This window comes from Vibrio sp. 1S139 (assembly GCF_041439475.1).
Taxonomy (GTDB): domain Bacteria; phylum Pseudomonadota; class Gammaproteobacteria; order Enterobacterales; family Vibrionaceae; genus Vibrio; species Vibrio crassostreae_C.
Window position 1 is genome coordinate 1 of record NZ_JBGOOD010000040.1, and the last position, 47226, is coordinate 47226.

Below are 47226 nucleotides of genomic sequence, written 5' to 3' on the forward strand. Positions count from 1 at the left end.
ATTTCACAATAATTCATCAATCTTAATTAGATCACATTTTTACTTTAATTGGTATGAGAGGCAATAGCTCTGCTACTTAATATGAGCTGAGCCAGTCATGTTCAATTGGAATAGGGAGTTAAACCTCTGCCGCGACAACTCGCCCACTGAAGTAGTCATTCGAGACAATGTATTCGGTTGTTCTGGTCAGCTCGTCTTGCAGCTGCGCCCAGTGACATCGGTTGAGCTTGCCATCGGAGTTATGAACGGCGGGAACAACGCCACCGACTCGAATGCCAAAGGGAGTCAGCTCTTTCGCCCAACTATGGGTAAAGCCAGTGATCATTGAGTTTGCGCTCTCTAAGCCAGACACATCGTGAAAGTCATCATGAGATATCACATTCACAATCACGCCTTCCTTATCTTCCTCTCGCAATCTCTCAGCATTGATTTGCCCAAATGCGAACAGGGTCGATGCCATCGATGAGAGATCATTAATAAAGCTGCTCACAGGCTGATCGCCAATTAGGCTAGGCATTGGGGAGCTTATCCAGTTATTGACCAGCACATCGGGTGTCGTGTTGAAGGTGGTTTGAATAAAATCATATACGCTGAGAATCGCTTGGCTGTCATTGCCTTTGAGCGTGTAGTGGTAAACAGAGTCAGAAAACCGGGCACACTGTAGATACGTCGCTTTAAGTGCTTCCGTGTCTTTATCACAAAGGATGACGGTGGCTCCAAGGTTAACAAAGTGGTTCGCAATCGCCCCCCCCAGTCGCGAGCCGGCAGATGTCACCAATATGATTGAGCTTTTTATTTCCATCCCAGTACCTAAACAAATCGTCCATGTCGGATAAGGATGGGTTAAAATTTATACAATGGGTGTGAATTGGTTCAAACTAAGGTGTGCCAATTAATAAGTTTTTATGAACTTAGTGGCACGTCACATTTTGTAGTAACTTCAAGCGGTAACCGACATCAGGTGTTTTTAGGTTGCCTAAGGCTAGTGGTTCATATCATTCGTGTGAATACTTTGAAGTGTGCGAGTTAGTCGAAGAAGAGCTATGGATAGACAGCGAAAAAGGGAAAGGTAGGTGATCGCTATACTTGAGCTTGAATTTGATACCGACGTTGCGCGGTGGTTAGCTCATTGTAGAGCGTGGCATGTGGCAAATCAGGTAAATGCTTGTTTGCGAGTTTGCGTCGGTCATGACCAGAAAGGTTTTGGTAAACCTCTTCGGGTAAGTCGGCTGTATCTTCAGGCATGAAGGCAAGCGCTTCAGGTTTCAAGTAATGGCTGAGTTTGGCGCTGGCAAGGCTAGCTTGATGAAAATGATTAGATTGCTGAGCTGAAATCTCATATGAAGACTGGTTTGAACGCAGTTGTTGAGGTTCTGCTACGCCAAATTGTTTGCGCAGGCGATCTTCATTTGTCTCTGTGATTTCAATGGTGTCAATTGGCGTGCAATCACGGACATCATTAGAAAACATAGATAATAGCAACGCGAAATCTGCACGGCGACCTTGCTCAACCGCTTGGCTGATCCCGATGCCGAACTTCAGTTCGTTGATGATTCCTGCTTTGTCTAAAGTATGTATTTGCATGTCGCCTCTCATTGGATACACCTTTAACGGCATGGAGTCGGCAAACTTTAGTGTTTAATTACAGGCAAATAGAGAATTTATGTAGGGTTGGGAAGAAGGCTATCAATAGTTCGAGAAGTAAGCGCTATTGGCGGGTTTATTACGAAATGTTTAGATTTTGTGGAACACGACAGATACAAAAAAGCTCACGCCGAGGCATGAGCTTTCAATAGATAACTCGCTATAAATAGCGCAGCGTAAGCAATAATTACTTAGCTAGGTTCTCTTCTACGAAAGACCAGTTTACTAGGTTCCAGAATGCAGCCATGTAGTCAGGGCGAACATTGCGGAAATCGATGTAGTAAGCGTGTTCCCATAGGTCAACAGTTAGAAGTGGAGTAACACCTTCTTCTGTTAGAGGAGTAGCAGCGTTAGAAGTGTTAACGATGTCTAGAGAACCGTCAGCTTTCTTAACTAACCAAGTCCAAGAAGAACCGAAGTTGTTGATTGCTGAATCAGTGAATTTCGCTTTGAATTCTTCGAAAGAACCGAATGCAGCGTTGATAGCTTCTGCAACAGCGCCAGTTGGTTCGCCGCCCGCTTTAGGAGCAAGACAGTGCCAGTAGAACGTGTGGTTCCAGATTTGAGCAGCGTTATTGAAAACACCACCAGTAGAAGTCTTAACGATCTCTTCTAGTGTTTTGCCTTCAAACTCAGTACCTGGGATAAGGCCGTTTAGCTTAACAACGTAAGTGTTGTGGTGCTTGCCGTGGTGGAAATCTAGCGTTTCTGCTGAGATGTGTGGTTCTAGCGCGTCTTTCGCGTAAGGAAGAGCCGGTAGTTCAAATGCCATTGCTCAATTCTCCATTGATATGAAAGAGTTAACTCTTTCGATTGCTTCCAGTGATATTATTATTCATGGCTCGCTATACTGCCAACCATGGTCAATTTGCTGACTTGCGATATAGTTTAGCAAGTTTTTACTTTATTAAAAGCTTATTTCATTACTTTTGTGTGAATTGTTAGCTTAGCTTGTTAACCGCTTTTTTTATATGGTTTTTATTCTTTTAGTTTGGGGTAGAATAAAGGCAATAAAAGCCGTAATCCATTAACGAGGAAGCAATGGAAACTATCGATAAAATCAAACAGCAAATTGAAGAAAACACTATTCTACTGTACATGAAAGGTTCTCCTAAGCTACCTAGCTGTGGTTTCTCTTCTCAAGCGTCTCAAGCTCTAATGGCATGTGGCGAAAAATTTGCTTACGTAGATATCCTACAAAACCCTGATATCCGTGCAGAGCTTCCTGCTTACGCACAGTGGCCAACTTTCCCACAACTTTGGGTTGAAGGTGAGCTAATCGGTGGTTGTGACATCATTCTTGAGATGTTCCAAAAAGGCGAACTTCAGCCAATCATCAAAGAAGCAGCGGCTAAAGTTGCTGGCGATGACGCTGAATAAGTTCTAGCCTTTGCGCTGAATAGTTAAAATGAGGGGCCTTAATCAGGCTCCTTTTTTGTTTGAATTGATCGAATCATTGACTCGATAAGGAATGAACAATGAACGTAAAACTTCATTATGTGCATGATCCAATGTGCAGCTGGTGTTGGGGTTACAAGCCAACACTTGAGTTATTGAAACAACAATTGCCTGCGAGCATTGAGTTTAACTATGTAGTGGGTGGTTTGGCCCCGGATTCTGATGAGCCAATGTCAGAAGAGATGAAAGGCAAGCTGCAAGCGATTTGGAAGCAGATCGAAGCTAAGTTGGGTACTGAGTTTAACCATGATTTTTGGACAGAGTGCCAACCTGTTCGCAGTACTTACCCTGCGTGCCGTGCCGTGATTGCTGCAGGTTTTCAAGACCACTACGAAGCGATGCTTGAAGCGATTCAACATGCTTACTACCTTCGTGCGATGTTGCCACATAGCCAAGACACACATTTGCAGTTGGCTGAAGAGCTAGGTATGAATGTTCAACAGTTTGAAAATGACCTTTCTAGCAAGTTATTGGAAAGTGAGTTAGATGACCAGCTAGGCTTTAAAGAAGCGATGGGTGTATTTTCTTACCCGACCTTAATGCTTGAAGTGAACGGCATCTTTAGTGAAGTTGAATTGGATTATCATTCAACGGAAGCGACGCTTAAGTCTATTCGCGAAATTTTAGTGAGTAATGCTCCCGCTGCGTAATTCAGCGAGAGTCATCTGTATTCGCAATGATTTCTAAGGCTTACTCATCAGAGTAAGCCTTTTTTGTTTGGTGTCGCTAGTTCAATGAGAGTGAGCGGAAGGAAGAGTAGAATGAATCTCAGAGACAAAAAAGACCGCACGAGGCGGTCTTTATAAAAGTGAGTGTAGGGCTCTTTAACTACAAACCTAATTACAGAACCATGGCTGCAATCCAACCGAATACGATCAGTGGGATGTTGTAGTGCAGGAATGTTGGAACTACGGTTTCCCATACGTGCTCGTGTTGACCATCAGCATTTAGACCAGACGTTGGACCTAATGTTGAGTCAGAAGCCGGAGAGCCCGCATCACCAAGTGCAGCAGCTGTACCTACTAGAGCGATTGTTGCCATTGTCGAGAAGCCAAATGCTGCTGCTAGTGGAACGTAGATAGTTGCAAGGATTGGAATCGTAGAGAACGAAGAACCAATGCCCATAGTAACCAATAGACCAACAATTAGCATAAGTAGTGCTGCTAGAGGCTTGTTGTCGCCGATGCTTGTTGAAAGTGCTTCAACCAAAGATTCAACGCCACCTGTTTGCTTCATAACTGCCGCGAAACCTGCTGCTGCAATCATGATGAAACCGATCATTGCCATCATGTGAACGCCCTTGGTGAAGACATCTTGTGTCTCTTTCCAAGCAATAACGCCACCGAAGGTAAATACCATGAAACCCGCTAGAGCACCGATGATCATAGAGCCAGTCGATAGTTGAACTGTTAGCGCTGCTACGATACCAGCTGCTGCTACTAGGATGTGCTTCTTGTTGATCTCTTTCACTTCTGTTGAAACAACAGTGTGAGAGGTTTCTTTGTATTGGCGAGGCTTACGGTAAGTAAAGAATACTGCAGTAAGAAGACCGAAGATCATGCCCGCAGCGGGTAACAACATCGCCATTGGCACTTGGCTTGCTACTACGTTTTCAAGACCATTGTCGTGAAGGTTTTTAAGCAGAATGTTGTTTAGGAAGATGCCACCAAAACCAATCGGTAGCACCATGTAAGGTGTAATCAGACCAAAAGTAAGTACACACGCAACTAGACGGCGGTCTAGGTTCATTTTTGCGAATACGCCTAGTAGAGGTGGGATTAAGATTGGGATGAAGGCGATATGTACTGGAATCACGTTTTGCGAAGACATGGTCACTAAGATCAACGACGCAAGCATGCCGTATTTAAGACCAGTCGATGCCGCACTGTTCTCTTTGCCGTGAATGCGTTTGATAACACTTTGAGCAAGGAGATCTGTGATACCAGAACGTGAGATAGCAACAGCGAATGTACCAAGCATAGCGTAGCTAAGTGCAATCGTTGCACCGCCGCCTAATCCACTTTCGAAAGCCGCGACTGCGTCGTTCAAGCTCATACCAGAGGCTACGCCACCGATAATTGCACTGAACGTCAGAGCAACGACTACGTTTACGCGCATCAAAGCTAAAACAAGCATGATGCAAACTGAAATTACAACAGGATTCATATTATTCTCGGGATGTTGTGTTTTTTATGAAGGCAATACGAAAAAACGTTTACCGACTCTATTTTTTATTCTTCGTCAACAAGAGGCCAACCACCAAGGGTTTTCCATTTGTTTACAATGCCGCAAAATAACTCTGTGGTTTTTTGCGTATCATACAAAGCAGAGTGTGCTTCTTTGTTGTCAAATTCCATCCCTGCAGTGCGGCAAGCTTTAGCCAAAACGGTTTGACCGTAGGCAAGACCACTAAGAGCTGCAGTGTCAAAAGTAGCAAATGGATGGAAAGGGACGCGTTTAAGCTTACAGCGCTCACTTGCCGCATTAACGAAGTTCAAATCGAATGTAGCGTTGTGAGCAACCATGATTGCGCGACTGCAATCTGAAGCTTTTTGTTCTTTTCTCACTAGCTTGTAGATTTCTTTAAGGGCTTCTTGTTCCGACACAGCACCACGTAATGGGCTAAATGGGTCTTTAATTCCGTTAAAGTCTAATGCTGCCTGCTCTATATTTGCGCCTTCAAAAGGCTCAATGTGAAAATGAAGCGTTGATGCAGGGTGCAGATCTCCGTTCTCATCCATTTTTAATGTAATGGCACAGATTTCTAATAATGCATCGGTTTCAGCGTTAAACCCTGCGGTTTCCACGTCGATGACCACTGGAAAATAGCCGCGAAAGCGTTTTTTTAGGGTCAGAGCTTCGTTTTCTACAGTCATGTTAGCCCAAATAAGTGTGATTAAGGCTGCATTATTGCAGATAATAGCAGTGATAAAAACTAGGGAAGGGCAATAAATCTTAAATTACCCAACCCATTACGGCTTGATAATTGCATATTTAAACGTGAGAGAAAAATGCGGCAATTGGCTGCATTGTTAAACGAATTGCTTAAGAGATACTCCACTTTATGAAGAAACAACTCATAACAGGTTCAATGCTATTTTCGCTACTTGTGTCGTCATCGGTCATGGCACAAGAAAAGCGTTACGGAGCATCTCCTCAACAGTCGACATGGGAGATGGTAGCCAACACGCCACTTGAATGTCGCTTGGTCCACCCAATTCCAAACTTTGGTGATGCTGAGTTCTCATCTCGCGCGAGTAAAAAAATCATTTTGGACTTTGAGCTTAAAATGCGCCGTCCAATGGGTGCGACGCGCAATGTAAGCTTGATCTCTATGCCGCCACCTTGGCGTCCGGGTGAAAGTGCTGATCGTATGACAACCATTAAGTTCTTCCAGCAATTTGACGGCTATGTCGGCGGTCAAACAGCTTGGGGCATCTTGAGTGAGTTGGAGAAAGGGCGTTATCCGACATTCAGCTACCAAGAGTGGCAGAGCCGAGATCAACGTATCGAAGTGTCGTTGTCGTCGGTGTTGTTCCAAGAAAAATACAATGTGTTCAGTGACTGTGTTGCTAACCTGCTGCCTTACAGCTTTGAAGATATCTCTTTCACTATTTTGCATTACGACCGCAACAGCGACCAGCTGAACAAGTCGTCGCGCAAAAGGCTGAGCCAGATTGCCGATTACGTTCGCTATAACCAAGACATCGACCTTGTGCTGGTGGCAACGTACACCGACTCTGTCGACAGCAAAGGGATTAGCCAAAACCTTTCAGAGCGCAGAGCAGAATCGTTAAGAGAGTACTTCAAATCTCTAGGCCTGCCAGAAGATCGTATCCAAGTGCAAGGCTATGGCAAGCGTCGTCCGATTGCGGACAATAACTCGCCAATTGGTAAAGATAAGAACCGACGTGTTGTGATCTCTTTAGGTCGCACACAGGTTTAAGCTAAACAACAGCTTGTTTTGAAATGACAAAGCCCGTCTTGATGACGGGCTTTTTTATGTTTTAAATTTGGAGTCGTTGTTTTAACGGAACTTGTTTAATTCAAGCGGAAGCGGGCGATCATTTCACAGTTGGTCACGGTATCGATCTTTTCCACCATAGAGGCAATTTTAGGGTTTGGGTGGCGTTTCATGAAATCGATCAGCGCTTTCTTACAGCAACCAATAGAATCGATAAAGCTTGAACATTGAGTATTAGGGCACTGAGGGATCAGTGTGAGTACCTTTTCAGAAGCCAGTTGAAGATACTTGAGCTCGTATTCAGTGTCGCCAGCCCAACGCCAGAATTGAGCAAGATTGTGGCAAGAAATCACCGAAATCAGTAACCGCTCATCGGCTTGAATATCGGTGCGTTCTGTAATTTCTTCACTTAAGTTCAAAGCCTGCTGATAATGAAGAATACTTCGTACAGGATCGTCGAGCTGCAATGCAGTATCGGCAAGTAACGTGTGTTTTTCCCATTCGCTAATCATTGTATTACCTCACTAATCAATAGGTGGTTAATTTAAATGATAATCATTATCATGTAAAGTTTCATCAATGAGATTGTTAAGAATAATTGGTGAAGCATATCGATTATGGGGAGAGTGATAAAAAAGAAGCGAGCATAGTGCTCGCTTCTTTTTTATTTCATCAGGCGTTCAAACTCAACTTCTCAAAGAGGTTAAGGAATTAACCTTCTAGACCTGCGCTTGCTTGTTTGTTCTGAATCAGCTCAATCATGTAGCCATCAGGATCTTTAACGAACGCAATGTGTGTAGAGCCGCCTTTAACCGGACCCGCTTCTCGCGTTACGTTGCCGCCAGCTGCTTTAATCGCATCACACGTTGTGTAGATGTCATCAACACCGATAGCAACGTGACCAAAAGCAGAGCCAAGATCGTATTCCGTGGTGCCCCAGTTGTAAGTCAGCTCAATCACTGCGCCTTGAGATTCGTCGCCAAAGCCAACGAAAGCCAGTGTGTATTCGTACTCTTTGTTTTCGTTCTTACGTAATAGCTGCATGCCCATTACATTGGTGTAGAACTCGATAGACTTGTCTAGATCACCCACGCGTAGCATGGTGTGTAAAATACGACCGTTTGACATGATTTGCTCCTAGCTTGTTATTGGTTGTTTCTTTTATAGCACTATATATGAGCAAGCTCATAAGCAACACCAAAGAGATGATGAGTTTGGTCATATTTTCTTATTCTCATCATCTATCTTACTCTCCCCCTCTGCCTTTTTTCTTATTTGTATTACAAGAAATTAAATAGCGACGGCCTTATTAATTTGTCAGTCACTAGCGCTTAATTCGCAGTTTTGCATAAATAGTAAGTTTGAGTGTTGGTCTTTTTTGTAATGGCCAAGAATGGCCTTGGTTGTTGAATTGTGACTTATATCTCCATCTTGTTGCTGATTTCCTTTCGTTTTTACAATTGGCATCTAACTTTCCATTTTATCAATTTATGATTACGCCAACATCTCCCTGTTTATAGAAAGGTTATTCCGATGTTTTACTTCGTTATTAAGGAGTTTTCGATAAAATACGCTGATAACCAATGGTTTTTACGAAAGTGCAAAGGGTGTCTATTTTTTGTGCTTATCTTTTTTAAACAATAGTTTGGGCTTGTATTGTTTGTTTTATGTTTTATGTTTTATGTTTTATGTTTTATGTTTTATGTTTTATGTTTGATGTTTGATGTTTGATGTTTGATGTTTGATGTTTGATGTTTGATGTGGTTGTGTTTTCAAAGTAGTTGTCAAGTGTGTATCAAGTGTATCTTTTGCGATCTTTGCTAAATAGACAATCCTTACTATATAGTTTTTCAAGCGCACCAAATCGACTAAATATTCACTTTTGATTTGTGCGATTTTTCTATCACATAAGAATAAGTATTATTTTATTACATTAGCCTCGGCGTGAGGCATTGATGTGGAGTACTCAAATGACGAGTAAATGGTTTACACAACAAAGTTCAGATGTTTTAAACGAACTGAACGCAGATCAAACGACAGGTTTATTAACTTCTGAAGCGGATGCACGCTTAGAGAAGCACGGCACTAACGAACTGACTGCACAAGAGTCAGCTTCTGCGTGGGAACTGTATATTCATCAATATAAAAACCCACTGATTTTTATTCTAGCTGTTGGTGCAATCGTTTCTTGGTCTACTGGCCACGCGATTGATGCTATTGCTATTGCAGTGATTATCCTTATCAATACTGGTATCGCGTTCTGGCAAGAATTTAAAGCTCAGAAAGGGATGGAAGCGCTAAAAGAAATGGCAGCTCCAGAAGCCGAAGTGATGCGCGATGGTAAATGGATCAGTGTTCCAGCTAAAACCCTCGTTCCTGGTGACATCATCAAAATTAATACTGGCGATATTCTGCCTGCTGATGTTCGTATTCTTGAGTCAAACCGTCTGACGGTAGATGAGGCTGCACTGACCGGTGAATCTGAGCCAGTGAATAAGCAGTCTGAACGCCTTGAAGATGAGACCCTTGGTCTTGGCGATCAGAAAAACATGGGCTTCATGACAACAATCGTGACTACAGGTACAGGCCTTGCTGTGGTAACAAGCACAGGTATGCAAACTGAAGTTGGTCACATCGCTGATATGATGAACCAAACGGAAGAGACGAAAACACCAATGCAAGAGCGTATGGACACCATCGCACTCGCATTATTGGTTGTTGCTCTTGTGGTTGTTGCTATTGTTTGTGCTATCGGTGTTTACCACGGTATGCCATGGTTAGAAATCCTAACAACAGGTATCTCTTTATCGGTTGCCGCTATTCCTGAAGGTTTACCAACGGTGGTTACTATCGTATTAACGATGGGCTCGACTAAGATGGTTAAGAATAATGCTTTGGCTAAACAGCTAGCAGCAATGAAACGCTTGGTTCTACAACCGTTATCTGTTCAGATAAAACCGGTACGCTAACACAAAACCAAATGCAGGTGATGAAAGCGTACGATGTGTCTGGTCGTTACTGGGATGTGTCAGGTAAAGGTTTTGATCCTAAGGGTGAATTCATTACCAAAGGTCACAATGTCGAAGCGACAAACAGCCCTGCAATGATGAAAGGTCTTGTTGTTGCAACGCTTTGTAACGATGCTGAATATGTAAATGCTGATGGTAAATGGACGGTTCGTGGCAACCCGACAGAAGGTGCACTAATTGTTGCAGCTGCAAAAGCAGGTCTTAAACAAGATGAAATGCTATCAACGGGTGGCTACTCAATCGTTAAGAAGTTCCCGTTCGATTCTGGTCGTAAGATGGCTTCTGTTATCGTTCGTGACCCACAAGGTAAGCACTTCCTAGCATTGAAAGGTGCGCCAGATGTTGTTCTTGGTAAATCAACCAGCTTCATGGTTGACGGTGGTTTCGTACCAACGGTTGGCTGTGAAGTTTCAGGCAACTTGGCTCTCGATACCGCACCGTCTCAAGAGCTTCATTTAAACTTTGAAGCGGCAATCCAAACCTTTGGTGGTGATGCTCTGCGTACACTTGCCGTTGGTTTCCGTGAATTAAAAGAAGAAGAGCTTGAGTTAGATTTCCCTGAGCTTGAAAAAGACGTCAGCATCCTGGGTATCTATGGCATCATGGATCCACCACGCCCAGAAGTACGCGATGCAGTAAATAGCTGTTATAGCGCTGGTGTTCGTACGGTAATGATTACCGGTGACCACGCAGTCACGGCAGCAGCGATTGCTCGTGAAATCGGAATCATCCGTAGCGAAGGCGATCTAGTGGTAACGGGTGCTGAGCTTGACCAAATGGATGACGAGAAGCTGTTGTCTATCTGTTCTCAGGTTGCAGTATTTGCCCGTGTTACTCCAGAGCACAAGCTGCGTATCGTAAAAGCGCAGCAAGAGAACAATGAAGTTGCCTCTATGACCGGTGACGGCGTGAACGATGCGCCAGCACTGCGTCGTGCAGACATTGGTGTTGCGATGGGTATTACAGGTACGTCTGTTGCGAAAGACTCAGGTGACCTTATCCTGTTGGATGACAACTTCAGTACTATCGTGAAGGCGGTACGTCAGGGTCGTCAAATTTTCGATAACCTACGTAAGTTTATCCGCCAAGTACTTACAGCGAACGTGGGTGAGGTTTCGGTAATCCTATTTGCATTCCTACTCATGGGACCAGATGTAGTACTTCCGCTAACTCCACTAATGATTTTATGGGTTAACCTCGTTTCTGATGGTCTACCAGCACTCGCACTCGGTGTTGAGCCAGAAGAGAAAGATCTCATGGAGCGTAAGCCAGGCAAACGTGACCAAGGCTTCTTCTCTAATGGTCTAGGCGCTCGTATCCTAACTCGTGGTCTCGCATTAGGTGGTCTAAGCTTTGTGACATTCTCTTACGCACTCGACGGTGGTTACAGTGCTCAATACGCACAAACCGTTGCGTTTTTAACACTGATCTTTGCTCAACTTTGGAGCTTGTTCGATGCACGTACGTTTACAACGATTTATCGTAAGAATCCGTTCACTAACCACTACCTACTTGGTGCGGTGGCAGTATCGGCTATCTTGTCTTTAAGCGTTGTGTACACAAGCTTCGGTCAGTTGGTATTCAGCACAGAAGCGCTAGAGTTTAATCACTTAATATCGTTAATCTTCATTGCAGCAGTACCAACATTTGTTCTATCTGCTATCAAAGAAGTGACTAAAGTGGAGTTTATCTAAGACAGACTTCTTAGCTAAATAATTGAATCCCGCCATAAAAGGCGGGATTTTTTATGCCTGTTGTCTTGGGAACGCAGAATTAGAAGTGAAAACTTATGTAGAGGCGGATTCTAGAGAGTGGCAATAAAAAAGCAGCGCTTTAAGCGCTGCCGTATTGATTAATCGTTGTGAACGGAAAGACTAATCTTCGCTCTTTTCTTTGAATTTCTTTTATATTCACAGAGGTCTTCAATGATACAGCTGCCACAGCGTGGTTTACGTGCGACACAGGTGTAACGTCCATGAAGAATGAGCCAATGGTGGACATCCAGTTTGAATTCTTTTGGGATAACTTTAAGTAGTTTTGCTTCGACATCGTCGACGGTTTTACCCATCGCTAGCTTAGTGCGGTTTGATACACGATAGATGTGAGTATCAACGGCAATGGTTGGCCAACCGAATGCGGTATTTAACACTACGTTTGCTGTTTTACGACCGACACCTGGAAGGGCTTCTAATGCAGCGCGATCTTCCGGTACTTCACCATTATGTAGGTCAAGCAGCATACGACACGTTTTGATGGTGTTTTCTGCTTTTGAGTTAAATAGGCCGATGGTCTTGATATACTCTTTTAAGCCATCAACACCTAGGTCGAAAATTGCTTGCGGAGTGTTGGCTAAAGGGTACAGCTTATCCGTCGCCTTGTTCACGCTGACATCGGTTGCTTGTGCAGACAATAGAACGGCAATCAGCAGCTCGAATGGGCTGTTCCAGTTAAGCTCAGTCTCTGGCTTTGGATTGTTTTCTCTTAAACGCTCAAGTATTTCTACTCGTTTTACATTGTTCATAGCGACATTACTTTCAAATAGTTAGGGCATGAAGCTTGGATTGCTTCTGCTTTATCATCGGTTACGCGCTCTTATGAGCGTCATTATTATATGTACTGTTTAGATCTGATTTCCCCCGCTGAGTGGTGGAGCTAACTCAGCGAGGTTTAAGCTAATTTAACTTATTAGGCATTGGTAACGCGAGCGCGTTCAATGACTGGTTTTTCTTGTTTTGGTTGTCTAGATTTTGCTTGGTTATCGATGATATTTTTCAAAGCAATTAAGAAACCAACACCAATGAAGGCACCCGGTGGAAGCAGGGCTAACAAGAAGCTGTTATCAAATTGGAATATCTGGATTCGTAACACAGAAGCCCAGTCACCAAGCAGCAGGTCTGCGCCATCAAATAGGGTTCCGTTACCAATAATCTCACGCATCGCACCTAACACGACCAATACTGATGTCATGCCTAGACCCATCCAGAAACCATCTTGAGCCGCAGGTAGCACTTCATTCTTTGAAGCGAAGGCTTCCGCACGACCAATGATGATGCAGTTGGTTACGATCAGCGGGATGAAGATACCCAAAGAGAGGTAAAGCCCATAGGCGTAAGCGTTCATCAGCAATTGAACACAGGTTACTAGCGAGGCAATGATCATTACGAATACTGGGATACGTACTTCTTTTGGCACATGGTTACGAACCAAAGAAACAGAAACGTTTGAGCCGACCAGTACAAGCAAGGTAGCAATACCTAGCCCAAGTGCGTTAGTGACTGTTGACGATACAGCCAGCAGCGGACATAACCCAAGAAGTTGTACTAGGGCAGGGTTATTGGCCCACATGCCATTTTTGATCAGTGTTTTATGGTCACTCATTATTCACCACCACAATTTAGAGGTTGAGCAAGCAATGCTTGGTTGTTTTGGTTAACGTACTGGACCGCTTGTTTGACTGACTTCACGACTGCTCTTGGCGTGATAGTAGCGCCAGTAAACTGGTCAAAATCACCACCGTCTTTACGAACCTTCCAACGGTCTAGATTAGAATCCGTCACTTGCTTACCTGCAAACGAAAGAATCCAATCACTCACACGCAGATCAATCTTATCACCCAAGCCCGGAGTCTCTTGGTGAGAAAGCACGCGAGTACCTAAAATAGTACCGTCAGTTTTCATTCCAACAATGACTTTAATCGCGCCATTGTAGCCGTCTGGTGCAATCGCTTCGATCGCAATCGCGCTTGGCTCACCATTAAGCTTAGCAATGTAAGCCGGCATCGCTTGCTCAGTACCAAGCTCTTCTGCTTGAACCAAAGTACAAGACGAAAACAGCTCGTTGTCGTGCTGATCGTGTGGGATCACTTGGTTAAGAACAGACAGTAACTGAGCCTGTTCTTGTTGTTTGATCTGATCTTTGGTCAGGTAGTGAGTTACCGCGACCAAACCCGTCGAAGCACACGCAAAAATCGCGAGTACAAGGCCGTTTTTCTTAATTGCATTTAGCATGGTATCCGCTCCCTTAGTGACCGTATGTGCGAGGTTTGGTGTAGTAGTCAATCAGTGGAACACACATGTTGGCTAACAATACAGCAAACGCCACGCCATCAGGGAAACCACCCCAACTGCGGATGATAAAGACTAAACCGCCGATCAGAGCGCCAAACACTAAGCGACCTTTGACTGTCGTGGATGCTGAAACTGGGTCGGTTGCAATAAAGAATGCACCAAGCATAGTCGCGCCAGACAGAAGGTGAATGGTTGGAGAAGCGGTTTCACCAGGAGTGAGCACTAAGAACACTAAGCTAAACAGAGTAAGACTGCCGATGAAAGCCACAGGGATATACCATTGAATAACACGTTGCTTAATCAGCACTAAACCGCCGATTAGGTAAGCAAGGTTTACCCACTCCCAGCCTACGCCAGCTAACCAACTAAATTGAGGTTGAGATAGTGCTTCTGAGGCAGTATTGCCTGCCGTTAATGCCGTTTTGAATGCATCAAGCGGCGTCGCCATTGTGGTGCCATCAATGCCAAGGCGTGCTTGTTGCAGAGACAAACCTTCGTTATTGAAGCCAGTAAAGATCATCAAGAATGAGTCAATAAAGCTTGTTGCTTCTGCTATCAGGCTCGCGGGAGCATTCCAACTGGTCATTTGAACTGGGAATGAAATCAGCAAAACAACGTAAGCGACCATCGCAGGGTTAAATGGGTTCTGCCCTAGGCCGCCGTATAAGTGTTTCGCGATAATAATAGCGAAGAACATACCAATGACGAGGATCCACCACGGAGAGTGTGGGGGAATCGCGACACTCAGTAGCCAAGCGGTTACAACAGCACTGTAATCACGCAGTGCCATTACTGGCGGGCGTTTTCTCAATAGCATGACGGCTGCTTCAAAGGTAACAGCAAGTGCAATAGCAAATACTAACTGGATGAGGGTACCCCATCCAAAGAAGTAGGTTTGAGCTAGTAGACCTGGCAATGCACAAATAGCCACCCATTTCATTAGATCTGGGGTGCTTCTACGGCTATGCGCGTGCGGTGAGCTGGCGATAAAGAAGGCCACTACTCTTTCTCCTCATTGTTCTTTTTATCTAGCTCTTGCTGGGCTTTTTTCGCTTTAGCACGAGCGATAGCTGCAGCAACAGCAGCTTTCTTCGGATCGACCTGTTCAGATTGAGTATCAGTTTCTACTTCAACTACTGGTTCAGATGTTTCTGCTTGCTTAGCTTGCTGTGCTTTTTTTGCTTTAGCACGGGCTATAGCGGCAGCAACTGCGTCTTTCTTAGCATCGCCAGAACTTCCAGCTTCAGTTTCAACTGCAGGTTCAGGAGCTTCGGTTGTTTCTTGTGTCGCTTGCTGTGCTTTCTTAGCCTTAGCGCGAGCGATGGCCGCAGCAACAGCAGCTTTCTTAGGGTCGACTTGCTCCGATTGAGTCTCGGTTTCAACTTCAACCACTGGTTCAGATGTTTCTGCTTGCTTCGCTTGCTGGGCTTTTTTGGCTTTAGCACGAGCGATAGCGGCAGTAACAGCATCTTTCTTGGCATCGCCGGATTTTTCAGCAGGAGCTTCAGCAGCAGATTCAGCTTGTTGAGCTTTCTTGGCTTTAGCACGAGCAATGGCCGCAGCGACAGCATCTTTCTTAGCATCGCCAGAGCTTTCAACAGGAGCATCCGAAGCAGATTCCGCTTGCTGTGCTTTCTTCGCTTTAGCGCGAGCAATCGCAGCAGCAACGGCGTCTTTCTTTGTATCGCCTGAGCTTTCAGCTGGAGCGTCGGAAGTAGATTCAGCTTGTTGAACTTTCTTGGCTTTAGCACGTGCAATAGCCGCAGCAACTGCGTCTTTCTTGGCGTCGCCAGAGCTTTCTGCCGGAGCCTCAGAAGCTGATTCAGCTTGTTGAGCTTTCTTCGCTTTAGCGCGAGCAATCGCAGCAGCAACGGCGTCTTTCTTCGTATCGCCTGAGCTTTCTGCAGGAGTATCGGCTGCTGCTTGTTGTGCCTTGCGCTCTCTCGCTTGACGCTTGCGCTCTTCACGCAGTTTAGACATTTCAGAGTTGTCTGGTTCAGCGCCTTCCGCTTTTTGAGCTGCAGCTTGTTTCGCTTTTGCCTTCGCAATAGCGGCAGCAACCGCAGGTTTCACTGCTGGTTCTTCATTCGGAGCCTGATCCGCAGCGGCTTTTTGTGCTTTAACACGAGCAATCGCAGCAGCAATAGCATCATCACCGCCGGATGTTTTCATATCTTTACGGCGGTTATCTGCGGCTTTTTTAAAGCGGTTTTCACGTTCGGCTTTATCACGCTCCATACGAGCGTTCTTCTCTTCAAAACGAATCTTGGCGCGTTCTGCAGCAGCGGCTTCATCTTTTCGAGTTTTGATTTCAGCTTTTGCTTGGCGATAGTACTGAACAAGAGGGATTTCGCTTGGGCAGACAAATGCACATGCACCACATTCAATACAGTCTTTAATATTTAGCTCTTCACACTTATCCAACTCGTTGGCTTTGGCGTGCCATTGCAGTTGTTGAGGAAGTAGAGACGCAGGGCAAGCTTCAGCACATGCGCTGCAACGGATACATTCCATCTCGTAAGTGCTTGGTGAGATCTCACGACGCGTTGGCGCCAAAATACAGTTCGACGTTTTGGTGATTGGCACATTGGCATGCGGCAAGGTAAAGCCCATCATCGGGCCGCCCAAAATTAAACGCGGCAGTTTTTTATCTGCTTTGTAGCCAAACTCTTCAAGTAACTCATGTACTGGTGTGCCTAATAGCGCCCAAACGTTACGAGGTTGCTTAAAGGTTTTACCGGTTAATGTCACAACGCGGTTAACCACAGGTTCGCCGTCAATTACCGCTCGCTTAATCGAGTAAAGAGAGCCGACGTTCTGAACCAAAACACCAATGTCTGCAGGAATGCCGCCAGCTGGAACCTCTTTGTTGGTGAGGATCTTGATAAGTTGCTTCTCACCACCAGAAGGGTATTTGGTTGGGATAACGCGAATGACGATATCTTTGTCTTTCGCTGCAATCTCAAGTGCTTTTATCGCATCTGGTTTGTTGTCTTCAATGCCGATAACCGTCAGCTTTGGTTGAAGAATGTGTTCAACCACTTCGATGCCGTTTAATACTTCGTCGGCATGTTCTTGAAGCAACTTGTCATCAGAGGTGATGTAAGGTTCACATTCCGCAGCGTTGACGATCAAAATGTCGGTACGACCTAAGCCTGATTGAAGCTTCTTAGCCGTAGGGAAACCTGCGCCGCCCATGCCTGAAATACCAGCTTGGCGAATCACATCAAGCAGTTCGTCAGAAGTCTTTGTCGAAAAATCTTCAACTGGATTTTTTTCAATCCAAGTGTCTAGGCCATCAGGTTTAATAACCACGCATATTTCGCTCAAGCCTGAAGGGTGAGCGGTAGTTCGCGGTTCGATAGCGGTAATCACACCCGATGTTGGTGCGTGTACTGGCAAAGTAAAACCTGTGTCTAAGGCCGTAAGTTGCTGACCTTTTAACACAGTGTCGCCAGCAGCAACCAATAGGTTCCCCGGCTTACCGATGTGCTGTTTCACAGGAAGAACGATTTCTTCTGGAAGCCTTGCATGGACGATATCAGTAGTATTCGACTGTTTCTTGTTTTCAGCAGGGTGCACGCCACCAGGGAAGTTCCAAATAGAGCCCGTGCGAATTTGTTCAATTAAAGAGATCATACTAACCCTATGCTTTAGGCTCTGACGCAGTCGCATCAGTCGCTTGGTTAGTGATATCAGTAAAAGGGATGATGTTCATCTGCCATTTCCAATTTTCAGTCGTTGTTGCCACTGGAATCATTTCAATACAGTCAGTAGGGCACGGTGCGACACATAGATCACAACCTGTACATTCATCTTTAATTACTGTGTGCAGTGCCTTGGTGCCACCAACAATGGCGTCAACAGGGCAGGCTTGAATACACTTGGTACAGCCGATACACATATCTTCGTGAATGAAGGCAACGGTTTTTACTTTGTTATCTAAGTCATGAGCGGAGTCTTCAACTTCTACGCCCATTAAATCTGCTAGCTTCTCAATGGTTGCTTGGCCGCCCGGAGGACATTTGTTGATCTTGTCTCCGTTAGCGATCGCCTCTGCGTATGGGCGACAGCCAGGGTAGCCACACTGGCCACATTGAGTTTGCGGTAAAATGGTGTCGATTTGATCGACGATAGGATCAGCTTCAACTTTAAAACGGATAGAAGCAAAGCCCAAAATAGCGCCAAAAACAGCGGCTAAAACGGCTAGCGCAATGATCGCAATTAAAATGGTACTCATGTTTATTTCACCAACCCAGTAAAGCCCATGAATGCCAGAGACATTAGGCCTGCTGTGATCATCGCAATCGATGCGCCTTTGAATGGCATTGGAACATCAGCAACCGCAATACGTTCACGCATTGCAGCAAATAAGATCAATACAAGAGAGAAACCCACCGCTGCGCCGAAACCATAGATGATCGACTGAATGAAGTTGTGGTTTTCATTGATGTTCAGAAGTGCCACACCTAATACCGCACAGTTGGTGGTGATAAGAGGCAGAAAGATACCCAGCAGGCGATAAAGAGTCGGGCTGGTTTTGTGAACGACCATTTCCGTAAATTGAACAACCACCGCGATAACCAAGATGAAACTCATGGTACGCAGGTATTCAATACCCAGAGGGGTAAGGATGTAGGTTTCTACTAGGTATGCAGAGACCGACGCTAACGTTAGAACGAAAGTCGTCGCGAGGCCCATGCCAATCGCAGTCTCCAGTTTCTTGGAGACTCCCATAAATGGACATAGTCCTAAAAACTTCACTAGCACAAAGTTATTGACCAGCACTGTGCCAACCAACAACAAAAGGTATTCGGTCATAATGGATTAATTCTTGAGATTCCGATCCCGATATTATCCTGCTTTGCTCACCTAATAACAACCAAGGATCACTAGGGATTTAGACACTTGGTGAAAAAATCAACGGGTAACCGTTTGATTAAGATGGATCAGGTTAAGTATAGGTGGGTATTTGCGGGGAATGAAAAATAAGATTAACTCAATGATAACTCATCGAATCAATCCTATTTTCTTTGTTGTAAAAAGTGTCGAGGAACGAAATGACTTAGTCTTTATGAACCTGAGCTTTCTCAATTAATGTTTCGAACAGAGGCTCTGCGCACCAAAATTGGCATAAATAGCTTATGTTCCGTGTGTTCTTTTGGCTCGTCACTTGCGAGTTGCAGAGAGAGCTTAACCGCTTGATTAGCCATGACTTGAATTGGGTAACGAATGGTGGTCAATCGAGGGTAGATGAAGCGAGCAATGTGGCCGTCATCAAACCCAATAACTGATATATCTTCTGGAATACGAACGCCATTTTCTTGTAATAACGCCAAACAGCCTGCTGCCATGTAGTCGTTATACGTGGCAATGGCTGTGATATCTGTGTTTTTTGCCATTAAGTTAACCATGGCTTGCTCACCGCCTAGCTCGTCAGGTTCACCATATTCGATGTACTCATCGTTCGATTCAATACCGTGATCTTTCAATGCATCCAAATAGCCACCTAAGCGGTCGTGAGCATCTTCAATATCGTGACTCGAGCAGATGTAGCCAATGTGCTTGTGGCCGTTTTTAATCAAATACTCAGTCGCGATGTAAGAGCCGCGGCGGTTGTCGAGAGCAATACAGCGGTGTTCGATATCGGGAACAATTCGGTTGATGAGAACTAAGCCGGGCACTTCATTGGCTAGCTTAACCAATTCTTCGTCGCTAATGCCTTTGCTATGAACCACGAGTGATTCGCAGCGGCTGTTGATCAGCAAGTTAATCGCATTACGCTCTTTGGTCGCGTCATGGTAGCCGCTGCCAATCAGTAGCTGCTTTTCTTGCTCACTTGCCACGGTATCAATGGCTTTGATCATCGAGCCGAAGAACGGGGCAGAAACATCATTAACCAGTACACCAATCGCGTTTGAAGATTTGCTGACCAATGCACGGGCGTTGGCATTTGGGCGATAGCCGAGTTTTTCCATAGCGGCTTTTACCGCCGCAATTGCGGTTTCACTGGTGTGAGGTGCATTGTTGATTACTCGAGAGGTGGTCGCGATTGATACGCCTGCTTCCTTCGCAACATCTTTAATGGTAGCCATTCCGCTCTCTTATTCTGAATATAATGCTGTGTGCTAGTGGTTGAACATTTAACTACGGATAGTTAGGCAATTCAAATATTAAACATCAAATATGACGAGGTTTGATGGTTTATTTTTGATTGGCTGACTAGTTTGAAAATAATAAGCCAAGCTCTAGATTTGAGCTTGGCTTTTGAGTCACATTGGCGTGTGGACTGCTGTCGTGTGAGCTGTTGTCGCGTGAAGTAAGGTAATCACAGGTAACCCAAAGTAATAGGGGAACCAAGTGGCTTAGAGCAAGCCGCTTGGTCCGAATCTACTTACGATGCGCTTGTTAGCGTAACCTGATAACGATATTGATTGTCGGTGAGTTGAAACTCTTGGTGAACACTTGGACTCCAAGAATCATCACCACCAACACCCATATGTTGGTGATCTACGCGTACATAGATTTTCTCTTCACGAGTCAGGTCATTGGTATGCTTAGCATCCGTTAATTGTTGCTGGCTGTACTGACTCACACTGAATGAAAAATCGCCTTCGATCCCGATATTTCCTACATTCAAGTTTTTGGTTCCGCAACGTAACCCGCTATCGGTTGGGAATATATACGGCGTATGCATCTGATCCAGTGTCTGTTTGTGTAAACCGAATCGAGCAGCAGCCAAACGGTCTGGATAGTTTTCAAAAGGACCTAATCCCAGCCACGATACTGGAGTTTCATTGGCAGTTTCGAGTGGTAAAGGTAGCTCCATCTCAAGACCAATGCGTGGCATCGGTGGTAAGTGATCGGCTAAGTTGACATCAACCGCGATATTCATTTCGCCTAGGTTATTTAAGGTGTATTGCCATTTGGTAATCGCTTGGATTTGGCCATTAAATTGGTAGGCGAATACTGACGCCACTTGTACTGAGTCTGCGAGCGCTTGCACGACACAACTTGTACACTGACGCTCCCATTGACCAATGCCTGCAAGTTCCCAGCGACAAGCCCATGCATTTGGGTCGATGTTGTCTATCTCACTGATACCAATGTCGTTATCAAGTGGCGCGCGATAGAAGTTATCGACAGGTGCCTTGATAACTTGCGGTTGCCCATCAACGATCCAGTGGGTCAACAATCCACTCTCTGTATCCCATTGCCATTGATGTGTTTCATCTAGGCTAGACACGACCACTTTATTGTCTTGCTGATGTAACTGGGGAGCCAAAGCATTTGCCGTGATCGGGAGTTGCAAGCCAGCATGGTTACGTAAAGCAAATTGCTCCGTCGCACAAACATGGCCTTCTTCTGCCCACTTGGTTGAATGAGTCAGAGTAATATCGGTGTTGAGATGATATTCGGCTTGTGCTTTTGGTGTGAAAGCGAGGTCAATTACCAGCTCTTGTTTACTATCTTCAGCAACGGATAAGACTTGTTGCCCTGATTGAATCACGATGCCATTTTCGAGCAATTGCCAGCGTAAGATTTCATTGTCAGTCGCTCGGAACAGGTTTTCATTGGTTACCGTTAGGCGGCATTGATCTTCAGTTTGCTCTGCTAACGTCACATTGATCATTCTCTGGCAGTATTTCGCCTCTTCCAAGGTCGGGTGTATGCTGCGATCTGGGAAGATCAAACCGTTGATGCAGAACTGACGGTCGTTGATGACATCGCCAAAGTCTCCACCGTAGGCCCAGAAGTGTTCACCGTTTTCATCCCATTGGCTTAGTCCTTGGTCAACCCAATCCCAGATGAAACCGCCTTGTAGGCGAGGATATTCTCGGAATGCATCCCAGTAATCATTAAAGCTACCCAAACTGTTACCCATTGCGTGTGCGTATTCACAAAGAATAAGCGGGCGTTGCTCGTTAGGCAGAGAAACCCATTTCTTGATAGACCATTTTGGAACGGCATCGTCTTCGATAGTGCTGTTAACGCGTGCGTACATTGGCGCAATGATATCGGTCGCTGTGGTATTTGAACCACCGCCTTCATACTGTACCGGGCGAGAAGGATCGTACTGTTTCGACCAAGCATACATCGCATTGTGGCTGCTGCCGTGCCCTGACTCGTTGCCCAAAGACCAGATGATGATAGAAGGGTGGTTCTTATCACGCATGACCATTTGCGTATAGCGACTCATATAAGCGTGTGCCCATTGCGGATCCGCAGACAAGCGATTCATAGGCTGCATGCCATGGGTCTCGATGTTCGCTTCATCACACACATATAAACCGTATTCGTCACACAGCTCGTACCATCGTGGGTGGTTAGGGTAGTGAGCGGTGCGCACAGCATTGAAGTTGTACTGCTTCATTAGACAGATATCGCGGATCATGTCTTCTTCTGTCATCACATGCCCCAACTCTGGGTGATGCTCATGACGGTTGACGCCGCGAATCAATAGCGGTTTGCCGTTTAGCTTTAGCTGACCGTCTGTCATTTCGACTTTACGGAATCCAACGTGATAAGCTTCACTTTCTATGTGGTTACCTTGCCTATCAAGCAATGACACGACAATTCGGTAAAGGTTAGGAACTTCTGCGCTCCATTTCTTCGGATCTCGAACATGAAGAGTTTGGAATACCACATCATCGTAGGTGCCACGCTCGTCAATTCGTCGATTATGAGGGCGATCGATAAGCGGTTCAGTCACCGCGTTTTCACCGTCAAACAGTTGAACCTGAACTTGGTAAGTGTCTGGTGCCGTAATTTTGGTGACAATAGACAGTGAACCATCGCGATAGCATGCGTCTAAGTCCGGCGTAACGAACACATCTTCAATGCACTGCTTTGGTTTAGCTAGTAAGGTCACATCACGGAAAATACCGCTTAGCCACCACATATCTTGGTCTTCTAAATAGCTACCATCACACCAACGTATCACCATGACAGAAAGCGTATTGTCGCCAACAGTTAGATACTGAGTTAAGTCGAACTCGGCAGGTAAGCGGCTATCTTGGCTGTAACCAACCCAATTGCCATTACACCAAAGATGAAAAGCGGAATTGACGCCATCAAAGATAATACGTTGGGTGTTCTTTAGGTCATTTTTAGTCAACGTAATTTGAGTGCGGTAACAACCGGTTGGGTTTTCTGCCGGTACAAACGGTGGGTTCACTTCAAATGGGTATTTTACGTTGGCGTAGATAGGTTTATCGTAGCCTTGCATTTGCCAGTTCGATGGTACGGTAATCTCGTCCCATTGTGAGTCATTGAAACTTGTTTCGATAAATTCACCGTCAACTTGTTCAGGTGCATCAAAGTATTTGAACTTCCATTGTCCATTAAGAGATTTACGTTGTGATTCAATGCCGTCTCGAGCGTGCTTAAGGTTGCGGTAGCTTGATAATGGGCTGTGCGCATTAAGGCAGTGGATATTCACAGACTGTGGGTTTTCCCAATCGCGTCTTTGGATGATGTTTGAAAATGCCTTCATGGTATTCCTACTCTTAAAGTGTTCAATATTGGTAATAATTCTATTAAGTCATCGGTCTTTTAAGCCGTGATGACCGTTATCAAATCGTTGGTTATGCGTATTGTTCTGTTGGCTTATTCAGCTATTCAGCGAGCTGTTTTAATAAATAATCTTTTGCTTCGGGTATGCCCTGTTCGGCCGCTTGATTAGCAATAAATGCAGCTTGTTTGATGTCATTGTTGTTTAGGGCTTGGTCAATGTCTTTTTGGATATTCAGCCATTGCGCCTTTTGATTGGTTTCAATTGTCTGATTTGATGGTTGAGAAACTTGCTTTGAACCTAAGGTTTCGGGTTCATTGTCGGATGAAACACCAAGCTCAGCCAATAGAGTCAAAACCGCACTGTTTGTTGATTTGCTCGCCGTAACATCAATGACACCTACGTTGCTCAACGTCGCAGTCAACGGCAGTTGCTTATTGCCAATAATCTGCTGAGATTCTGAATACAGATCTTCAGGATGAATTCGATTGATGGCGCTATCTAACTTAGTGCTATCGGCGCTGACCACAATAAATTGCGCGTTGTCTCGTTGAGGTTCGAGTGCAATTGATGCTTCAATTCTTTCTAACCCTTGCATCGCTGTCGGGTAGTAAGTGAAGTCGTTAGTACTGTATTGACCAAGCAGTCGCCATTGTTTGTCAAAGACATAAATAGACGGTGCGAATAGCGCATCATTTTTAATGTATGAACGAATGAGTAAGGACAGCGATTCTGTCGTGTCACTGATTTGGTACGCGATGGTCGGAAAGCGTTGGCTATCCGCTTGTGTATTGTCATTTAACAATGAAGAGGAAAGGGTCGGTAAATGACCGTCCATAATCACTTGTTGGTGGAATGGAACAGACAAGTGCGTCATTGGCAGCGCACTTAGCTGAGAGCAGCATGCACTCTCATTGAAATCAGTATTAAGTTCCTTTTCAGGTATTCCGCTGCATGCGCTAACTGTGAGTGCCGCGACAATGATCACCAATGATTTTAATTTCATCTGATTGCTACCTTAGTAAAGGGGAAAACATCAGCTTTCCCCGTTAAATTGCTATTCCAGTGTTGAGCGTCAATTCGTTGATTGAACAGACGCTCGGGTGTGGTGGTTTACCACCAAGTCTCTACGTTGAAACCAAAGGTAATCTCGTCAACAGTCTCGGCATTGATGCTTGTTGCCGTTCCATAAGTCTCGTTACCACGATCCCATTCGTTGTTGGATTCAGAGTACGTCGCAAAAATACGAATAGATGGACGAGCCCATACCCCTTTTCCAGCTTGGAACATTTGAGCCACGGTCACTTTATACATATCGTTGGTGCCCGAGCCGTTTTGAGCTTCTACCGTTTCGTAACCCACCTCTAATGATGTCGACATGTAATCTGTCCAAGCATATTGAGGACGAGCTCCGACACTGAACCACTTCTCACCATCGTTGTTATCTAGGTTTTTGTCTTGATAAGCGATGGAGTACATCACTTGAACATCTTCACTGATATTCAAGTCACCGTGGTTAAATAGGCGCCAGCTAGAACCATCGTGTTCCACACCCGTGCTGTATTTTCTGTTTGATCCACCTTCAGCACTCATTAATCCACCTGCCAACGCATCGGTACCATATTGGAAGGCCAAGGTGTTTGAACCGTAGTTCCAAGCTTGACGGTAAAGAGCAGAGAGCATTGCGCCAGAAGTAGTAATGTCTTTATCGTCGTAGCTTGAGTTCTGCGTGGTTACGTAGTTTAGGCCGAGTGTTAGGTCTGCTGTTTCACTTAGCTCAATGCCACTTAAGCGGGCATCGATGTTATGAAGGCTGCGTCCATCGTCACTTGAAGAGTTTGGTGCCATCCAAGCTAAGTGAGCATCAGCAAAGCCGAGATCCCAATCTTCAATACCAAGACCGGTGCTGGATGTATCCCAGTACTTCACATCTATCATGTGGACTTCGTGGCGACGGTAAAAACGTTCACCTGCCCAAATTTTTGCGTTGGGTTGGCCGTCGATAAGCCCATGGCCTGCTGACCAAAGCTGAATCGTACTCACGTCTCCCCAGCTATCTCCACTGCCTAGATAAATCGTGGTGTCAAAATAGGCGTCATTGTCACGCCATACATCGGCTTTCACTCCCGCTTCCCACCAATTTAGTTCATTACCTAAACGGTAGTTACCGTAACCTTGGCCCGCTCGAATAACGTCGTTGCGTTCTCCTTTGCCGTCGTTATGTTGGTCATTATCGGTGTAGATGTTGCCCCATTTTGCATAACCAAAATACGTTACGTTCTCCACTGCAGCGAAGCTGACTAATGGGGCGAGGGACAGAGTGAATCCTAATGCTTTGACTAGCATTTTTTGTTTCATGAAGTGTCTCCATTATTTTTTATTTATGGATATTTTTATGTTTGAGTCCTAACTCGAGCGAGAGTGTAAATAAACTCTGGAAACGTTTTCATGATGAAGTTGGCATTTTTATGCTATTGATGGGTTTGTGATTATTTTGTGTGATTTTGATCTGATTATTGGGCTTGTATAGGTGTTTTTACGCTAGGTTTTGTGATTTTAAAGTGGAATCGTTTTCTTTGCTCAGTGCTATGTGGTGGTTTAGAGGGAGTGATTATGCTGTTGGTTGTCTTGGAATTTGAGGTGAAGCGGGTTTGAGGTACTTTGAGTGTCGGGTTGTTCGAGGGCTTTGAGGAAAAGCAGCCCAGTTAATGATAACTGGGCTCGTGAGACAAGGAAGTAAGTATCAAAGCAAATGCAGCAGCAAGGCTACAAGCATCGTGTTCTGTACCGTCAAGCTGGAATGTAAAAGTTAGGACCCAGAGAGACACTTCATAGATGTACTCGAAGATCTAAGAATACGAGTGTGATGTGATCAGTTCAAGAGGAAATGTATTTTAGCCTATGTGTTAATGGGAACTTTGATTTAATATACTGAATTTAAAAGATTAAATTGCCATTAATTATCGCTTTATATTGCTTTATTTAGAGTGGAAAGTTCAATTCTACCTAGAGGTAGGCAATATGAGATGGAATGGTGGTCAATCTAAATCTTTGAATTAGGAGCTATTTACCAAAGTTATCAGTCTTGAATATTTACTGGAAACGTTTTCATGATTTCGAGTTTGATCACAGAAACTCTGGGCTTAATAATTATGATACGGGGTAATTAAACGCGTTAAGGTTAAAAAAATGACGAATAAATCCCTAATTGATATTACCGGTCAACACTCGCAACTGATTGTAGAACTTGGCGATTTTGCCGAAATTCTTCATTGGGGAGCTCCCGTTCGTGGTGATTTAGCTAGCTTCCGTGTTTCTCTTGAAAGACCGGTTCCATACGGCCGCCTTGATAATGATGTTGCTATGTCTCTGAGCCCAGAGCTCGGGCGCGGTGTTTTCAGCAGTCCGGCATTAGAAGGGCACCGAGACGGATTGGACTGGGCGCCTGTTTTCTCTATTACGGATGTTCAACAAACACCATCTAGCCTAATCATTGAGAGTGAAGATATACGTGCAGGCTTACGTTTAACAACCGAGTTATGCCTCGATAAACATGATGTTGTGAAATCTCGTCACACCTTAACCAACGTTAAAGCCGGCCTTTATCAGGTGAACCGTCTCGCCAATACTTTGCCATTACCAGCAAGAGCTAATGAGTTGATGACGTACTACGGCCGCTGGGTACATGAGTTCCAAACGGTGCGTCAACCCTTACAGCAAGGGGGCTATCAGCAAGAAAATCGTCGCGGAAGAACGTCTCATGAACATTATCCAGCGATGGTTGTCGGTACCGCTAACTTTAATGAAATGGCAGGTGATGTGTGGGGAATTCACTTCGCTTGGAGTGGTAACCACAGACTGCGCGCGGATGTAAAAGCAGACGGTCGTCGCTACGTGCAAGCGGAAGTTATTTATCTACCGGGTGAGATTACATTGGATGAAGGTGAAAGCTTAACGACACCTTGGTTATATGCCAGTTTCAGTTCGGAAGGCTTAAATGGAATGAGCCATCAGTTCCACTCCCATGTGCGTTGTTCCATCTTGCCGGAGTCTTTCGCACAAAAGCCTCGACCTATCCATCTTAATACTTGGGAAGGCATCTATTTTGACCATGATCCTGATTATATTATGTCGATGGCTAGCCAAGCCGCGAATATGGGAGTAGAGCGTTTTATCATTGACGATGGCTGGTTCAAAGGGCGCTGCGGAGACAAGGCTGCGCTAGGGGATTGGTTCTTAGATGAAGAAAAATACCCAAATGGTTTAGATCCGATAGTTGAGCACGTTAATCAGTTGGGTATGGAGTTTGGATTGTGGTTCGAACCTGAGATGATCAATAAGGATTCTGACTTATACCGAGCCCATCCAGACTGGTTGCTTGCGGTTGACGGCTATGACCAACCAACGGGTCGCAATCAATATGTTATCGATCTTCAGAATCAACAAGCATTCGACTTTTTGTTTGAGCGTCTTGACCACTTCTTAAGTAAGTACAACATTGCTTACATTAAGTGGGATATGAACCGAGAAGTTGTACAACCTGCGCATCTAGGCAGGGCTGCGGCCCATCAACAAACCGCTCGTTATTATGAGTTGGTCGACAAAGTCCGAGAGAAGCACCCTATGGTTGATATTGAATCGTGTGCGGCTGGTGGTGGTCGTATCGATTTTGAGGTTCTTAAGCGTACGCAACGTTTTTGGGCTTCAGATAATAACGATGCCTTAGAAAGACAAACGATTCAGCGCGGGATGAGTTACTTCTTCCCTCCTGAGGTAATGGGAAGTCATATTGGTGCGAGCCACTGCCACAGCACTCGTCGTCGTCATAGTATTGAGTTTCGTGGCCTAACAGCACTGTTTGGTCATATGGGGATTGAACTAGACCCTGTGAAAGAAGTTCAAGAAGAGAAACAGGGCTTTGAACACTACATTAAGCTACATAAGATGCTGCGGCCGTTACTGCATAGCGGGAGAACTTGGCGAGTTCCAACGGATGATAGTGCCCATCAAATCCATGCGGTCGTTTCCGAAGATGTGTCAGAAGCGGTGGTGATGATTGCACAGCTGGCGATGCCAACCAATTCGTTGAGTGGTCATTTGCGCATACCTGGGCTAGATCCACAAAGCCTATACAAGGTCTCCGTGATTGATAAACCGTCAAATTACGATGATATTGTAAATTATCAACCGCCATGGACAGAGTCTGGCTGTGAATTATCAGGTGCTTGGTGTGCCGAGGTGGGGCTGACGATGCCAATACTTGACGCAGAAACAGCGATGCTGATTAAATTTGAACGTATCGAGTAAGTTTTAGCATAGACCTTATATTTGACGAACCGCGTAGGTGAAATTACGCGGTTTTTTATTGCCTTCAATAAGCCGTCATGAAGTATCTAATCAATTTGATGTGCCCTTATAGATTGGAGAACTGTAGGTATTCCCAGCGTGATACTGCACTTATGTAATCGTTCTCATGCGTTACTTCACACTACGAACTGTTTTGAGCACTTTAATTAGCGATATTCTCTATCAATTCGAGGGTTTTATTGTTCGATCTCTCACTTTAGATATTTGACTGAAAACGTTTCCATTGAGTGGTTGTTGATCACAGTATCTGTGCGTTGGAATGGTTACATTAGCGTCGGACTTGATACTTGAGTGTTTTAAGAAGCGACCACAGAGTGGCTCTAAAACAGAACTTGAGTGGATAAATTATTATAAATAAAAGGTAAGCGTTTCAGCGTCTGTTAGGAGATGAAGTTACGCGCCTGAAGGAAATACTATGTCTGATCAAATTACTCTACAAACCAAATTATCGTATGGACTTGGGGCTTTAGGTAAAGACTTTGCCTGTGCTCCAATCTACATCTTTTTAATGTTTTACTTCACTGATGTTGCTGGGCTGTCAGCGGCATTTGTGGGTACTATCTTTTTGGCCGCGCGCATTGTCGACGCGGTGACCGACCCAATGATGGGCGTTATCGTTGATAACACGCGCTCTAAGTTTGGTAAATTCCGTCCTTGGATAGTGATTGGAACTCTGTTAAATGCTGTAGTGCTTGTTGGCCTTTTTAGTACGCATATGTTTGAAGGCACTACGTTATACATTTATGCAGCGGCTGCTTATATTCTGTGGGGCCTTACCTACACTATTATGGATATTCCATACTGGTCTTTGATTCCTGCACTATCGAGCTCTCGTCAAGAACGTGAAAAGCTGGTTGTTTGGCCACGATTGTTTGCTAGCTTGGCGTGGTTTATTACGGGTACTTACGGGTTACACATTGTCGGTAAACTGGGTGATGGCGACCAAGGACAAGGTTTCTTCAACGTTGCTATGTTGATTGCTGTGCTGTTCGTGATGAGTGCATTCTTGATTGCTCGCAACGTAAAAGAAAAATCTGCACCAGCAAATGCGAAACCAGCTGAGCGTTTCAGCTTTAAAGATGTAATGGTTATCATTGGTAAGAATGACCAACTAAAAGCACTTATTGGTACCGTATTGTCGTTCCAAATAGCAAACTTGCTGGTGGGTGGTTTTGCGATTTACTACTTCTCTTACGCTTTAGGCAACGCTGACTTGTTCCCCGTTTATATGATGGTGGCAGGTATCGCTGAAGTTGCAGGCGTATTCTTGTTCCCTCGTATTGCATCAGTGTTACCACGCAAGCACCTATGGGTTATCGCTTGTGGCTTCCCAGTGCTGTCTTGTATCACTCTACTTATCATGGGCTTTATCGCTCCAGGTAACGCGATTCTAATCGGTATCGCAGGTGCTGCAATCAAGTTTGGTGTGGGTATCGCTAATGCACTGCAAACTGTAATGCTTGCCGATGTTGTTGATTACGGTGAACACAAAACAGGTCGTCGCAGTGAGAGTGTTATCTTCTCTGTTCAAACGATGCTTGTTAAGTTTGCAGGCGCGGCTGGTGGTTTTATTGTTGGTATGGGCTTGTCTGTGGTGGGTTATGTACCAAACGTGGAACAGTCTGACAGCACTATCATGGGGCTGCAGTTTATGATGGTAGGTTTACCAGCGATTCTAATGACGGTAAGTGCTCTTGTTTATAAGCGCTACTACCACCTGCATGAAGGATTTGATCAAGACCAAGCCGGTAAAGAGACTCAGACTCATGTTGTTACAGCAGAAGCATAACCGCTAAAACGACGTCTCATCTAGAATAACGCTCAGTTTAGTCACTAAGCCCAAACGCCTCCTTGTGAGGCGTTTTTTTATGGATGTGAGTTAATCAAAGCTGTGCCTGTAGGGCTTTTGTTTCGACTAAAACGCAAAAAGCCGCATCGAATGATGCGGCTTCTTTAAATTTGGCTCCCCTTGCAAGACTTGAACTTGCGACATACGGATTAACAGTCCGCCGTTCTACCAACTGAACTAAAGGGGAATTGCTTGTTAGCGACGCGAATTCTAATAATTGTCCGGATTTCTGTCAATAAAAAATATCAGAAAAAAGTAAGATAAAAAACTTTACTTTCTTGAACGCCTTATAGGATTTAGCTTTGCTTTAGTTATCCACCAAAATTGTGGATAAGTGTGTGTGTGAAACTTTAACAACAATAATCGGGATAAATCGAAAAATGTAAAAATCTTATCTAACGTAATGTATTTAAAAGATTTGTAGCCAAATGTCGCAATTGTATAACTTTTGTAGATTATAAAACGAACAGTAAAACAAGCGGTATTTTTAGGTTTTTTGGGGAAAAGTAGTGGATTAAAATTCGAGTAATTTAGCTGGGGAAACTTTGCAGGGGCACGGATAATACCAAGTTCTAAAAATAAAAGCTATAACTGATCTCTGATCTTAAGATGCATTTCTCTAGATAATAGTTGCAACGACACTCCTCCTAGAGTGACAATGACCTGATTAAAAAAACAGTATGGAAATGGCGACCTATGAGTAAACTCTTTGACTTGGTATCGGACTACAGCCCGTCCGGTGATCAGCCGACAGCGATAACCAAATTACTAGACGGATTAGATTCTGGTTTGGCACATCAAACTCTACTAGGGGTAACGGGCTCAGGTAAAACCTTTACCCTTGCCAACGTCATTTCCCAATCTCAAAGACCTGCGATTCTGTTAGCGCCTAACAAGACATTGGCGGCTCAACTTTACGGTGAGATGAAATCTTTCTTTCCAAACAATGCCGTTGAGTATTTCGTTTCTTACTACGATTACTACCAACCTGAAGCCTACGTTCCAACCACGGACACGTTCATCGAGAAAGATGCGTCTGTGAACGCTCATATCGAACAAATGAGGCTTTCGGCAACCAAAGCCTTATTAGAACGAAAAGACGCCATCATTGTGGCTTCTGTGTCGGCTATCTACGGTCTGGGTGATCCTAAGTCTTATTTGAAGATGATGCTTCATTTGAGTCGTGGCGAGGTGATGGATCAGCGAGACATCCTGCGTCGATTGGCTGAGCTGCAATATTCAAGAAACGATGTCGCCTTTGAACGTGGTCAGTTCCGTGTTCGTGGTGAGGTGATTGATATCTTTCCGGCTGAATCTGACCAAGATGCGGTTCGAATTGAGATGTTCGATGACGAAGTGGACTGCATTAGTATTTTTGATCCTCTGACTGGTGCGGTGAAACAAAGAGACTTGCCGCGCTTTACGGTTTATCCAAAAACTCACTATGTAACGCCAAGAGAAAAAATCCTTGAGGCGATTGAGAACATCAAGGACGAACTGCGCGATCGTGCTCAATACTTAAAAGACAACAATAAGCTTTTGGAAGAGCAGCGTATCTCTCAAAGAACTCAGTTTGATATTGAGATGATGACTGAGCTTGGCTTCTGTTCCGGTATCGAAAACTATTCACGATACTTGAGCGGCCGTGCGGAAGGGGAAGCGCCGCCAACGTTATTTGACTACCTGCCTGATGATGGTTTGCTGATCATCGATGAGTCACACGTGACTGTGCCGCAAATTGGTGCGATGTATAAAGGTGACCGTTCTCGTAAAGAAACCTTGGTCGAGTTTGGTTTTAGACTGCCTTCTGCATTGGATAACCGTCCAATGAAGTTTGAAGAATTTGAGTCTATAGCCCCACAAACGATTTTTGTGTCGGCAACACCAGGTAATTACGAGATTGAAAAATCAGATGGCGAGATTGCTGATCAAGTGGTACGTCCTACTGGTCTGTTAGACCCAATCATCGAAGTAAGACCTGTCGCGACGCAGGTGGATGACTTGCTGTCTGAAATCAGAATCCGTTCAGTGAAAGAAGAGCGTGTTTTGGTTACCACGTTGACCAAGAGAATGGCAGAAGACTTAACCGAATACCTAAGTGAGCACGGCGTTAAAGTGCGTTACTTGCACTCGGATATCGATACCGTTGAGCGTGTAGAGATCATCCGAGACCTACGTTTGGGCAAGTTCGATGTGTTAGTGGGCATTAACTTACTTCGTGAAGGTTTGGATATGCCTGAAGTGTCGCTGGTGGCGATTCTTGATGCAGATAAAGAGGGCTTCTTGCGTTCTGAGCGTTCTCTGATTCAAACCATTGGTCGTGCTGCTCGTAACTTGGAAGGTCGAGCAATCCTTTATGGTGATTCGATTACTAAGTCGATGAGAAAAGCGATTGATGAAACCGATCGTCGTCGCGAGAAACAGCAAGCCTACAACGAAGAGCAAGGCATCACTCCGCAAGCGTTGAAACGCAATATCAAAGACATTATGGAACTGGGTGATCTAACCAAGTCGAAGCAGCAGCGCCAATCGAAACAAGTTCCACTATCTAAGGTGGCAGAGCCTTCTGAAAGTTATGCAGTACTTACGCCGCAACAGCTTGATAAAGAGATCAGCAAGCTAGAATCTGCGATGTATCAGCATGCTCAGAATCTGGAATTTGAATTGGCCGCACAGAAGCGTGATGAAATTGATCAGTTAAGAAAGCAGTTTATTACCAACAGCTAATCTCACTTTTCGCTCGAGAATTGATCCCCCTCAACACAAGAATTGAGAGTGTTTCAGACAAAAAAACAGCCAGTAGTAAATGTTCTACTGGCTTACGTTTGTGAACAATCGGTCCACTAACAACGTCAGTTGGCTAGGTGACCCGAAGGTCATTTATACCGTTGCATCGTTCGTGCCAGATAGATAAAACATTGATTGTTTGAAGCAAGTAAAAAAACACACTACAAATACTGTGGCTAATTTGCATAATGCAAAGCGGAATGCGACTATAATAAGAAATGCAAATTATAAATGGCTAGGATATGCAATCAAAAACGCTAGATAACAAATCGAAGTATTTGTTGATGGTAGAGGATACCGCTTCGGTAGCAGCTTTATATCGCTCGTATCTTACACCGCTCGAAATTGATATCAACATTGTCGGCACTGGCCGCGATGCAATCGAGAGTTTGAATCATCGAATCCCAGACCTTATTTTATTAGATCTACGTCTGCCTGACATGACGGGTATGGATGTGCTATTTGCTGTAAAACAAAAATACCCTGAAGTTCCGGTTATCTTCATGACGGCTCACGGCTCTATCGATACCGCCGTAGAAGCTATGCGTCATGGTTCTCAAGATTTCCTTATCAAACCGTGTGAAGCCGACCGACTCCGTATTACGGTGAACAACGCGATCCGCAAAGCCACCAAACTTAAAAATAGCTCGGAACACCCGGGAAACCAGAACTACCAAGGTTTTATCGGCAGCAGCCAAACCATGCAGCAGGTTTACCGAACTATCGATTCTGCTGCATCGAGTAAGGCGAGCATTTTCATTACTGGTGAAAGTGGTACCGGTAAAGAGGTATGTGCAGAAGCCATTCATGCGGCGAGTAAGCGTGGCGATAAGCCGTTCATCGCGATTAACTGTGCCGCTATCCCTAAAGACCTGATTGAAAGTGAGCTGTTTGGCCACGTTAAAGGTGCCTTTACCGGTGCTGCGACCGATCGCCAAGGTGCTGCTGAGCTTGCTGATGGTGGAACACTGTTCCTTGATGAACTGTGCGAAATGGACTTAGAGCTGCAAACCAAGCTGCTGCGCTTTATCCAAACCGGTACTTTCCAAAAAGTCGGCTCTTCGAAGATGAAGAGTGTCGACGTTCGTTTTGTGTGTGCGACCAACCGTGACCCTTGGAAAGAAGTACAAGAAGGTCGCTTTAGAGAAGATTTATACTATCGTTTATACGTGATTCCATTGCACTTGCCGCCATTGCGTGAGCGTGGTGAAGATGTCATCGAGATCGCGTATTCTCTGCTAGGCTATATGTCGGTCGAGGAGGGGAAGGCGTTTGTACGTTTTGCTCAGGAAGTACTTGATCGCTTTAATCAATATGAGTGGCCGGGTAACGTTCGTCAGCTACAAAACGTTTTGCGGAACGTGGTGGTTTTGAATAACGGCAAAGAGATTACTCTCAACATGCTTCCACCACCGTTGAACCAACCGATTGAAAACAGTCTGCGATTGAAAGAGAAGCAGAATGAAGACATCACGGTAAAAGATATTTTCCCATTGTGGATCACTGAGAAAACGGCTATCGAGCAGGCCATTAAAGCGTGTGATGGCAACATCCCTCGTGCGGCAGGTTTCTTAGATGTCAGTCCATCGACGATATACCGTAAGTTGCAAACGTGGAATGCGAAGCAGTAATCAACAAACAATAAGAAAATAATAATGACGAAAGTATTAAATCAGCAAAAAGTTGATGAGCTTGCCGGCGAAATAGGCCAAGAGAATGTCCCGGTTTTACTGGAAATCTTTTTAGGTGAGTTGAAAGGCTACTACGAACACCTAGAGATAAATAAAGAGTCGGATACCTCTAAGTACTTGGCTGATATCAGTCATGCGCTTAAGAGCAGCGCAGCAAGCTTTGGTGCGGATTCTTTGTGTAGTTTTGCGATTAGCTTAGACGCAAAAGTGAAGCAAGCGTTGCCTGTAACCGAGATTGATTTTCAAGATATGCAAGACCTCCTGTTATCGACGTACACTGAATATCAGCAGTTGATGACGGACCTTTAAAACAGCGAGTTATTACTGAGATTAAAAAAGGAGCAGCATGCTCCTTTTTTGTTGTTTGTCGCTTGAACCTATGGCTACGCCAACTGGGCTTCAATGGCTTGTTGAAGCTTCACACGGTCGTGTCGCCAATCTCGGTTTGCCGATGCAAGATCTGTGGTCACACAATTCCATTGCACTTCTAGTTCCGGGTGAGGTTCATTGCCTAACACTATGTCTATTTTCCTTGCCTTACAGGTACGTTCACACCACTCCAATTGCTCTTGAAGCGTCATTTTCCCTGCGGGACCGTGCTCTGGTGAAAGGTTTTCAACGAAGATAACTTTTGCCTTGGTGTTCTCAGAGATTGCTTTGCCAATCTCTGGAAGGAGAAGAGGGGGCATCACACTGGTTAAAAAGCTTCCAGGGCCAAGGACAATGCAGTCTGCTTGCTCAACGGCAGCAACGGCTTCTTTGGTTGCTGGCACTTCTGGAGACAAGTCCATCATGCGCAGCTTTTCCGTCATGTCATCAACGTTGGTTTCGCCGGTAACCCAGCGGCCGTCCATTGATAGAGCCGTGAGGTCTGAAGGATGCTCAGTCATCGGCACGATATTGACATCGACCTTGAGCATATTTCGAATCAGGTTAATTGCTTCCAATGGGCGAACGGAAAGGTTGTCTAACGCCGTCAGCATTAGGTTACCCAAGTTATGACCGTCTAGCTCACCTTGACCACGAAAGCGGTATTCGAACATCATCGAACTGATTGAAGGCTCTGTGATTAATTGGTTGATACAGTTGCGTGTATCTCCCCATGCGATGCCACCTTGGCAATCTCTAATACGTCCGGTGGAACCGCCGTTATCTGTCGTTGCAACAATGCCAGTTGCGTTGTTACCAAAGTCTTTTAATGCAGCTAACATGCGACCTAAGCCATGGCCACCGCCGATTGCTACGACTTTCTTTGAAGAGTAAATATTCATTTATTGTTCTTGTTAGGTTATTACCAACTATAATTTAGGTTAAATGCTTCTCGCTATATACTCAACAAGAGTTATTTTGAGCGTTTGATACGTTTTTTTTGCCGATGTGACCCGTTTTTTACCATCAGAGCTAGATTCACGTACAAATATTAAGTATTTTATTACTCAGCTACTGCGCGTGTGAATATAACGCTCAGTTGCCATAACTCCGAGCTCTCGCATGCTAAGTCGCACAGTGGTATTTGCTGTACCGATACGCATCAAGAGCCAGTGACATGTTGTCACAAGGGCTTAATTGGAAATGATTATGCCTCCCGTGTTTGGAAAGGTGTTCCGTGGCGCAACAATTCGAAGATAGATTCCATCGCAAGTTTTATTACTTGCGCTTGTCGGTTACAGACGTCTGTAACTTTAAATGTACTTACTGCTTGCCAGATGGTTACAAACCGTCAGGGCAAAAAAACTCGTCTTTTTTAAGTGTTCCCGAGATCAAACGCGTTGTTAAAGCGTTTGCAGATTGTGGTACCTCAAAGATCCGCATTACAGGCGGAGAGCCGAGTCTGCGTAAAGACTTTCCTGAAATCATACATACTGTTGCTTCTACTCCAGGCATCGAAAAAGTAGCCACGACAACCAATGGCTACCGCATGGAGAAACAAGTAGGGCAATGGCGTGATGCTGGTTTAACCCATATAAACGTGAGCGTGGATAGCTTAGATTCGCGCATGTTCCATCAGATCACTGGTGAGAATAAGTTTACAGAGGTTATGCGAGGCATTGATAAAGCGTTTGAGGTTGGCTTTGAACAAGTCAAAGTCAACGTCGTATTGATGAAAGACCTCAATAGTCAGGAATTACCAGCCTTCCTTAATTGGATCAAAGACAAACCTATTCAATTACGTTTTATCGAGCTGATGAAAACCGGCGAGATGGACGAGTTGTTCGATAAACACCATGTGTCTGGCGTTGCGATCCGCAACCAGCTTATTGCTAATGGTTGGCTGTTAAAAGTCAAAGCTGTTAATGATGGCCCAGCACAAGTGTTTGTCCACCCAGACTACAAGGGTGAAATCGGTTTGATCATGCCTTACGAGAAAGACTTTTGTGAGAGTTGTAACCGACTGCGTGTTTCTGCGACCGGTAAACTTCACTTATGTCTGTTTGGCGACCATGGTGTTGAACTGAGAGATCTAATTCAAGAAGATCAACAAGAGCAAGAGCTCATTGATCGAATTCAGGCTCAGCTTCAAACCAAGTCCGTTAGCCACTTCTTGCATGATGGCAACAGCGGCATGACTCCAAACTTGGCGTCAATCGGCGGTTAACCCGCTATATACTCTAAAGCATTTTATCGCTCAGCTTCTTCAGGCTGGGCGAATCAGTCTAATGAAAAATTTATATAGGTGAACAAATGGGTCACGCAGAAAGCAAATTCCAAGCAGCAAACATCGCAGTACTAACGGTTTCAGATACTCGTACAGAAGAAAACGACACTTCAGGCGGTTACCTAGCAGAGCATGCTAAAGAAGCGGGTCACAACGTGGTTGATAAGCAAATCGTTATTGATGACATGTACAAGATCCGTGCGATCGTATCTAAATGGATCGCTGATGAAAGCGTACAAGCTATCATGATCACGGGTGGTACTGGTTTCACTTCTCGTGACAGCACGCCTGAAGCGCTTAAGCCACTGTTCGACAAAGAAGTAGAAGGCTTTGGTGAGCTATTCCGTCAAGTATCTTACGAAGAGATCGGTACTTCGACAATTCAATCTCGTGCGATTGCGGGTTTTGCTAACCACACGGTTATCTTTGCGATGCCAGGTTCTACAGGCGCTTGCCGCACCGGTTGGACTAAGATCATCAAGCAACAGATGGATGCTAGCCACCGTCCTTGTAACTTCATGCCACACCTTTCTGTATAAGGCGGTTTGAGTATGAGCCAATTTACACACATTAACGCGTCTGGCGAAGCAAACATGGTCGATGTATCGGCTAAAGCGGAAACAGTACGTGAAGCGAGAGCGGAAGCCTTCGTTCAAATGTCGGCAGAAACGCTAGAGCTGATTGTCTCTGGTAGCCACCATAAAGGTGATGTTTTCGCAACGGCACGTATTGCGGGTATTCAAGCGGCGAAGAAGACGTGGGATCTGATTCCCCTGTGTCACCCTCTGCTATTAACTAAAGTAGAAGTGCAGCTTGAAGCTATCGAGTCTGAAAACAAGGTTCGCATCGAATCTGTTTGTAAGCTTGCGGGTAAGACGGGCGTAGAGATGGAAGCGCTAACGGCTGCTTCTGTGGCTGCGTTAACGATTTACGATATGTGTAAAGCTGTTCAGAAAGACATTGTTATCGAAAACGTGCGCCTGCTAGAGAAGACAGGTGGTAAATCTGGTCACTTTAAGGTGGAGTCATGATTACAGTACTTTTCTTTGCTCAAACTCGTGAACTTGTTGGTGTGGACAGCGTTGAAGTTGATGCACAATTTAAGACGATTGAAGCGATTCGTAGTCATCTTGTGACACAAGAAGGCAAATGGGATATCGCATTGGAAGAGGGGAAGCTTCTGGCTGCGCTTAACCAATCTATCGTGCCTTTGACGACTGAAGTGAAAGACGGTGATGAAGTTGCTTTCTTCCCACCAGTGACTGGAGGCTAAGCATGGATCCAAGAGTATTAGTGACAGCTGAGGATTTCTATGTAGGCGACGAATACGACTACTTGGCTCAAGGTACAGCTGCCGGAGCGATTGTGACGTTCGTTGGTAAAGTGCGCGACATGAACCTTGGCGACAATGTGATAGGTTTGTCTCTGGAGCACTACCCGGGTATGACAGAGAAATCACTGAGCGAGATCTGTGACCAAGCTGAGGCTCGCTGGCCTATTCAGAAGATGCGTGTTATCCACCGTGTAGGTGACTTAGATATCGGCGACCAGATTGTTTACGTTGGTGTATCCAGTGCACACCGTGGTGCTGCATTTGAAGCCTGTGAATTCGTTATGGACTTCCTGAAAACCAAGGCTCCCTTTTGGAAAAAGGAACGCACGACCGAAACGACGCGTTGGGTTGATTCTCGTGATTCAGACACGAAAGCAGCGGAACGCTGGGAGAAGTAATTTCTCTTAAAGTGATGTTGCTTCAGCATTTACTCATTTGTATATGAGACAGTCAAAAACCGACCACTTAGGTCGGTTTTTTTGTACCTGCTATAAATCTATTTATAGATAATCATTGATTTGATAAATGACAATTCATTGTGGTTGCATATAAATTCAGCGCGTAATTTTGTCTTGATTGGTGCATTGGATAACCCGGTTTGGTGCAGAGCATTATGCTGTCTTGTATAAAGTGATTATCCTCACAAATAGTGTAGACGGTTTAGGTGATATGTGATGTGCAATTAGATTTCATGTGGCATTAATGTTAATTTGCGCTCAGTGTTCTAGCATAAGATGCTAAAAAAAAGCATCAACACAGACACATCAACACTAAAGGCTGTTTGTTAATTAATCCCTCTATGTAAGTCACTACTGATTTGGGGTTTTTTAGATATTAACACTGATACCTTAAGTATTTCGGAGAATTATCCGATTTTTTGCGACTTGTTTGTGGCAAATTACTTCAATGGTTGATAGTGTGTGCCTCAATCTTTGTAAGGTTTTAGATTTTTATGCTTAAATTTTGAGCTAAATAAATCTAAATCACTGCCGTTCAGTGAACCAAGCAAAGAAGTCATGGATGCAATACATAAAACTTGGAGTTTATTAAATGTACAAGAATAAAATCACTCAGGCCCTTCTTCTAGGTGCTGGTTTGGCAGTGGCTGCCTCTTCTACTCTTTCTATCGCTGCTGAAGTTCCAGCAGGCACAGAACTGGCAAAAGTTCAGGAACTGGTTCGCGGTAATGGTACTGAAGTAGCAACACTCGACCCTCACAAATCTCAAGGTGTACCAGAATCTCACGTAATTCGTGACCTTCTAGAAGGTTTAGTGAACCAAGATGGCGACGGCAATACTATCCCAGGAGTAGCTGAAAGCTGGGAAACGACAGACAACAAAACATTCACATTCCACCTGCGCAAAGATGCTAAATGGTCTAACGGCGATCCTGTAACGGCAAATGACTTCGTTTACAGCTTCCAACGTGCGGTTGATCCTTTAACTGCTTCTCCATACGCTTGGTACATGGAATATACCAAGATGGCGAATGCGAAAGACATCGTTGCGGGTAAGAAAGACAAGAGTGAACTAGGCGTTAAAGCTTTAGATGACTACACGTTAGAAGTGACTTTAGATACAGCTGTCCCATATTTCGTAATGATGATGGGTCACACAACAGTGAAGCCAGTACATAAAGCAACTGTTGAAAAATTCGGTGACCAGTGGACTAAGCCTGAAAACTTTGTTGGTAATGGTGCGTTTGTTCCAAATCAATGGGTAGTTAACGAGCGTCTTGAACTAGTACGCAACGAAAATTATTGGGATAACGAACATACAGTTCTTAACACAGTAACATTCCTACCAATCGAAAACCAAGTAGCGGAAATGAACCGCTTCCTCTCTGGCGAACTAGATTTCACATACGAAGTTCCTAACGAGCACTTCCGTCGCTTACAGAAAGAATACCCAGAAGATGTAAACATTAAGGGTAACCTGTGTACTTATTACTACCAATTTAATGCTCAGAAAGCACCTTTCGACGACGTACGTGTTCGTAAAGCAATGTCTTATGCGATGGATCGTGACATCGTGACGAAAGCGATTCTTGGTCAAGGTCAAAAACCAGCTTACTTCTTGACTCCTGAAATTACTGCTGGTTTTGACCCGGTAACTCCAGAGTATGGTCAACTTTCTCAAAAAGAGCGTATTGCTGAAGCGAAGCGTCTTCTTGAAGAAGCGGGCTACACGAAGAGCAACCCACTTGAATTCAACCTGCTTTACAACACGTCTGAAAACCACAAGAAGCTTGCTGTAGCAATCGCATCAATGTGGAAGAAAGAGCTTGGTATTAACGCGAAACTCGAAAACCAAGAGTGGAAATCATATCTAGACAGTAAAGATACTGGTAACTTTGACGTTGCTCGTGCAGGTTGGTGTGGTGACTACAATGAAGCATCTTCATTCCTAACATTGATGGTTAGCCAAAATACAACTGCTGGTCAGCACTATAAGAGCGCAGACTATGACAAGATTATCGATAAAGCACTAAGCTCTACTTCAGAAGAAGAGCGTACTAAGCTATACATCGAAGCAGAAAAATTGCTAGCTAAAGACATGCCAATTGCTCCAGTCTACCAGTACGTTACAACACGTCTTGTATCACCTCAGCTAGGTGGTTACCCAGAAGGTAACGCCGAAGATAAGATCTATTCAAAAGATCTTTATATCAAAGCAAAATAACCTCCTATAAAAATAAAATATAACTAACTTAGACCTGTGTGCGAGAAATCGCACGCAGTGTCTATTTAATTTTTAATTGTCACAGACTGAAAAGAGTGAGTTTATGCTTAAATTCATTATGAAAAGGATATTCGAAGCGATTCCAACCATGTTGGTGTTGATCACTATATCTTTCTTTCTCATGCGTTTTGCACCGGGTAACCCGTTTTCGAGCGAACGCCCATTACCGCCAGAAGTTATGGCTAACATCGAAGCTAAATACGGCTTAGATAAACCTGTATTTGAACAGTACACCACGTACTTGACTAACATCGTTCAAGGTGACTTTGGTCCATCATTCAAATATCAAGATTACACCGTAAATGAGCTGATCGCAGTCGCACTTCCAGTATCTGCGAAGGTAGGTTTTATTGCCTTTATCTTTACCCTGATTATGGGAGTATCGGTCGGAACGATTGCCGCCTTGAAGCACAACACCTGGATTGACTACACCATAATGTCGACCGCTATGCTCGGGGTAGTAATGCCATCCTTCGTGTTGGCTCCAGCGCTTATTTACCTGTTCTCTCTGCACTGGAACATATTCCCAGCAGGTGGTTGGCACGGCGGTACTTATATGTACATCGTCCTGCCAGTTATCGCGATGTCTCTTCTTTATGTAGCCACATTTGCTCGTATTACTCGCGGTAGCATGATTGAAACGCTAAACAGTAACTTTATCCGAACTGCTCGTGCAAAAGGCCTAAGTTACCGTTACATCGTTCTAAAACATGCACTGAAGCCAGCACTGCTGCCTGTCGTTTCTTATATGGGACCTGCGTTTGTAGGTATCATTACAGGTTCTGTTGTTGTTGAAACCATCTTCGGCCTACCAGGTATCGGCAAGCTGTTTGTTAACGCCGCGTTTAACCGTGACTACTCGCTAGTAATGGGTGTAACCATCTTGATTGGTTTCCTATTCATCTTGTTCAACGCAATCGTTGATATTTTGCTAGCGCTAATTGACCCGAAAATTCGCTACTAACAGGGACGCATGGTTATGTTGAAGAAAAAAGAAAATTTAGAAGCGATCGAAAAGTTCTCTGAGAGCTTAGAGATTGAAGGTCGCAGTTTGTGGCAGGATGCCCGCATTCGTTTTATGCGAAACAAAGCGGCAATGGTAAGCCTGTTTATTCTTACGCTTATGGTACTGGCGGTTATCTTCTTACCGATGCTTGCTCAGTACACTTATGATGATACTGACTGGTACGCAATGCATGCAGCGCCAAGCGCGGACCACTGGTTTGGTACTGATAGCTTAGGCCGTGATTTGTACGTTCGTACTCTTATCGGTGGTCGTATCTCATTGATGGTTGGTGTGATGGGCGCATTCGTAGCGGTACTGATTGGTACGCTTTACGGTGCAGCTTCAGGTTTCATCGGCGGTCGTACTGACCGAGTGATGATGCGTATCCTAGAGATCTTGTACGCGGTACCATTTATGTTCCTAGTAATCGTCCTGGTAACGTTCTTTGGTCGTAACATCATCCTAATCTTCGTTGCTATTGGTGCGATTGCTTGGCTAGATATGGCGCGTATTGTACGTGGTCAAACGCTGAGCTTGCGTAGTAAAGAGTTCATTGAAGCCGCACACGTATGTGGTGTAAGCAAATGGAAGATCATTACACGTCACATCGTACCGAACGTACTGGGTATCGTAGCGGTTTATTCTACGCTGCTTATTCCAAGCATGATCCTTACAGAATCATTCTTATCTTTCCTTGGTCTTGGTGTTCAAGAGCCTATGACAAGCTGGGGCGCATTGCTTCAAGAAGGCTCGCAAACAATGGAAGTTGCAATCTGGCAATTAACATTCCCTGCGGCATTCATGGTAGTTACGCTGTTCTGCTTTAACTACGTAGGTGATGGTCTGCGCGACGCGCTTGATCCAAAAGACAGATAACGAAATAGCAATTAAAAGCTATAAAAGATTAAGGAAGCAATAATGAGCTTATTAGATGTCAAAGATCTGCGCGTCGAATTTACCACGCAAGATGGTATCGTAACCGCAGTAAACGACTTGAACTTCTCACTTAACCAAGGCGAAACGCTGGGTATTGTTGGTGAGTCGGGTTCAGGTAAATCACAAACGGTATTTGCACTGATGGGGCTGCTGGCTAAAAACGGCATCATCTCAGGCAGTGCAAAGTTTGAAGGCAATGAAATCCTCAACCTGCCTGAAAAAGCGCTGAACAAGGTTCGTGCTGAACAGATCGCAATGATCTTCCAAGATCCAATGACGTCACTGAACCCTTACATGAAAGTAAGTGATCAGTTGATGGAAGTACTTATGCTGCACAAAGGCATGGGTAAAGCAGAGGCGTTTGAAGAATCAGTACGCATGCTTGAAGCGGTTAAAATCCCTGAAGCACGTAAGCGTATCACCATGTACCCACACGAATTTTCTGGCGGTATGCGTCAGCGTGTGATGATCGCAATGGCACTGCTGTGTCGTCCTAAATTACTTATCGCTGATGAACCAACAACGGCACTGGATGTAACCATTCAAGCGCAAATCATGGAATTGCTGAACGAACTTAAAGATGAGTTCAATACGGCAATCATCATGATCACCCATGACTTGGGTGTTGTTGCTGGCTCATGTGACAAAGTACTTGTGATGTACGCGGGTCGTACAATGGAGTACGGCACGGTTGATGAAATCTTCTACGAGCCAAGCCACCCATATGCGGAAGGCCTGCTTAAAGCGATTCCTCGTTTGGATACCGAAGGTGAAATTCTACCGACGATTCCAGGTAACCCACCTAACTTACTTCGCCTACCAACAGGTTGTCCTTACCAAGACCGTTGTCACCGTGTAATGGACCGTTGTAAGCAAGAAGCACCGATTTTGCAGCCATTTGCTAAAGACCGTCAGCGTGCTTGTTTTTCAGATTGGGAGACTTGGACAAAATGAGTAAAGAATTACTATTAGATATTAAAGACCTGAAAGTTCACTTTAGCATTGCAGCTAAGTCTGCTTGGCCTTGGGCAAAACCATCAAACCTTAAAGCGGTTGATGGTGTTGATGTTCACCTTTACGAAGGAGAGACTCTGGGTGTAGTAGGTGAGTCTGGTTGTGGTAAGTCGACTTTTGCCCGTGCGATTATCGGCTTGGTTGAAGCGACTGAAGGTCAAGTGATGTGGTTAGGTCAAGACCTAACTAAGATGCAGGAAGTGAAGCGTCGTGAGACTCGTAAAGAGATTCAGATGATCTTCCAAGACCCGCTAGCATCGCTTAACCCACGTATGTCAGTAGGCGATATTATTGCTGAGCCTCTAGAGACTTTCTTCCCTGAACTTTCTAAACAAGAAGTGAAGGACAGAGTTAAAGAGATGATGGCAAAGGTTGGTCTACTACCCAACGTAATCAACCGTTACCCTCATGAATTCTCTGGTGGTCAGTGTCAGCGTATTGGTATTGCACGTGCGCTTATCTTGAAACCTAAGATGATCATCTGTGATGAACCTGTTTCTGCACTGGATGTATCTATCCAAGCTCAAGTAGTTAACCTTCTGAAGGAGCTACAAAAAGAGCTAGGTTTGTCTTTGGTATTCATCGCGCACGATTTGTCGGTTGTTAAACACATCTCTGATCGCGTATTGGTGATGTACCTAGGTAATGCGGTAGAACTTGGCGAATCAGATGCATTGTTCTCTGATCCTAAGCACCCATACACCAAAGCGTTGATGTCTGCAGTTCCAATTCCAGACCCACGCTTAGAGCGCAGCAAAACCATTCAGATGTTGGAAGGTGATCTCCCATCGCCAATCAATCCGCCATCAGGTTGTGTGTTCCGTACTCGTTGCCCACAAGCAACAGAGGCGTGTGCGCAAACTAAGCCAACGATTCAAGGCGATGACGTTCACGCAGTATCTTGCTTGCACGTACAAGTCTAAAGCCTATTTAAAACGGTTCAGCCTGTGACAGGCTTAAGCGCGACTAGTTATTAGAGTCGCGCTTTTTTTGTCTTAGGCTTATTGGTTCGCTCAACAAGCTTCATCAAAATATTCGAACAACTAAGCCAACTTCTTCTAGTTTTGAAAAAGTTGGCTTTTTTTATACTAGAGAAAAGTTTCGATGACAGAGGTTTGGATATGGGTAAGTTAGTTGAAGGTGTTTGGCACGATGTGTGGTACGACACCAAAGAAAGCGGTGGTAAGTTTGTTCGTGAAGATGCGGGCTTTCGTCACTGGATAGAGAACAAACCGGGCGCGCAGTTTGAGCCTGAAAGCGGCCGTTATCACTTATACGTATCATTGGCTTGCCCTTGGGCGCACCGAACCCTTATCTTCCGTGAGCTGAAAGACCTAACCGATCACATTGACGTGACGGTTGTTTGCCCAGACATGATGAGTGAAGGTTGGCAAATGGGGTTACCTGAACCTCTATTTGGCCATACCCGCATGCACCAAATCTACACTCAAGCCAAGCCTGACTACTCGGGTAGAGTAACGGTACCTGTGCTGTGGGATAAGAAAACCAACACCATTGTGAGTAACGAGTCGTCTGAAATCATTCGCATGTTTAACTCAGAGTTTAACGAGCTAACGGGTAACACCGATGATTACTACCCGTGGGAGTTGTCCAAGAAGATTGATGAGTGGAATGATTATATCTACCCAAACATCAACAACGGCGTATACCGAACCGGCTTTGCGACAACACAAGAAGCCTACGAAGAGGCGTATGAAGCGTTATTTGAAGCGTTAGATAAAGTGGATGCGCATCTTAGTGAGAAACGTTATTTAGCGGGAGAGCAGATTACTGAAGCGGATTGGCGGTTGTTCACGACCTTGGTTCGATTCGATGCTGTGTATGTGGGTCACTTCAAGTGTAACAAGCAACGAATTGCGGATTACAAACATATCCAAGGTTATCTAAAAGAGCTCTATCAAATAGAGGGTATTAAAGAGACGACGGATTTCTACCACATCAAGCGCCACTACTATTACAGCCATACGGGCATCAACCCGACTCAAGTGGTGCCTAAAGGGCCTGATCTGGATTTAGATTCGCCTCACGGACGTGGTTAGAATCATTAATTAATCCGCTTTTCTTCAGGCGTAAAAAAAACCTAGATAAACATCTCAATGCCGTTCGGATAAGCATTACTGTTTGAATCTAAACGGATATTTAGCTGGA

Annotated in this window: 38 protein-coding genes, 1 tRNA gene, 1 pseudogene and 1 riboswitch; of the genes and pseudogenes, 20 read left to right on the forward strand and 20 right to left on the reverse strand. The window is 44.7% G+C overall.

The genetic code is table 11. The features are described 5' to 3' along the window. Positions 1-118 precede the first annotated feature (118 nt). From ACED46_RS14135 to sodB, 3 genes are all read right to left on the reverse strand, one after another. Entirely contained in the window at positions 119-802 is a 684-nt protein-coding gene (locus ACED46_RS14135; protein ID WP_371721735.1) for an SDR family oxidoreductase, read from the reverse strand. A gap of 278 nt (positions 803-1080) precedes the next feature. Further along, complete coding sequence (locus tag ACED46_RS14140) at positions 1081-1584, reverse strand: VC2046/SO_2500 family protein (protein WP_276202729.1); 504 nt, start codon at positions 1582-1584, stop codon at positions 1081-1083. Between the two features lie 247 nt (positions 1585-1831). Further along, on the reverse strand, positions 1832-2416 hold the full coding sequence (sodB, locus tag ACED46_RS14145) for a superoxide dismutase [Fe] (RefSeq protein ID WP_004734050.1): 585 nt from the start codon (positions 2414-2416) through the stop codon (positions 1832-1834). A gap of 269 nt (positions 2417-2685) precedes the next feature. On the opposite strand from sodB, the gene ACED46_RS14150 reads away from it, so the two are divergent. Both ACED46_RS14150 and ACED46_RS14155 read left to right on the forward strand, forming a co-directional pair. Beyond that, positions 2686-3024 carry a Grx4 family monothiol glutaredoxin gene (locus ACED46_RS14150; protein WP_004741702.1) on the forward strand — a complete coding sequence of 113 codons (339 nt, stop codon included), beginning with the start codon at positions 2686-2688 and terminating at the stop codon, positions 3022-3024. A 98-nt stretch (positions 3025-3122) separates the two neighbouring features. Further along, positions 3123-3752, forward strand: coding sequence for a DsbA family protein (locus ACED46_RS14155; protein WP_017061180.1), 630 nt, complete (start codon positions 3123-3125; stop codon positions 3750-3752). Between the two features lie 190 nt (positions 3753-3942). Here ACED46_RS14155 and ACED46_RS14160 read toward each other — a convergent pair whose 3' ends face one another. Continuing rightward, a complete protein-coding gene (locus tag ACED46_RS14160; protein ID WP_371721736.1) occupies positions 3943-5268 on the reverse strand; it encodes a Na+/H+ antiporter family protein in 1326 nt (441 codons plus the stop codon). Between the two features lie 65 nt (positions 5269-5333). Further along, the gene (gene rnt, locus ACED46_RS14165; RefSeq protein ID WP_371721737.1) at positions 5334-5978 is read right to left on the reverse strand and encodes a ribonuclease T; all 645 of its coding nucleotides are present in this window, start codon (positions 5976-5978) and stop codon (positions 5334-5336) included. A gap of 188 nt (positions 5979-6166) precedes the next feature. Between rnt and ACED46_RS14170 the strand changes: the two genes are divergently transcribed. Beyond that, complete coding sequence (locus ACED46_RS14170) at positions 6167-7048, forward strand: OmpA family protein (RefSeq protein ID WP_017063457.1); 882 nt, start codon at positions 6167-6169, stop codon at positions 7046-7048. A 95-nt stretch (positions 7049-7143) separates the two neighbouring features. Here ACED46_RS14170 and ACED46_RS14175 read toward each other — a convergent pair whose 3' ends face one another. After that, the gene (locus tag ACED46_RS14175) at positions 7144-7578 is read right to left on the reverse strand and encodes a DUF2753 domain-containing protein (RefSeq protein WP_371721738.1); all 435 of its coding nucleotides are present in this window, start codon (positions 7576-7578) and stop codon (positions 7144-7146) included. A 199-nt stretch (positions 7579-7777) separates the two neighbouring features. Next, a complete protein-coding gene (gloA, locus tag ACED46_RS14180) occupies positions 7778-8194 on the reverse strand; it encodes a lactoylglutathione lyase (protein ID WP_004734046.1) in 417 nt (138 codons plus the stop codon). A gap of 842 nt (positions 8195-9036) precedes the next feature. Between gloA and ACED46_RS14185 the strand changes: the two are divergent. Further along, positions 9037-11789, forward strand: a pseudogene (locus ACED46_RS14185) (cation-translocating P-type ATPase). Between the two features lie 158 nt (positions 11790-11947). On the opposite strand, the gene nth reads toward ACED46_RS14185, so the two are convergent. From nth to ACED46_RS14240, 11 genes are all read right to left on the reverse strand, one after another. Continuing rightward, positions 11948-12616 carry an endonuclease III gene (nth, locus tag ACED46_RS14190; protein ID WP_371721739.1) on the reverse strand — a complete coding sequence of 223 codons (669 nt, stop codon included), beginning with the start codon at positions 12614-12616 and terminating at the stop codon, positions 11948-11950. 164 nt (positions 12617-12780) lie between these two features. Then, positions 12781-13473 carry an electron transport complex subunit E gene (locus ACED46_RS14195; RefSeq protein WP_012603531.1) on the reverse strand — a complete coding sequence of 231 codons (693 nt, stop codon included), beginning with the start codon at positions 13471-13473 and terminating at the stop codon, positions 12781-12783. Then, positions 13473-14102, reverse strand: a complete 630-nt coding sequence (rsxG, locus tag ACED46_RS14200; RefSeq protein ID WP_017061171.1) for an electron transport complex subunit RsxG — start codon at positions 14100-14102, stop codon at positions 13473-13475. The genes ACED46_RS14195 and rsxG overlap by 1 nt, the downstream gene beginning before the upstream one ends. Before the next feature lie 13 nt (positions 14103-14115). After that, positions 14116-15162: an electron transport complex subunit RsxD gene (rsxD, locus tag ACED46_RS14205; RefSeq protein ID WP_371721740.1), complete on the reverse strand. Its 1047-nt coding sequence runs from the start codon at positions 15160-15162 to the stop codon at positions 14116-14118. Further along, positions 15162-17801 (reverse strand): electron transport complex subunit RsxC, encoded by a 2640-nt coding sequence (gene rsxC, locus ACED46_RS14210; RefSeq protein WP_371721741.1) that lies wholly within the window; start codon positions 17799-17801, stop codon positions 15162-15164. The genes rsxD and rsxC overlap by 1 nt, the downstream gene beginning before the upstream one ends. A gap of 7 nt (positions 17802-17808) precedes the next feature. After that, on the reverse strand, positions 17809-18402 hold the full coding sequence (rsxB, locus tag ACED46_RS14215; protein ID WP_102398539.1) for an electron transport complex subunit RsxB: 594 nt from the start codon (positions 18400-18402) through the stop codon (positions 17809-17811). 2 nt (positions 18403-18404) lie between these two features. Beyond that, positions 18405-18983 carry an electron transport complex subunit RsxA gene (rsxA, locus tag ACED46_RS14220; protein WP_004734039.1) on the reverse strand — a complete coding sequence of 193 codons (579 nt, stop codon included), beginning with the start codon at positions 18981-18983 and terminating at the stop codon, positions 18405-18407. 269 nt (positions 18984-19252) lie between these two features. Beyond that, positions 19253-20257: a substrate-binding domain-containing protein gene (locus ACED46_RS14225; RefSeq protein ID WP_136973536.1), complete on the reverse strand. Its 1005-nt coding sequence runs from the start codon at positions 20255-20257 to the stop codon at positions 19253-19255. A gap of 299 nt (positions 20258-20556) precedes the next feature. Further along, positions 20557-23658: a beta-galactosidase gene (locus tag ACED46_RS14230; RefSeq protein WP_371721742.1), complete on the reverse strand. Its 3102-nt coding sequence runs from the start codon at positions 23656-23658 to the stop codon at positions 20557-20559. A gap of 121 nt (positions 23659-23779) precedes the next feature. After that, positions 23780-24682 carry a MalM family protein gene (locus ACED46_RS14235; protein ID WP_102394334.1) on the reverse strand — a complete coding sequence of 301 codons (903 nt, stop codon included), beginning with the start codon at positions 24680-24682 and terminating at the stop codon, positions 23780-23782. 107 nt (positions 24683-24789) lie between these two features. Further along, positions 24790-26034: a carbohydrate porin gene (locus tag ACED46_RS14240; protein ID WP_371721743.1), complete on the reverse strand. Its 1245-nt coding sequence runs from the start codon at positions 26032-26034 to the stop codon at positions 24790-24792. A gap of 831 nt (positions 26035-26865) precedes the next feature. Here ACED46_RS14240 and ACED46_RS14245 point away from each other — a divergent pair. Continuing rightward, on the forward strand, positions 26866-28983 hold the full coding sequence (locus tag ACED46_RS14245; protein ID WP_371721744.1) for an alpha-galactosidase: 2118 nt from the start codon (positions 26866-26868) through the stop codon (positions 28981-28983). Between the two features lie 475 nt (positions 28984-29458). After that, positions 29459-30832, forward strand: coding sequence for a melibiose:sodium transporter MelB (gene melB, locus ACED46_RS14250; RefSeq protein ID WP_102321132.1), 1374 nt, complete (start codon positions 29459-29461; stop codon positions 30830-30832). Between the two features lie 171 nt (positions 30833-31003). Here melB and ACED46_RS14255 read toward each other — a convergent pair. After that, positions 31004-31079 (reverse strand) — tRNA-Asn (locus ACED46_RS14255). A gap of 509 nt (positions 31080-31588) precedes the next feature. Between ACED46_RS14255 and uvrB the strand changes: the two genes are divergently transcribed. The 3 genes from uvrB to luxU all read left to right on the forward strand — a co-directional run bounded on the left by uvrB (position 31589) and on the right by luxU (position 35679). Beyond that, a complete protein-coding gene (gene uvrB, locus ACED46_RS14260) occupies positions 31589-33619 on the forward strand; it encodes an excinuclease ABC subunit UvrB (protein WP_017066592.1) in 2031 nt (676 codons plus the stop codon). A 302-nt stretch (positions 33620-33921) separates the two neighbouring features. Continuing rightward, a complete protein-coding gene (gene luxO, locus ACED46_RS14265) occupies positions 33922-35310 on the forward strand; it encodes a quorum-sensing sigma-54 dependent transcriptional regulator LuxO (protein ID WP_004734031.1) in 1389 nt (462 codons plus the stop codon). Positions 35311-35334: 24 nt separating this feature from the next. Continuing rightward, positions 35335-35679 (forward strand): quorum-sensing phosphorelay protein LuxU, encoded by a 345-nt coding sequence (gene luxU / locus ACED46_RS14270; RefSeq protein WP_017062179.1) that lies wholly within the window; start codon positions 35335-35337, stop codon positions 35677-35679. 74 nt (positions 35680-35753) lie between these two features. On the opposite strand, the gene ACED46_RS14275 is transcribed toward luxU, so the two are convergent. Next, positions 35754-36641, reverse strand: coding sequence for a YvcK family protein (locus ACED46_RS14275; RefSeq protein WP_017062178.1), 888 nt, complete (start codon positions 36639-36641; stop codon positions 35754-35756). A 194-nt stretch (positions 36642-36835) separates the two neighbouring features. After that, a riboswitch (molybdenum cofactor riboswitch) is annotated at positions 36836-36988 on the forward strand. On the opposite strand from ACED46_RS14275, the gene moaA reads away from it, so the two are divergent. The 11 genes from moaA to ACED46_RS14330 all read left to right on the forward strand — a co-directional run bounded on the left by moaA (position 36977) and on the right by ACED46_RS14330 (position 47117). Further along, positions 36977-37966, forward strand: coding sequence for a GTP 3',8-cyclase MoaA (gene moaA, locus ACED46_RS14280; RefSeq protein ID WP_009848642.1), 990 nt, complete (start codon positions 36977-36979; stop codon positions 37964-37966). It overlaps the preceding riboswitch by 12 nt. A gap of 86 nt (positions 37967-38052) precedes the next feature. Continuing rightward, positions 38053-38565, forward strand: coding sequence for a molybdenum cofactor biosynthesis protein B (gene moaB / locus ACED46_RS14285; RefSeq protein WP_004734027.1), 513 nt, complete (start codon positions 38053-38055; stop codon positions 38563-38565). 12 nt (positions 38566-38577) lie between these two features. Next, positions 38578-39057: a cyclic pyranopterin monophosphate synthase MoaC gene (moaC, locus tag ACED46_RS14290; RefSeq protein ID WP_004734026.1), complete on the forward strand. Its 480-nt coding sequence runs from the start codon at positions 38578-38580 to the stop codon at positions 39055-39057. Next, positions 39054-39299 (forward strand): molybdopterin synthase sulfur carrier subunit, encoded by a 246-nt coding sequence (moaD, locus tag ACED46_RS14295; protein WP_004737346.1) that lies wholly within the window; start codon positions 39054-39056, stop codon positions 39297-39299. The genes moaC and moaD overlap by 4 nt, the downstream gene beginning before the upstream one ends. A gap of 2 nt (positions 39300-39301) precedes the next feature. Continuing rightward, positions 39302-39757, forward strand: a complete 456-nt coding sequence (gene moaE, locus ACED46_RS14300) for a molybdopterin synthase catalytic subunit MoaE (protein WP_102321131.1) — start codon at positions 39302-39304, stop codon at positions 39755-39757. Between the two features lie 652 nt (positions 39758-40409). Continuing rightward, on the forward strand, positions 40410-42041 hold the full coding sequence (locus ACED46_RS14305) for an ABC transporter substrate-binding protein (protein ID WP_371721745.1): 1632 nt from the start codon (positions 40410-40412) through the stop codon (positions 42039-42041). 103 nt (positions 42042-42144) lie between these two features. After that, the gene (gene oppB / locus ACED46_RS14310) at positions 42145-43065 is read left to right on the forward strand and encodes an oligopeptide ABC transporter permease OppB (RefSeq protein ID WP_017067676.1); all 921 of its coding nucleotides are present in this window, start codon (positions 42145-42147) and stop codon (positions 43063-43065) included. 15 nt (positions 43066-43080) lie between these two features. Next, entirely contained in the window at positions 43081-43983 is a 903-nt protein-coding gene (gene oppC / locus ACED46_RS14315; protein WP_019823598.1) for an oligopeptide ABC transporter permease OppC, read from the forward strand. Between the two features lie 42 nt (positions 43984-44025). Beyond that, positions 44026-44997 carry an ABC transporter ATP-binding protein gene (locus ACED46_RS14320; protein ID WP_012603544.1) on the forward strand — a complete coding sequence of 324 codons (972 nt, stop codon included), beginning with the start codon at positions 44026-44028 and terminating at the stop codon, positions 44995-44997. Then, positions 44994-45980: a murein tripeptide/oligopeptide ABC transporter ATP binding protein OppF gene (oppF, locus tag ACED46_RS14325; protein ID WP_017062172.1), complete on the forward strand. Its 987-nt coding sequence runs from the start codon at positions 44994-44996 to the stop codon at positions 45978-45980. Before ACED46_RS14320 ends, oppF begins: the two co-directional genes overlap by 4 nt. Before the next feature lie 198 nt (positions 45981-46178). Next, on the forward strand, positions 46179-47117 hold the full coding sequence (locus ACED46_RS14330) for a glutathione S-transferase family protein (RefSeq protein ID WP_102321139.1): 939 nt from the start codon (positions 46179-46181) through the stop codon (positions 47115-47117). Positions 47118-47226: the final 109 nt, after the last annotated feature.

Excerpts from the sequence above, each read along its gene's own strand:
- ACED46_RS14225 (WP_136973536.1), bottom strand. The coding sequence starts at position 20,257 with ATGGCTACCATTAAAGATGTTGCGAAGGAAGCAGGCGTATCAATCGCG.
- moaE (WP_102321131.1), top strand. The coding sequence starts at position 39,302 with ATGGATCCAAGAGTATTAGTGACAGCTGAGGATTTCTATGTAGGCGAC.
- moaC (WP_004734026.1), top strand. The coding sequence starts at position 38,578 with ATGAGCCAATTTACACACATTAACGCGTCTGGCGAAGCAAACATGGTC.
- ACED46_RS14135 (WP_371721735.1), bottom strand. The coding sequence starts at position 802 with ATGGAAATAAAAAGCTCAATCATATTGGTGACATCTGCCGGCTCGCGA.
- melB (WP_102321132.1), top strand. The coding sequence starts at position 29,459 with ATGTCTGATCAAATTACTCTACAAACCAAATTATCGTATGGACTTGGG.
- ACED46_RS14140 (WP_276202729.1), bottom strand. The coding sequence starts at position 1,584 with ATGCAAATACATACTTTAGACAAAGCAGGAATCATCAACGAACTGAAG.
- ACED46_RS14320 (WP_012603544.1), top strand. The coding sequence starts at position 44,026 with ATGAGCTTATTAGATGTCAAAGATCTGCGCGTCGAATTTACCACGCAA.
- sodB (WP_004734050.1), bottom strand. The coding sequence starts at position 2,416 with ATGGCATTTGAACTACCGGCTCTTCCTTACGCGAAAGACGCGCTAGAA.
- ACED46_RS14195 (WP_012603531.1), bottom strand. The coding sequence starts at position 13,473 with ATGAGTGACCATAAAACACTGATCAAAAATGGCATGTGGGCCAATAAC.
- ACED46_RS14305 (WP_371721745.1), top strand. The coding sequence starts at position 40,410 with ATGTACAAGAATAAAATCACTCAGGCCCTTCTTCTAGGTGCTGGTTTG.
- gloA (WP_004734046.1), bottom strand. The coding sequence starts at position 8,194 with ATGTCAAACGGTCGTATTTTACACACCATGCTACGCGTGGGTGATCTA.
- luxO (WP_004734031.1), top strand. The coding sequence starts at position 33,922 with ATGCAATCAAAAACGCTAGATAACAAATCGAAGTATTTGTTGATGGTA.
- nth (WP_371721739.1), bottom strand. The coding sequence starts at position 12,616 with ATGAACAATGTAAAACGAGTAGAAATACTTGAGCGTTTAAGAGAAAAC.
- ACED46_RS14235 (WP_102394334.1), bottom strand. The coding sequence starts at position 24,682 with ATGAAATTAAAATCATTGGTGATCATTGTCGCGGCACTCACAGTTAGC.
- oppC (WP_019823598.1), top strand. The coding sequence starts at position 43,081 with ATGTTGAAGAAAAAAGAAAATTTAGAAGCGATCGAAAAGTTCTCTGAG.
- ACED46_RS14150 (WP_004741702.1), top strand. The coding sequence starts at position 2,686 with ATGGAAACTATCGATAAAATCAAACAGCAAATTGAAGAAAACACTATT.
- rsxA (WP_004734039.1), bottom strand. The coding sequence starts at position 18,983 with ATGACCGAATACCTTTTGTTGTTGGTTGGCACAGTGCTGGTCAATAAC.
- uvrB (WP_017066592.1), top strand. The coding sequence starts at position 31,589 with ATGAGTAAACTCTTTGACTTGGTATCGGACTACAGCCCGTCCGGTGAT.
- luxU (WP_017062179.1), top strand. The coding sequence starts at position 35,335 with ATGACGAAAGTATTAAATCAGCAAAAAGTTGATGAGCTTGCCGGCGAA.
- oppB (WP_017067676.1), top strand. The coding sequence starts at position 42,145 with ATGCTTAAATTCATTATGAAAAGGATATTCGAAGCGATTCCAACCATG.
- ACED46_RS14175 (WP_371721738.1), bottom strand. The coding sequence starts at position 7,578 with ATGATTAGCGAATGGGAAAAACACACGTTACTTGCCGATACTGCATTG.
- ACED46_RS14160 (WP_371721736.1), bottom strand. The coding sequence starts at position 5,268 with ATGAATCCTGTTGTAATTTCAGTTTGCATCATGCTTGTTTTAGCTTTG.
- oppF (WP_017062172.1), top strand. The coding sequence starts at position 44,994 with ATGAGTAAAGAATTACTATTAGATATTAAAGACCTGAAAGTTCACTTT.
- rnt (WP_371721737.1), bottom strand. The coding sequence starts at position 5,978 with ATGACTGTAGAAAACGAAGCTCTGACCCTAAAAAAACGCTTTCGCGGC.
- ACED46_RS14170 (WP_017063457.1), top strand. The coding sequence starts at position 6,167 with ATGAAGAAACAACTCATAACAGGTTCAATGCTATTTTCGCTACTTGTG.
- ACED46_RS14155 (WP_017061180.1), top strand. The coding sequence starts at position 3,123 with ATGAACGTAAAACTTCATTATGTGCATGATCCAATGTGCAGCTGGTGT.
- rsxG (WP_017061171.1), bottom strand. The coding sequence starts at position 14,102 with ATGCTAAATGCAATTAAGAAAAACGGCCTTGTACTCGCGATTTTTGCG.
- ACED46_RS14330 (WP_102321139.1), top strand. The coding sequence starts at position 46,179 with ATGGGTAAGTTAGTTGAAGGTGTTTGGCACGATGTGTGGTACGACACC.
- ACED46_RS14275 (WP_017062178.1), bottom strand. The coding sequence starts at position 36,641 with ATGAATATTTACTCTTCAAAGAAAGTCGTAGCAATCGGCGGTGGCCAT.
- rsxB (WP_102398539.1), bottom strand. The coding sequence starts at position 18,402 with ATGAGTACCATTTTAATTGCGATCATTGCGCTAGCCGTTTTAGCCGCT.
- rsxC (WP_371721741.1), bottom strand. The coding sequence starts at position 17,801 with ATGATCTCTTTAATTGAACAAATTCGCACGGGCTCTATTTGGAACTTC.
- ACED46_RS14240 (WP_371721743.1), bottom strand. The coding sequence starts at position 26,034 with ATGAAACAAAAAATGCTAGTCAAAGCATTAGGATTCACTCTGTCCCTC.
- moaB (WP_004734027.1), top strand. The coding sequence starts at position 38,053 with ATGGGTCACGCAGAAAGCAAATTCCAAGCAGCAAACATCGCAGTACTA.
- moaD (WP_004737346.1), top strand. The coding sequence starts at position 39,054 with ATGATTACAGTACTTTTCTTTGCTCAAACTCGTGAACTTGTTGGTGTG.
- ACED46_RS14245 (WP_371721744.1), top strand. The coding sequence starts at position 26,866 with ATGACGAATAAATCCCTAATTGATATTACCGGTCAACACTCGCAACTG.
- ACED46_RS14230 (WP_371721742.1), bottom strand. The coding sequence starts at position 23,658 with ATGAAGGCATTTTCAAACATCATCCAAAGACGCGATTGGGAAAACCCA.